Source organism: Actinomadura chokoriensis (assembly GCF_039529475.1).
GTDB classification, from domain to species: Bacteria; Actinomycetota; Actinomycetes; order Streptosporangiales; family Streptosporangiaceae; genus Spirillospora; species Spirillospora bangladeshensis.
This window is the reverse complement of record NZ_BAAAMW010000038.1, coordinates 1-52,852: the sequence shown is the minus strand read 5'-3', so window position 1 is coordinate 52,852 and position 52,852 is coordinate 1. Positions and strand designations below refer to the sequence as shown.

55 protein-coding genes and 1 pseudogene are annotated in these 52,852 nt (G+C 74.2%); 17 read left to right on the top strand and 39 right to left on the bottom strand.

Annotation, left to right across the window (positions count from 1 at the left end; all coding sequences use genetic code 11):
- Nucleotides 1-166 precede the first annotated feature (166 nt).
- From ABFX46_RS40775 to ABFX46_RS40705, 15 genes are all read right to left on the bottom strand, one after another.
- Nucleotides 167-961 (bottom strand): hypothetical protein, encoded by a 795-nt coding sequence (locus ABFX46_RS40775; protein WP_346049564.1) that lies wholly within the window; start codon nucleotides 959-961, stop codon nucleotides 167-169.
- A gap of 68 nt (nucleotides 962-1,029) precedes the next feature.
- Nucleotides 1,030-1,749 carry a VIT1/CCC1 transporter family protein gene (locus tag ABFX46_RS40770; RefSeq protein WP_346049562.1) on the bottom strand — a complete coding sequence of 240 codons (720 nt, stop codon included), beginning with the start codon at nucleotides 1,747-1,749 and terminating at the stop codon, nucleotides 1,030-1,032.
- A gap of 30 nt (nucleotides 1,750-1,779) precedes the next feature.
- On the bottom strand, nucleotides 1,780-2,976 hold the full coding sequence (lgt, locus tag ABFX46_RS40765; RefSeq protein WP_346049560.1) for a prolipoprotein diacylglyceryl transferase: 1,197 nt from the start codon (nucleotides 2,974-2,976) through the stop codon (nucleotides 1,780-1,782).
- A 46-nt stretch (nucleotides 2,977-3,022) separates the two neighbouring features.
- A complete protein-coding gene (locus ABFX46_RS40760; RefSeq protein ID WP_346049558.1) occupies nucleotides 3,023-3,880 on the bottom strand; it encodes a DsbA family protein in 858 nt (285 codons plus the stop codon).
- 112 nt (nucleotides 3,881-3,992) lie between these two features.
- Entirely contained in the window at nucleotides 3,993-4,769 is a 777-nt protein-coding gene (locus ABFX46_RS40755) for a DsbA family protein (protein WP_346049556.1), read from the bottom strand.
- A 60-nt stretch (nucleotides 4,770-4,829) separates the two neighbouring features.
- On the bottom strand, nucleotides 4,830-5,321 hold the full coding sequence (locus ABFX46_RS40750) for a vitamin K epoxide reductase family protein (protein WP_346049554.1): 492 nt from the start codon (nucleotides 5,319-5,321) through the stop codon (nucleotides 4,830-4,832).
- Nucleotides 5,322-5,490: 169 nt separating this feature from the next.
- Nucleotides 5,491-6,303 carry a tryptophan synthase subunit alpha gene (gene trpA / locus ABFX46_RS40745; protein ID WP_346049552.1) on the bottom strand — a complete coding sequence of 271 codons (813 nt, stop codon included), beginning with the start codon at nucleotides 6,301-6,303 and terminating at the stop codon, nucleotides 5,491-5,493.
- Entirely contained in the window at nucleotides 6,300-7,529 is a 1,230-nt protein-coding gene (gene trpB / locus ABFX46_RS40740; RefSeq protein WP_346049550.1) for a tryptophan synthase subunit beta, read from the bottom strand. The genes trpA and trpB overlap by 4 nt, the downstream gene beginning before the upstream one ends.
- 116 nt (nucleotides 7,530-7,645) lie before the next feature.
- A complete protein-coding gene (gene trpC, locus ABFX46_RS40735) occupies nucleotides 7,646-8,452 on the bottom strand; it encodes an indole-3-glycerol phosphate synthase TrpC (RefSeq protein WP_346049548.1) in 807 nt (268 codons plus the stop codon).
- A 291-nt stretch (nucleotides 8,453-8,743) separates the two neighbouring features.
- Nucleotides 8,744-9,139: a DUF2752 domain-containing protein gene (locus ABFX46_RS40730; RefSeq protein ID WP_346049546.1), complete on the bottom strand. Its 396-nt coding sequence runs from the start codon at nucleotides 9,137-9,139 to the stop codon at nucleotides 8,744-8,746.
- A 330-nt stretch (nucleotides 9,140-9,469) separates the two neighbouring features.
- The gene (locus ABFX46_RS40725; RefSeq protein ID WP_346049544.1) at nucleotides 9,470-10,141 is read right to left on the bottom strand and encodes a response regulator transcription factor; all 672 of its coding nucleotides are present in this window, start codon (nucleotides 10,139-10,141) and stop codon (nucleotides 9,470-9,472) included.
- A complete protein-coding gene (locus ABFX46_RS40720) occupies nucleotides 10,138-10,731 on the bottom strand; it encodes a TIGR02234 family membrane protein (RefSeq protein WP_346049542.1) in 594 nt (197 codons plus the stop codon). The genes ABFX46_RS40725 and ABFX46_RS40720 overlap by 4 nt, the downstream gene beginning before the upstream one ends.
- Nucleotides 10,728-11,111, bottom strand: coding sequence for a phosphoribosyl-AMP cyclohydrolase (gene hisI / locus ABFX46_RS40715; RefSeq protein ID WP_346049540.1), 384 nt, complete (start codon nucleotides 11,109-11,111; stop codon nucleotides 10,728-10,730). Before hisI ends, ABFX46_RS40720 begins: the two co-directional genes overlap by 4 nt.
- 107 nt (nucleotides 11,112-11,218) lie before the next feature.
- Nucleotides 11,219-11,425: a cold-shock protein gene (locus tag ABFX46_RS40710; protein WP_026405868.1), complete on the bottom strand. Its 207-nt coding sequence runs from the start codon at nucleotides 11,423-11,425 to the stop codon at nucleotides 11,219-11,221.
- Nucleotides 11,426-11,672: 247 nt separating this feature from the next.
- Nucleotides 11,673-12,356, bottom strand: a complete 684-nt coding sequence (locus ABFX46_RS40705) for a TIGR03085 family metal-binding protein (RefSeq protein ID WP_346049537.1) — start codon at nucleotides 12,354-12,356, stop codon at nucleotides 11,673-11,675.
- 195 nt (nucleotides 12,357-12,551) lie between these two features.
- Between ABFX46_RS40705 and ABFX46_RS40700 the strand changes: the two genes are divergently transcribed.
- From ABFX46_RS40700 to ABFX46_RS40685, 4 genes are all read left to right on the top strand, one after another.
- Nucleotides 12,552-14,354: an ABC transporter ATP-binding protein gene (locus ABFX46_RS40700; RefSeq protein WP_346049535.1), complete on the top strand. Its 1,803-nt coding sequence runs from the start codon at nucleotides 12,552-12,554 to the stop codon at nucleotides 14,352-14,354.
- Nucleotides 14,351-16,132: an ABC transporter ATP-binding protein gene (locus ABFX46_RS40695; protein ID WP_346049533.1), complete on the top strand. Its 1,782-nt coding sequence runs from the start codon at nucleotides 14,351-14,353 to the stop codon at nucleotides 16,130-16,132. Before ABFX46_RS40700 ends, ABFX46_RS40695 begins: the two co-directional genes overlap by 4 nt.
- Nucleotides 16,133-16,215: 83 nt before the next feature.
- Nucleotides 16,216-17,472, top strand: coding sequence for a hypothetical protein (locus ABFX46_RS40690; RefSeq protein WP_346049531.1), 1,257 nt, complete (start codon nucleotides 16,216-16,218; stop codon nucleotides 17,470-17,472).
- Between the two features lie 95 nt (nucleotides 17,473-17,567).
- Nucleotides 17,568-18,035: a hypothetical protein gene (locus ABFX46_RS40685; RefSeq protein ID WP_346049529.1), complete on the top strand. Its 468-nt coding sequence runs from the start codon at nucleotides 17,568-17,570 to the stop codon at nucleotides 18,033-18,035.
- Between the two features lie 7 nt (nucleotides 18,036-18,042).
- On the opposite strand, the gene ABFX46_RS40680 is transcribed toward ABFX46_RS40685, so the two are convergent.
- A complete protein-coding gene (locus ABFX46_RS40680; RefSeq protein WP_346049527.1) occupies nucleotides 18,043-18,681 on the bottom strand; it encodes a phosphorylase family protein in 639 nt (212 codons plus the stop codon).
- 125 nt (nucleotides 18,682-18,806) lie between these two features.
- On the opposite strand from ABFX46_RS40680, the gene ABFX46_RS40675 reads away from it, so the two are divergent.
- Together ABFX46_RS40675 and ABFX46_RS40670 are read left to right on the top strand one after the other, a co-directional pair.
- A complete protein-coding gene (locus ABFX46_RS40675) occupies nucleotides 18,807-19,145 on the top strand; it encodes a hypothetical protein (protein ID WP_346049525.1) in 339 nt (112 codons plus the stop codon).
- A gap of 18 nt (nucleotides 19,146-19,163) precedes the next feature.
- Nucleotides 19,164-20,342, top strand: a complete 1,179-nt coding sequence (locus ABFX46_RS40670; protein WP_346049523.1) for a winged helix DNA-binding domain-containing protein — start codon at nucleotides 19,164-19,166, stop codon at nucleotides 20,340-20,342.
- A gap of 24 nt (nucleotides 20,343-20,366) precedes the next feature.
- On the opposite strand, the gene ABFX46_RS40665 is transcribed toward ABFX46_RS40670, so the two are convergent.
- On the bottom strand, nucleotides 20,367-20,951 hold the full coding sequence (locus ABFX46_RS40665) for a hypothetical protein (RefSeq protein WP_346049521.1): 585 nt from the start codon (nucleotides 20,949-20,951) through the stop codon (nucleotides 20,367-20,369).
- A gap of 148 nt (nucleotides 20,952-21,099) precedes the next feature.
- Between ABFX46_RS40665 and ABFX46_RS40660 the strand changes: the two genes are divergently transcribed.
- The 3 genes from ABFX46_RS40660 to ABFX46_RS40650 all read left to right on the top strand — a co-directional run bounded on the left by ABFX46_RS40660 (nucleotide 21,100) and on the right by ABFX46_RS40650 (nucleotide 25,027).
- Nucleotides 21,100-22,233: an acyl-CoA dehydrogenase family protein gene (locus ABFX46_RS40660; protein ID WP_346049519.1), complete on the top strand. Its 1,134-nt coding sequence runs from the start codon at nucleotides 21,100-21,102 to the stop codon at nucleotides 22,231-22,233.
- Nucleotides 22,233-23,177 (top strand): acyl-CoA dehydrogenase family protein, encoded by a 945-nt coding sequence (locus ABFX46_RS40655; protein ID WP_346049517.1) that lies wholly within the window; start codon nucleotides 22,233-22,235, stop codon nucleotides 23,175-23,177. The genes ABFX46_RS40660 and ABFX46_RS40655 overlap by 1 nt, the downstream gene beginning before the upstream one ends.
- A gap of 62 nt (nucleotides 23,178-23,239) precedes the next feature.
- On the top strand, nucleotides 23,240-25,027 hold the full coding sequence (locus ABFX46_RS40650) for a CocE/NonD family hydrolase (RefSeq protein ID WP_346049515.1): 1,788 nt from the start codon (nucleotides 23,240-23,242) through the stop codon (nucleotides 25,025-25,027).
- On the opposite strand, the gene ABFX46_RS40645 is transcribed toward ABFX46_RS40650, so the two are convergent.
- The 9 genes from ABFX46_RS40645 to ABFX46_RS40605 form a co-directional block, all read right to left on the bottom strand.
- Nucleotides 25,024-25,869, bottom strand: a complete 846-nt coding sequence (locus ABFX46_RS40645) for an ATP-grasp domain-containing protein (RefSeq protein ID WP_346049513.1) — start codon at nucleotides 25,867-25,869, stop codon at nucleotides 25,024-25,026. The two genes, ABFX46_RS40650 and ABFX46_RS40645, sit on opposite strands and share 4 nt — an antisense overlap.
- 17 nt (nucleotides 25,870-25,886) lie before the next feature.
- A complete protein-coding gene (gene hisF, locus ABFX46_RS40640) occupies nucleotides 25,887-26,648 on the bottom strand; it encodes an imidazole glycerol phosphate synthase subunit HisF (RefSeq protein ID WP_346049511.1) in 762 nt (253 codons plus the stop codon).
- On the bottom strand, nucleotides 26,645-27,364 hold the full coding sequence (priA, locus tag ABFX46_RS40635; RefSeq protein WP_346049509.1) for a bifunctional 1-(5-phosphoribosyl)-5-((5-phosphoribosylamino)methylideneamino)imidazole-4-carboxamide isomerase/phosphoribosylanthranilate isomerase PriA: 720 nt from the start codon (nucleotides 27,362-27,364) through the stop codon (nucleotides 26,645-26,647). Before priA ends, hisF begins: the two co-directional genes overlap by 4 nt.
- Nucleotides 27,365-27,410: 46 nt before the next feature.
- Nucleotides 27,411-28,046, bottom strand: a complete 636-nt coding sequence (gene hisH / locus ABFX46_RS40630) for an imidazole glycerol phosphate synthase subunit HisH (RefSeq protein WP_346049507.1) — start codon at nucleotides 28,044-28,046, stop codon at nucleotides 27,411-27,413.
- Nucleotides 28,043-28,213, bottom strand: a complete 171-nt coding sequence (locus ABFX46_RS40625) for a hypothetical protein (RefSeq protein WP_346049505.1) — start codon at nucleotides 28,211-28,213, stop codon at nucleotides 28,043-28,045. Before ABFX46_RS40625 ends, hisH begins: the two co-directional genes overlap by 4 nt.
- A gap of 2 nt (nucleotides 28,214-28,215) precedes the next feature.
- Complete coding sequence (gene hisB / locus ABFX46_RS40620) at nucleotides 28,216-28,809, bottom strand: imidazoleglycerol-phosphate dehydratase HisB (protein WP_346049503.1); 594 nt, start codon at nucleotides 28,807-28,809, stop codon at nucleotides 28,216-28,218.
- The gene (locus ABFX46_RS40615; RefSeq protein ID WP_346049501.1) at nucleotides 28,806-29,894 is read right to left on the bottom strand and encodes a histidinol-phosphate transaminase; all 1,089 of its coding nucleotides are present in this window, start codon (nucleotides 29,892-29,894) and stop codon (nucleotides 28,806-28,808) included. Before ABFX46_RS40615 ends, hisB begins: the two co-directional genes overlap by 4 nt.
- On the bottom strand, nucleotides 29,891-31,198 hold the full coding sequence (gene hisD / locus ABFX46_RS40610) for a histidinol dehydrogenase (RefSeq protein WP_346049499.1): 1,308 nt from the start codon (nucleotides 31,196-31,198) through the stop codon (nucleotides 29,891-29,893). The genes ABFX46_RS40615 and hisD overlap by 4 nt, the downstream gene beginning before the upstream one ends.
- 67 nt (nucleotides 31,199-31,265) lie before the next feature.
- Nucleotides 31,266-32,078, bottom strand: coding sequence for a PhzF family phenazine biosynthesis protein (locus tag ABFX46_RS40605; protein WP_346049497.1), 813 nt, complete (start codon nucleotides 32,076-32,078; stop codon nucleotides 31,266-31,268).
- A gap of 176 nt (nucleotides 32,079-32,254) precedes the next feature.
- Here ABFX46_RS40605 and ABFX46_RS40600 point away from each other — a divergent pair, with 176 nt between their 5' ends.
- Together ABFX46_RS40600 and ybaK are read left to right on the top strand one after the other, a co-directional pair.
- Nucleotides 32,255-32,926, top strand: a complete 672-nt coding sequence (locus ABFX46_RS40600; protein WP_428831371.1) for an LON peptidase substrate-binding domain-containing protein — start codon at nucleotides 32,255-32,257, stop codon at nucleotides 32,924-32,926.
- A 63-nt stretch (nucleotides 32,927-32,989) separates the two neighbouring features.
- Complete coding sequence (gene ybaK / locus ABFX46_RS40595) at nucleotides 32,990-33,505, top strand: Cys-tRNA(Pro) deacylase (RefSeq protein WP_346049495.1); 516 nt, start codon at nucleotides 32,990-32,992, stop codon at nucleotides 33,503-33,505.
- Here ybaK and ABFX46_RS40590 read toward each other — a convergent pair.
- Nucleotides 33,389-34,006: a hypothetical protein gene (locus ABFX46_RS40590; RefSeq protein WP_346049493.1), complete on the bottom strand. Its 618-nt coding sequence runs from the start codon at nucleotides 34,004-34,006 to the stop codon at nucleotides 33,389-33,391. The genes ybaK and ABFX46_RS40590 overlap by 117 nt on opposite strands.
- Before the next feature lie 128 nt (nucleotides 34,007-34,134).
- On the opposite strand from ABFX46_RS40590, the gene ABFX46_RS40585 reads away from it, so the two are divergent.
- On the top strand, nucleotides 34,135-34,839 hold the full coding sequence (locus tag ABFX46_RS40585; RefSeq protein WP_163057170.1) for a DUF6882 domain-containing protein: 705 nt from the start codon (nucleotides 34,135-34,137) through the stop codon (nucleotides 34,837-34,839).
- A 70-nt stretch (nucleotides 34,840-34,909) separates the two neighbouring features.
- Here ABFX46_RS40585 and ABFX46_RS40580 read toward each other — a convergent pair whose 3' ends face one another.
- Both ABFX46_RS40580 and dnaE read right to left on the bottom strand, forming a co-directional pair.
- A complete protein-coding gene (locus ABFX46_RS40580; RefSeq protein ID WP_346049491.1) occupies nucleotides 34,910-35,305 on the bottom strand; it encodes a hypothetical protein in 396 nt (131 codons plus the stop codon).
- The gene (gene dnaE, locus ABFX46_RS40575) at nucleotides 35,305-38,835 is read right to left on the bottom strand and encodes a DNA polymerase III subunit alpha (protein WP_346049489.1); all 3,531 of its coding nucleotides are present in this window, start codon (nucleotides 38,833-38,835) and stop codon (nucleotides 35,305-35,307) included. Before dnaE ends, ABFX46_RS40580 begins: the two co-directional genes overlap by 1 nt.
- A 456-nt stretch (nucleotides 38,836-39,291) precedes the next feature.
- Here dnaE and ABFX46_RS40570 point away from each other — a divergent pair, with 456 nt between their 5' ends.
- The 3 genes from ABFX46_RS40570 to ABFX46_RS40560 are packed head-to-tail and all read left to right on the top strand — an operon-like array spanning nucleotide 39,292 to nucleotide 40,624.
- Entirely contained in the window at nucleotides 39,292-39,615 is a 324-nt protein-coding gene (locus ABFX46_RS40570) for a chorismate mutase (RefSeq protein WP_346049487.1), read from the top strand.
- Nucleotides 39,612-40,316 (top strand): AzlC family ABC transporter permease, encoded by a 705-nt coding sequence (locus ABFX46_RS40565; protein ID WP_346049485.1) that lies wholly within the window; start codon nucleotides 39,612-39,614, stop codon nucleotides 40,314-40,316. The genes ABFX46_RS40570 and ABFX46_RS40565 overlap by 4 nt, the downstream gene beginning before the upstream one ends.
- Nucleotides 40,313-40,624, top strand: a complete 312-nt coding sequence (locus ABFX46_RS40560; RefSeq protein WP_346049483.1) for an AzlD domain-containing protein — start codon at nucleotides 40,313-40,315, stop codon at nucleotides 40,622-40,624. The genes ABFX46_RS40565 and ABFX46_RS40560 overlap by 4 nt, the downstream gene beginning before the upstream one ends.
- A gap of 3 nt (nucleotides 40,625-40,627) precedes the next feature.
- On the opposite strand, the gene ABFX46_RS40555 is transcribed toward ABFX46_RS40560, so the two are convergent.
- The 3 genes from ABFX46_RS40555 to ABFX46_RS40545 all read right to left on the bottom strand — a co-directional run bounded on the left by ABFX46_RS40555 (nucleotide 40,628) and on the right by ABFX46_RS40545 (nucleotide 42,644).
- Nucleotides 40,628-41,560, bottom strand: coding sequence for an RluA family pseudouridine synthase (locus ABFX46_RS40555; protein WP_346049481.1), 933 nt, complete (start codon nucleotides 41,558-41,560; stop codon nucleotides 40,628-40,630).
- Complete coding sequence (gene lspA, locus ABFX46_RS40550; protein ID WP_346049479.1) at nucleotides 41,560-42,195, bottom strand: signal peptidase II; 636 nt, start codon at nucleotides 42,193-42,195, stop codon at nucleotides 41,560-41,562. The genes ABFX46_RS40555 and lspA overlap by 1 nt, the downstream gene beginning before the upstream one ends.
- A gap of 68 nt (nucleotides 42,196-42,263) precedes the next feature.
- Complete coding sequence (locus ABFX46_RS40545) at nucleotides 42,264-42,644, bottom strand: TraR/DksA family transcriptional regulator (protein WP_346049566.1); 381 nt, start codon at nucleotides 42,642-42,644, stop codon at nucleotides 42,264-42,266.
- A 736-nt stretch (nucleotides 42,645-43,380) separates the two neighbouring features.
- On the opposite strand from ABFX46_RS40545, the gene ileS reads away from it, so the two are divergent.
- On the top strand, nucleotides 43,381-46,554 hold the full coding sequence (gene ileS / locus ABFX46_RS40540; protein WP_346049477.1) for an isoleucine--tRNA ligase: 3,174 nt from the start codon (nucleotides 43,381-43,383) through the stop codon (nucleotides 46,552-46,554).
- A gap of 110 nt (nucleotides 46,555-46,664) precedes the next feature.
- On the top strand, nucleotides 46,665-47,456 hold the full coding sequence (locus ABFX46_RS40535) for a DUF1707 SHOCT-like domain-containing protein (protein WP_346049475.1): 792 nt from the start codon (nucleotides 46,665-46,667) through the stop codon (nucleotides 47,454-47,456).
- 70 nt (nucleotides 47,457-47,526) lie between these two features.
- Here the strand turns inward: ABFX46_RS40535 and ABFX46_RS40530 are convergent, their stop codons facing one another.
- From ABFX46_RS40530 to ABFX46_RS40500, 7 genes and pseudogenes are all read right to left on the bottom strand, one after another.
- Nucleotides 47,527-48,987, bottom strand: a complete 1,461-nt coding sequence (locus tag ABFX46_RS40530) for a hypothetical protein (protein ID WP_346049473.1) — start codon at nucleotides 48,985-48,987, stop codon at nucleotides 47,527-47,529.
- 153 nt (nucleotides 48,988-49,140) lie between these two features.
- Nucleotides 49,141-50,070 carry a DivIVA domain-containing protein gene (locus ABFX46_RS40525; protein ID WP_346049471.1) on the bottom strand — a complete coding sequence of 310 codons (930 nt, stop codon included), beginning with the start codon at nucleotides 50,068-50,070 and terminating at the stop codon, nucleotides 49,141-49,143.
- A gap of 57 nt (nucleotides 50,071-50,127) precedes the next feature.
- Nucleotides 50,128-50,424 carry a YggT family protein gene (locus ABFX46_RS40520; protein WP_067631098.1) on the bottom strand — a complete coding sequence of 99 codons (297 nt, stop codon included), beginning with the start codon at nucleotides 50,422-50,424 and terminating at the stop codon, nucleotides 50,128-50,130.
- A gap of 18 nt (nucleotides 50,425-50,442) precedes the next feature.
- Nucleotides 50,443-50,979 (bottom strand): cell division protein SepF, encoded by a 537-nt coding sequence (locus ABFX46_RS40515; protein WP_131945285.1) that lies wholly within the window; start codon nucleotides 50,977-50,979, stop codon nucleotides 50,443-50,445.
- 105 nt (nucleotides 50,980-51,084) lie between these two features.
- Complete coding sequence (locus ABFX46_RS40510; protein WP_346049469.1) at nucleotides 51,085-51,813, bottom strand: YggS family pyridoxal phosphate-dependent enzyme; 729 nt, start codon at nucleotides 51,811-51,813, stop codon at nucleotides 51,085-51,087.
- Nucleotides 51,810-52,553 (bottom strand): peptidoglycan editing factor PgeF, encoded by a 744-nt coding sequence (gene pgeF, locus ABFX46_RS40505; RefSeq protein WP_346049467.1) that lies wholly within the window; start codon nucleotides 52,551-52,553, stop codon nucleotides 51,810-51,812. Before pgeF ends, ABFX46_RS40510 begins: the two co-directional genes overlap by 4 nt.
- Nucleotides 52,550-52,852, bottom strand: a pseudogene (locus tag ABFX46_RS40500) (cell division protein FtsZ); the annotation flags it as partial. The gene pgeF and the pseudogene ABFX46_RS40500, both read right to left, overlap by 4 nt.

Here is a 52,852-nt window from a genome sequence, read left to right as displayed (position 1 = left end):
GCGCGGGGCGCCCGCGCGGGCGGGCGCCGTGCGGCGCGGGCCGGGCCGGCCGCGGCCCTGCCGGTTCACCGGTGCCCGTCCGCGGCCGCCGCGGCGGGGTTCATCGGGGTCCACGAGCGCGCAGACTACTGTCCGCCGGCCGGTGCCGCGCCCGCGCGGGGCGCGCTCACTGCCCGCTCCTCCCGCCGGACGCCAGGTCGAGCCGCCCGTAGAGGAAGTCGGCGGCGTTCTCGATGACGAGGCTCACATCGATCATCTCGTTGAGCGAGGCGGGCTGCGCGCCGCCGGTCCGCTCCACCCACGTGATCACGGCGTAGTGGCCGTAGGTCTTGGCGTAGGCGGCGCTGAACCCGGGCCCGAACGCGGGCGTGCCCGGCGCCTTCAGCGGCACCACCCAGCCGGCGCCCGTCGCCGGGTCGAGGTCGCGCAGGACCTGCTTGACGCCGTCCTCGGTCGCCATGTTCAGCACGATGAACTGGCCGACGTGCTTCTTGTCCTCGCTGACGTAGGCGGCGCGGACGAGCTGGCTGCACTGGTGCTTGGCGAGGTCCTCCTGGAGGCGGGCGCCCCAGGTGCCGTCCTTGCAGTCGTTGGTCAGCTTGGACGCCGCCAGCGTGAACGCGTACTTGTCGCCCTTGACGCTCTTGGCGCCGAACGCCTCGCCCTCGGTGATCGCGCGGGAGTCGGCCGACCGCGCCGCGATCTGGCCGAAGCCCTCGCCGAGGTAGTCGGGCGTGTACGCCACCGGAACCGCCGGCTTGGCCGCGGTCCCGTCGCCGCCCCCGCCGGTCAGCAGGACGGCGGCGGCCGCCGCGGCGACCACCACGACCAGCCCGGCGGCCGCACCGATCAGCAGCTTCGGGCTGCGGCGCTTGCGGCCGGGTTTCTCCTCAGGCCAGAAGTCCTGCCCGCCGCCCTTCGGCGCGGTCTGGGCGGAACCTGGGTCACGAGCCTCGATCACGCCCCGGAGCTTAGCGGTCCCGCGGTCTCCGCGCGCCCAAAAGGGCCATTCGTCCAGATTCCTTGGCGCTACAGGCCGTTGGTGCCGATCAGCGCGCCCACGGCGTAGGTGATGCCCGCCGCGGCGGCGCCGAACAGCAGCTGCCGCGCCCCGCCGAACCACCAGGGCCGGGTGGTGATCCGCGCCACCAGCGCCCCGGCGAGGAACAGGCCGAGGGCCGCGACGATCGCCGCCGGCCACAGCGAGGACGCCCCCAGCAGGTACGGCAGCACCGGCAGGACCGCGCCGACCGCGAACGACAGGAACGACGAGCCCGCCGCCAGCAGCGGGGACGGCAGGTCCCCCGGCGTCACGCCGAGCTCCTCCCTGGTGTGCACCTCCAGGGCCTCGTCGGGGTTGCGGGACAGCTGCCGGGCGACCTCGGCGGCCGTCGCCGCGTCCACGCCGCGCGCCTCGAACACCTCGGCGAGCTCGCGCTCCTCGGCGGCCGGGTGCCGGGCGAGCTCCAGCCGCTCGACCTCGATCTCCGCCTCGGCCAGCTCCGACTGGGAGGCGACCGAGATGTACTCCCCCGCCGCCATCGAGAACGCGCCCGCCGCGAGGCCCGCGAGGCCGGCCAGCAGCACGACCTTCTGGTTCACCTGCCCGCCCGCGACGCCCGCGATCAGCGCGAAGTTGGAGACGAGGCCGTCCATCGCGCCGAACACCGCGGGCCGCAGCCAGCCCCCGGTGACGTCGCGGTGCTGGTGGTGGTGCTCCGGCACGGCGCCGGTCTTCTCACTGCTCATCTGGCCCCGCGTCCGACACCCTCGCCGCTCCTACTTCCCGTCCGCGACGGGCTCCCCCTTCGCCATCCGGCCGGGGTCGGCGGCACCGTCGCCCTCATTCTCCACGGCCCGGGTCTCGGGGTCGGCCACCGGGTCGTCCTCCGGAGTCTCGCCGGCGGGCGCGTCCCCGCCGGACGCGGCCTCCGGTTCGGCCTTGTCCGCGACCGTGTCCTCGGCGGTGTTCCCGGCCTCAGGCTCGGTCTCGGCCTCGTCCTTCGCCTCGCCGGCTTCCGGCGCGGCCTTCGTGTCGGCCTTCGTGTCGGCCTTCGCATCGGCCTTCGCATCGGCCTTCGTGTCGGCGTCCGCGTCGGTCTGGGGCTCGCTCGTGGCGGGGGCGGCGGCGGGGACGACCACGTTCTCCGGCCCGGTGCGGTTGCGCGCCAGGTACAGGTAGGCGACCGCGCCGGCGAACAGGATGATCGACGTCCAGTCGTTCAGCCGCATGCCGAGGATGTGGTGGGCGTCGTCGATGCGCAGCGCCTCGATCCAGCCGCGTCCGACCGTGTAGGCGGCGACGTACAGGGCGAACGCGCGGCCGTGGGTGAGCTTGTAGCGGCGGTCGGCCCAGATGACGAGGACGGCGACGCCGACGCACCACAGCGACTCGTACAGGAACGTCGGGTGGTAGGTCGCGATGTCGGCGTACCGGGGGTCGAGGCCGGGCCCGCCGTCCAGCATCGGCCGGTGGTTCTCGTCGATCTTCAGCGCCCAGAAGGTGTCCAGCGGACGGCCGTACAGCTCCTGGTTCCAGTAGTTGCCCCAGCGGCCGATCGCCTGCGCCAGCACGATGCCGGGCGCGACCGCGTCGGCGAGCGCCAGCACCGAGATCCCGCGCCGCCGGCAGCCGATGTAGGCGCCGACCGCGCCGAGCGCGATCGCGCCCCAGATGCCGAGGCCGCCCCTCCAGATCTCCAGCGCGCGCAACGGCTCGCCGTGCTCCCCGAAGTACCGCTGGTAGTCCGTGATCACGTGGTAAAGGCGCCCGCCGACCAGGCCGAACGGCACCGCCCACACGGCCACGTCGACGATCACGCCCGGCGTGCCGCCCTTGGCGGCCCAGCGCCGCTCGCCCAGCCAGACCGCGGCGACGATGCCAAGAATGATCATGATGGCGTAGGCGCGGACCGGCACGGGCCCGAGGTGCCAGACGCCCTGCGAGGGACTCGGGATGTAGGCGAGCTGGTGCATGACCGTTGACGTTACCGCCTCCCGGGCGCGCTGCGCGCCCTCTCTCTCACCGCAACGCGACCGTTGCCCGGGGCATGCCCCGCGCCGGGGCCGCGTCGCCGGTCGCCGTGCCGCTCGAACGCGTGCCGCCGGGTGCCGGGGCGCTCCCGGCGGCCTTCGCGACGGCCTTCTTCAGCTCGTCGGGCGAGCCGAGGACGTCGTCGTCGACCTTTCTGCCGTTCAGCGCCAGGTACGGGGTGGCGTCGACGCCGGACCTCCCCGCCAGGGCGCTCGCCTGGTCCACGGTCTTCATCTTCTGCTCGCCGTTGACGCAGGCGGCGAAGGACGGGTCGGTCACGCCCAGGTCGGCCGCCCACGCGATGAGGTCCTGCGGGAGGAACCCCTTCCGGCCCTCCTCGGGCTGCTCGGCGTAGAGCCGGTCGTGGTACTTGACCCAGTGGCCGGCGGGCATGCAGGCGGCGGCGTTGGCCGCCCGCCGCGAGTTCGACATCAGCGGCTCCTGCTGGAACAGCTGGAACGGCCGGTACACCACCTTCAGCTCGCCGTCCGCCGCGAGCTGCTTCATCGTGCCGCCGAGCCGCGCCTCCATCGCCTTGCAGGCGGGGCACTGGAAGTCCTCCCAGACGTCGAGGACGGGCGCGGCCACCCCCGGCTTCGCCATCGCGACCGAGCCGTCCTGCTGGCGGGTCGCGGGCGCGAGGGCGCCCTTGTAGTCGTCGATCGCGGGCCCCTCGCCGCCGTTCCGGGACACCAGCACGACGACGGCCGCGACCACGACCCCCGCCAGGGCGACGGCGCCGAGGACCACCAGCAGCGCGCGCTGCCGGCGGCCCCGTGCCGCCGCCCGTGCCCGTTCGTCCGCGAGGCGCCTGCGCGCGGACGGTCCGCCTCCCTGCTCGCTCATCGATCCCCCGATCGCCACCGTGCGTGCTTGTGAGCTACCACGAGCGTAGCGGGGGCGGGCGGGCGAGGGCCTCAGGCGGCGCCGGACGGCGCGGCCGCGTCGGCGGCCGGGGTCACTTCCCGGTCTTGCCCGCGGCGTCGATGGTCGCCCGCAGCGCCGCGGGGTTCATGAACTGGGAGCTGTCGAGCTTCTGGCCGTTCAGGAACACGGTCGGGGTGCCGTCGACGCCGCGGTCCTGCAGGGCGTACTTGGTCATCGCGTCGACCGTCGACTTCTTCTGGCCGTCCCGGACGCACTTCTCGAAGTTCGGGTCGGTGACGCCGACGTCCTTGCCCCACTTCACGAGGTCGTCGGGCGAGAAGCCCTCCTCGCCCTCGGCGGGCTGGAACTTGAAGAGCGCGTCGTGGTAGGAGATCCACTTGTCGGCCGGGACGCACAGCGCCGCCTCGGCCGAGCGCAGCGAGTTGATCTTGATGGGGTCCTTCTGCTGCCCGAACAGGTGGAACGGCCGGTAGACGACCTTGACCTTGCCCTGCTCCGCCAGCTCCTGGACCGTCTTGCCGGTGGCCTCCTCGAACTGCTTGCAGATCGGGCACTGGAAGTCCTCGAAGATCTCCAGCTCCGGCTTGGCCACCCCCGACTGCGCCATCACGATGGAGCCGTCGTCCTGGCGGCTGAGCGGGGCCAGCGCGCCCTGGTGGACCTCGGCGCGGCCGTTCTTGTTCTTCTGGTCGATGACCAGGACGGTCCCGACCACGATCACCGCCACGGCCACCACCGTGCCGAGGACGATGGCGAGCAGCCGCCGCTGCTTCTCCCGCGCCGCCTGCCGCTTGCGCTCTGCGGCCAGGCGCTCCCTCGCGGACCGCTCTCGTGCGGCCTTGCTCATTGGTTCTCCTCGTGCGTGCGGATCCGGGCGCCGCCACCGTGCGGCGCGGTACCGGGGAGGTTAGTCGACCTGACCGATCCGTCGGAATTCGTCGGCCAGGACGAGCAGGAACAGGACCACGGTGACGGCGTGCACCCCGGTGCACCACAGGCAGATCTTGTGCAGGACCGCCAGCTCGACCGTGACGAGGTAGACGACCATGAGCACGCCCACCGAGACGCCGGCCACCCGCCCCCAGCGCAGCGGCGGCCACGTCGAGCGCAGCGCCCACGGCGTCAGCAGCGCCCCGAAGCCGACGAAGAACGCGAGGCCGAGCAGCGGCATCGGGATGCCGAGCAGCGACGAGTACTCGCTCGTCGTGACCGCGTGGCAGTCGATCGTCGAGGTCGCCGAGCAGACCAGCGCGCCCTCGTCGTAGTGGGTGATCGTCAGGTAGACGGAGATCCCGAGCCCGGCGAGCGTCAGCAGCCAGGCCGGGACCTGGAACCACGCGGGCGGCAGCGGCGGCGGCGCCGCCTCGGCCCGGCCCTTCGCCGTCATCTCTTGTGTCATCGTGATCCTTCCGGGACCGCCTCCTCCGGCGAACACACCCTACGGGAGTGCGGCGGTACCACAAGCAACAACTCGGTCGCGCCCGCGGCGAGTTCCCGGAACACCGTGAAGCCCGCGCGGAAACGGCTTTCCGCGTTCCGCGCGGGCCCTTACGGCATGTCCGGAATGATCAGTGCCGGCCGCGGACGCCGGCGGCGAGCTCCTCGGTGAACGACCGCACCGCGGCCACCCCCGCCGGGAGGTCGGGGGCCTCCAGGACGCGGCGGACGAACGCCGACCCGACGATCACGCCGTCGGCGAACCCGGCGATCTCGGCGGCCTGCGCGCCGCTGCCGACGCCGAGCCCGAGCCCGACCGGCAGCCCCGTCCCGGCCTTGTCGATGACCGCGCGGGTCCGCTCGACGAGGCGCGGGGCGCCGGTGTCGACGGCGGAGCGGGCGCCGGTGACGCCCATCAGCGACGCCGCGTACACGAAGCCGCGGCAGTGCCCGGTGATCGTCTCGAGGCGCTCGTCGGTGGAGCTGAGCGCGACGAGGAACACCCGGTCGAGGCCGTGCGCGTCGGACGCCGCCAGCCACTCGCCGCCCTCCTCGGGCGTGAGGTCCGGGGTGATCAGCCCGCACCCGCCGGCGGCGGCGAGGTCGCGGGCGAACCGGTCGGTGCCGTAGTGGTCGACGGGGTTCCAGTACGTCATGACGAGGACCGGGGCGCCGGCGGCGGCGACGGCCTCGACCGTGCGGAACACGTCGGCGACGCGGGCGCCGCCGACGAGGGCCTGGTGGACGGCGTCCTGGATGACGGGGCCGTCCATCATCGGGTCGGTGTAGGGCAGGCCGAGCTCGATGACGTCGCAGCCGGCCTCCACCATGGTCTTGGCGACCTCGATGGCGCCGTCGACGGTCGGGAACCCGGCGGGCAGGTAGCCGACGAGCGCGGCCCGCCCCTCGGCCTTGGCCTTGTCGTAGGCGGTCCGGGCGCTCACTGGCCCTCTCCTTCCGGCATCAGGCCGAAGAAGGCGGCGGCCGTGTGCATGTCCTTGTCGCCGCGCCCGGACAGGCACACCACGATCGTGGCGTCCGGGCCCAGTTCCCTGCCGACCTTCAGCGCGCCGGCGAGCGCGTGCGCGGACTCGATGGCCGGGATGATGCCCTCGGTGCGGCACAGCAGCGCGAACGCGTCCATCGCCTCCGCGTCGGTGATCTCGCGGTACTCGGCGCGGCCGGTGTCGTGCAGCCACGAGTGCTCGGGGCCGACGCCGGGGTAGTCGAGGCCGGCGGAGATCGAGTGGGTTTCGAGGGTCTGGCCGTCGTCGTCCTGGAGCAGGTACGTCCGCATGCCGTGGATGACGCCGAGGGAGCCGCCGGTGAGGGTCGCGGCGTGCTTGCCGGTGGCGACGCCGTCGCCGCCCGCCTCGAACCCGTACAGCCGGACGGACTCGTCCGGGACGAAGGCGTGGAAGGTCCCGATCGCGTTGGAGCCGCCGCCGACGCAGGCGACGACCGCGTCCGGCAGGGCGCCGGTCATGTCGAGGCACTGCCGCCGCGCCTCGACGCCGATGATCCGCTGGAAGTCGCGGACCATCATCGGGAACGGGTGCGGGCCCATCACGGACCCGATGCAGTAGTGGGTGTCGTCGACGGTGGCGACCCAGTCGCGGAACGCCTCGTTGCAGGCGTCCTTGAGGGTGCGGCTGCCGGTCCTCACCGGGATCACCTCGGCGCCGAGCATCCGCATCCGCGCGACGTTGAGGGCCTGCCGCTCCGTGTCGACCTCGCCCATGTAGACGGTGCAGGTCAGGCCGAGGAGCGCGGCGGCGGTCGCGGTGGCGACGCCGTGCTGCCCGGCGCCGGTCTCGGCCAGGATGCGGGACTTGCCCATCCGGCGGGTGAGCAGCGCCTGGCCCAGCACATTGTTGATCTTGTGGGAGCCGGTGTGGTTGAGGTCCTCGCGCTTCAGCAGCACGCGGGCGCCGCCCGCGTGCTCGGCGAAGCGCTTCGCCTCGGTCAGCAGGCTCGGACGCCCGGCGTAGTTCGCGAGGAGGTCGTCCAGCTCCGCGGTGAAGGCCGGGTCCCGCTTCGCGGCCTCGAACTCGCGGGTCAGCTCGTCCAGCGCCGCCATCAGCGCCTCGGGGGCGAAGCGGCCGCCGAACCGGCCGAAGTGGCCGGTGGCATCGGGTACAGCACCGCGCGCGGCGGTGTCCGTGGTCATGGGAAAACGCGTCCTGTCGTGGGAGAAGTGGATGGGGTCGGTGGGGCTCTGGACTAGCCCCGCCATCGCTCCCGGAGCGGTTCGACCTGCATGCCCCTCACCCTATCCAGTCCGGCTCAGCCGCTCTGCCGCAGCGCCGGATGCGCGCCCGCGGCGACCAGGTCGGCGACCGCGGCGCGCGGATCCCGGCCGATCACGAGGCTCTCCCCCACCAGCACGGCGTCGGCGCCGCTGGAGGCGTAGGCGAGCAGGTCGTGCGGGCCCCGCACCCCCGACTCGGCGATCTTCACGACGTCCTTGGGGATGGTGGGCGCGACCCGCGCGAACACGCCCCGGTCGACCTTCAGGGTGCGCAGGTCGCGGGCGTTCACCCCGACGACCTTCGCGCCCGCCTCGACCGCGCGGGCCGCCTCCTCCTCGGTGTGCGCCTCCACGAGCGGCAGCAGCCCGATCGACTCGGCCCGCTCCACCAGCGACACGAGCGCGTCCTGCTCCAGCGCCGCGACGATCAGCAGCACCATGTCGGCGCCCGCCGCGCGCGCCTCCCACAGCTGGTAGGAGGTGACGATGAAGTCCTTGCGCAGGATCGAGATGTCGACGTTCGCGCGGACCTCCGCGAGGTCGGCGAGGCTGCCGCCGAACCGGCGCCGCTCGGTCAGCACGCTGATCACCTTGGCGCCGCCGGCCTCGTAGTCGCGGGCCAGCGCCGCCGGATCGGCGATCGCCGCCAGCGCGCCCTTGGACGGGCTGCTGCGCTTGACCTCCGCGATGACCGACACCCCGGGCCCGCGCAGCGCACCGAGCGCGTCCCGCGCCGCGGGGGCCTTCGCCGCCTTCTCCTTGAGTGCGTCGAGCGGGACCTCGCGCTGCCTGTCGGCGAGATCGGCCCGGACGCCGTCGATGATCTCGTCCAAAACGCTCAAGGTCCCAGGCCCCCTATTTCAGGTCGTTCCGTGCACTATATCTACCCGGGGTAGCGACCCCCCGGACCCCCCGTCAGCGACGCAGGCGATCCTCACGCCGCCCTTGCGGTCTGTCGTGCCCGTGCGGGCGTGCGCGGCGTCGCTGCGGTCGCCTGCGTCGCCGGGCATGCCCGCTCCGGGCGCTGGAGCGCCCTCCGCGTGCCTGCCCGTGGCCCCGGTCGAGCTTCGAACTCCGGGGCCGGGGTTCCAACTTACGCGGGCCGGGGTTCGGGCCGTGAGGGCGGGGTGGGATCAGGGGGCCAGGGCGTGGGCGAAGGGGAGGTTGCGGACCACCCAGTAGACGATCACCAGGCCGAGGAACGCGTACACCACCGGCTGTTTGTAGAGCACCGTCCGCATGGGGAGGCCCCTCGCCGCCTGGACCGTCCAGCGGACGTAGAGGTAGCCGAAGACGGGCAGCAGGACGAACAGCAGCGGGTTGAGGCCGAAGGCGGTGCCCACGTCCCCGTGGGTCAGCGCGTAGACGAGGCGCGTCGCCCCGCAGCCGGGGCAGTAGTACCCGGTCAGCGCCAGGAACGGGCAGCCGGGGTAGTGCCCCGCCTCGTTCGGATCGCCGCGGAAGGCCACGACCAGCGCCCCGGCGGCGACTCCGCCCAGCACCGCCGCCTGCGGCACCAGCGCCCGCATCCCCCGCCGGGCCCCGTGCGAATGCTCTTGCGACGGAACAGCTACCCGAGTCACACGTCCCACGATAAGCGAGCCGCGCCCGAACCCCGCCCCGAAAGTTCGAAGCCCAGCCAACACAGCACGAGCAGGCACGCGGAGGGCGCTCCAGCGCCCGGAGCGGGCCTGCCCGCCGAGCCGGGCGACCGCAGCGACACGACACAAACCCGCACGGTCACAAGGACCCGCACCGTGGCGTGAGGATCGACCGGCTCGTGACGGGGGTTCCAGGGGGTCGCCCCCCCTGGGCCAACACAGCTCGTGACGGGGGTTCCAGGGGGTCGCCCCCCTGGGTTAATAGGCATCTAGTACGTAGCCGATTCCTCGGACCGTTCTTATGGGGGTGCCTTCGCCCAGTTTGGCGCGTAGTTGGGCCACGTGGACGTCGACGGTGCGGCTGCCGGCGCCGGCGCCGGGGCCCCAGGCGGCGTCTAGGAGCTGTTCGCGGGTGAAGACGCGGCCGGGGTTGGCCATGAGGAATTCGAGGAGGTCGAACTCGGTGACGGTGAGGGGGACGCGGCGGCCGCCGGTGACGGCGGCGCGGGCGTGCGGGTCGAGGGCGATGGGGCCGGCGCGCAGCGGCGGCGCGGGCGGTTCGGCGGGGGCGCCGCGGCGGAGGGCCTCGGCGACGGCGGCGACCAGGACGCGGGGGCCGAACGGGCGGTCGACGCGGTGGTCGCCGAGGGCGCGGCCGATCGCGGGGTCGAGGGGGCCGGTGACGGCGACGACGGGGGCGGGGCGGGCGGCGTCGGCGGTGCGGCGGTAGAGGTCGGCGGGCAGCGCGGCGGTGGACAGGTCGAGGACGACGATGTCGGGGCGGGTGCGCTCGGCGGCGGCGGGCGCGCGGGCGGGGTCGGGTTCGATCTCGACGTCGAAGCCCTCGCGGGCGAGGTAGCGGCGCTGGAGTTCGGCGACGGCCGGGTCGTGCTCGGCCACGAGCACGAGGCCGCCGCCGTCGGCGGTCACGGGCGGCCGTTCCGCTGGGCGGTCGGGTCCTCGCCGCGGTCGAGGGAGCGCCACATCGCGGACGGGTCGTCCGCCGCCGGCTCGCGGGCGGGGGCACCGGCGCCGGCGCGCTCGTAGCGGGACGACATGCCCGGCCAGCGGGACCCGCGCACGGCCGTGAGGAGCCCGCCGGCCACGAGGAGCACGCCTCCCGCGACCGACACGATCCACCACAGGTCGACGTGCAGGGCGGGGTCGGCGCCGAGTTTGAGCAGGGCGCTCTTGTCTCCGGCGGCGGACAGCACGTTGGAGCGCTGGACGGCCACCGTCGAGGCGTAGGCGATGCCCGCGCCGAACAGGGCGATGAGGACGCCGACGGCGGCGCGCACCCGGCCGCGGGTGGCGAAGAGGGCGGCGAGGCCGGCGAGGCCGGCCCAGGCGAGGGCGCCCGCCGCGCCGCCGAGGTCGCCGCCGGTGAGCGTCTGGGTGAAGGGGGTGATCGCGTCCTCGGCCTTGACGGTCGCCCAGGTGCGGCCGCCGGCGAGCAGGGCGAGTCCCGCGCCGCCGGCGCACAGCAGCGCCGTCAGGCCGCGTTCACGCCCGGGCGTCATGCGCTCTGCTCGGGGCGCTCGCCGACCGCGGCGTCCAGCACGTCGGCGTCCCAGCAGGTGCGGTCGCCGGTGTGGCAGGCGCCGCCGACCTGGTCGACCTTCACCAGGACGGCGTCGGCGTCGCAGTCGAGCGCGACCGACTTCACCCACTGCTGGTGGCCGGAGCTCTCGCCCTTCACCCAGTACTCCCGCCGGCTGCGCGACCAGTAGGTGCAGCGGCCGGTGGTGAGGGTGCGGTGCAGGGCCTCGTCGTCCATCCAGCCGAGCATGAGCACCTCGCCGGTGTCGTACTGCTGGGCGATGGCGGGGACGAGGCCGTTCGGGTCGCGCTTCAGCCGAGCGGCGATCTTCGGGTCCAGGTTGGACGGGCGTGCGGACATGACCCGCAGTTTATGGTGCCCCGGCGCCGGGCCGGACGAAGCCCCGTGCTGAACGAAAGGGCCCGCTCCCCGGCGGAGGAACGGGCCCAGACGTACGACTGCGGGTGTTACAGGGGGACGACCTGGTCGGCCTGCGGACCCCGGTTACCCTGCGTCACCTCGAACTGGACGCGCTGGTTCTCGTCCAGCGTGCGGTATCCGGAGGTCTGGATAGCCGAGTAGTGCACGAAGACGTCCGGACCGCCGCCGTCGACGGCGATGAATCCGAAGCCCTTCTCGGCGTTGAACCACTTCACGGTGCCCTGCTGGGGCATGTCTTTCTCCTTGCGGCAAAACCTGGGCCCACACCTCGCGGGCCCGTGCGGTCGCTGCGGAACGCTCTCGCCCCCGGTACGGTCCCGGAAAAGCCAAAACGCCCGCTGCCATCAGTCCGCGGGCGTCTGCACGATCGAGAACCACGACTGCAACCGACCGACCCACAGTATCACCGGTTCCGCGTAAAGCGGAGGAGCCGCAAGGCACGCGATTCTCCTCCCGGCGAACCATGCCGTTACCTGCCCGTTAAAGACTCCAACCGGTCTCGGTCAGGCACTTGACAGCGTCCGTCGCCCCGGTGAGGCGGACGTCCGCGACGTCGCGGCGGCCCAGCGCCCACAGCACGAGTTCGCCGACGGGGCCGTGCACGCGGACGGCCCCGCGGGGGTTCCGGCGGGCGTCGCGGCCGCGCGCGGGCACCCGCAGGCTGCGGCCGTCCGGTTGCACCAGCGTTACCTCGACCTGAACTTTTCTTAGGACAAAGCGGGCAATTTTTATCCGTCGCCAGAGCACTTCCTCGAGTTCCGGCGAGATCTCCCGGGGGCTCCAGTCCGGACGCGCGCGCAGGACGTCCTCATGGTGCACAAAGAACTCGACACCGTTCGCGATTTTGTCGACTCTCGGAAGCGCGTACGGCGAGAACTTCGCCGGTCCGTCCCGGAACCGTTCGACGAGGCGCTCGAACGGGACGGCGCGCGCCGTCCGGCGCCGGACGCGCTCGGTGTAGAAGGACAGCGGGGGCAGCAGTATTCCGGGGGCCGCGTCGAGGCGGTCCTCCCGGACGACCAGATGGGCGGCCAGATCGCGGGCGGTCCAGCCCGCGCACTCGGTGGCCGCGTCCGGCCCGGCCTCCGCCAGCGCGGCCGCCAGGGCCAGCCGCTCGCGGCGGACGGGGCCCGGATCGGCCGGGCCGCGCTCGGGTGTGGTCATCTCCCGATCGTAGGCGGTGCCGTACCGGCCGGGAATAAGCGCCCCGGGCGGATGGTAGGCAATGTGCAGGCCCGCAGATCCCCCCGCCGCGGCCGCGGCGGGGCGCGCCCCCGGGCCCCGCCGAGCAAGCCGGATCGAGGAGTCGCCGTGCCACCTGCGTCCAGACGCGTCAGCCCACACGTGCTCAGGGAGGGCATGGGCGTCCTGTGGGTCGCGGTCAAGGCGGAGCCGCGGGTGTTCACGGCGTCGGTGGTCGCCAGCGCGCTCTACGCGGCGATGACGGTGGCGACGGCACAGGTCCTCGGGTGGGCGACGCAGGAGGTCGTGCTGCCCGCGTTCGAGTCGGGGAGCACGACGGCGGGGGCGCTCGCCGGCGCCGCCGCCCTGATCATGGCGGTGGCGCTGCTGAAGGCGCTCGGCGTCGCGGGCCGCCGCTTCTACGCGGGCCTGATGCAGTACCGGCTGCAGGCGACCTACCGGCGCGCGGTGACCCGGCAGTACCTGCGGCTGCCGCTGGCGTGGCACCACCGGCACCCGACCGGCCAGCTGCTGTCGAACGCCAACGCCGACGTGGAGGCGGTGTGGGCGCCGATCGCGCCGCTGCCGATGGCGGTCGGGGTGGTGTTCATGCTGCTGATCGCCGCGGTGTCGATGCTGGTGACGGACGTGGTCGTGGCCGCGGTCGCCTTCCTGGTCTTCCCCGCCGTCGCGCTGATCAACGTGGTGTACCAGCGGCGGCTGTCGCCGGTCGCGACCCGCGCGCAGCAGCTGCGCGCCGAGGTCAGCGAGGTCGCGCACGAGAGCTTCGAGGGCGGCCTGGTGGTCAAGACCCTCGGCCGGGAGGCGGCGGAGACGGCCCGGTTCCGCGAGCGCGCGGAGGCGCTGCGCGACGCCAACGTCGCGGTCGGCCGGATCCGCGGGCTGTTCGACCCGGTGCTGGAGGCGCTGCCCAACCTCGGCGTCCTCGCGGTGCTGGTGATCGGGTCGGTGCGGCTGCAGGCCGACGCGATGTCGCCGGGCGACCTGGTGAACGTCGCGTACCTGTTCACGCTGCTGTCGTGGCCGATCCGGGCGCTCGGCTGGGTGCTCGGCGAGGTGCCGCGCAGCGTCGTCGGATGGGAGCGGGTCCGCGGCGTGCTGGACGCGACCGGCTCCCTCCCCTACGGCGACGGCGCGCTGGACGGCTCCGGCAAGGCGACCGAGCTGGAGGTCCGCGAGGTCCGGTTCGCCTACGAGACGGCCGGGGACGGGGCCGATCCGGGGCGCCACGCACTGCACGACGTGTCGTTCGCCGCCTCGCCCGGCCGGACGATCGCCGTGGTCGGCCCGACGGGCTCGGGCAAGTCGACGCTGACGTCGCTGCTGGTCCGGCTCGTCGACCCGGCGGACGGCTCCGTCCTGCTGGACGGCCTCGACCTGCGGGACGTCCGGCGCGGCGGGATCGCGGCGACGGCGGCGCTCGTCCCCCAGCAGACGTTCCTGTTCGACGACACCGTGCGCGGCAACGTGACGCTCGGCCTGGACGTCCCCGACGAGCGCGTCTGGGAGGCGCTGCGGCTCGCCCAGGCGGAGGGTTTCGTCGCGGCGCTCGCCGACGGGCTCGACACCAGGGTGGGCGAGCGCGGCGCGACCCTGTCCGGCGGCCAGCGGCAGCGGCTGGCGCTGGCCCGCGCGCTGGTGCGGCGGCCCCGCCTGCTCGTCCTGGACGACGCGACGTCCAGCGTCGACCCGCAGGTGGAGGCGCGCATCCTGCAGAGCCTGCGGGAGGCGCAGTCGGGCGAGGCGGGCGGCGCGACCGTCGTGGTCGTCGCCTACCGCAAGGCGACGATCGCGCTGGCCGACGAGGTCGTCTACATGGAGCACGGCCGCGTCGTCGCGCGCGGCGCCCACGCCGATCTGCTGGAGAGCTCGGAGGGGTACCGCAACCTCGTCAACGCCTACGAGCGGGCCGAGGCCGAGCAGGAGGCCGTCGAGGGCGGCGAGGAGGCACTGGCATGACGATCATGGACGGCACGGCCGCCGGCGAGGGCGCGCTCAGCACCCTCCGGCGGGGGCTGCGGCTGAGCCCAGAGTTCACCGAGGGCCTCACCGTGACGCTGCTGCTCGCCCTGGTGTCGACGGCGGGCCGGGTGGTGGTGCCCATCGCCGTCCAGCAGACGATCGACAAGGGCATCGGCCGCCCTGGCGGCCCCGACATCGCGTTCATCCGGACGGCGGTGCTGCTGTGCGCGGCGGCCGTGGTCGTGACGGCCGTGTGCGCGTACCTCATGAACGTGCGGCTCTACAGGACGTCCGAGGGCGGCCTCGCGGGGCTGCGGGTGAAGGCGTTCCGGCACGTCCACGACCTGTCGATGCTCACCCAGAGCGGGGAGCGGAGGGGCGCGCTGGTGTCGCGGGTGACCGGCGACGTCGACCAGATCAGCCAGTTCATGCAGTCCGGCGGGCTGATGTTCATCGTGTCGATCGGCCAGCTGGTCGTCGCGAGCGTCCTGATGCTCGTCTACTCCTGGCAGCTGGCCCTGCTGGTGTGGGTGGCGTTCCTGCCGCTGGCGTTCGCGCTGCGCCGCTTCCAGGCGATCCTGTCGCGCGCCTACATGCTGGTGCGCGAGCGGGTGGGCGACCTGCTCGCCGCCGTCGGCGAGTCCGTCGTCGGCGCCCCGGTCATCCGGGCGTACGCCTCCGAGGAGCGCACCGGCCGCCGGGTGGACGAGACCGTGGACGCCCACCGCGACGCGCAGACCCGCGCCCAGGCGATGGTGGCGCTCACGTTCCCGGTGAGCGAGCTGGTCGCGGCGCTGGCGACCGCGGCCGTCGTCATCGCCGGGACCCTCCTCGGCATCGCCGGGGACGTCTCGGCCGGGAAGCTGATCGCGTTCCTGTTCCTCGTCACGCTGTTCGTCAGCCCGATGCAGACCGCGACCGAGGTGTTCAACCAGGCGCAGAACGCGATCGCGGGCTGGCGCCGGGTGCTCGGCGTGCTGGACACCGTCCCGGACGTCGCGGACCCGGGCGAGGCGGGCGCGACGCTGCCGCGCGGCCCGATCGAGGTGCGGTTCGAGTCGGTGGGGTTCGCCTACCCGGGCGGCCCGCCGGTCCTGCACGACGTGAACGTGGACATCGCGCCGCGCAGCCGCGTCGCGGTCGTCGGGCAGACGGGCTCGGGCAAGACCACGTTCGCCAAGCTCCTGACCCGGCTCATGGACCCGGCGTCCGGCCGCATCCTGGTGGACGGGGTGCCGCTCGGCGACGTCCGCTTCTCCTCGCTGCGCGAGCGGATCGTGATGGTCCCGCAGGACGGGTTCCTGTTCGACGCGTCCCTGGGCGACAACATCCGCTACGGGCGGCCGGACGCGTCCGACGAGGACCTCGTCCTGGCGCTCACCGAGCTGGGCCTCGCCGACTGGCTGGACGGGCTCCCGCAGGGCCTCGCCACCCCCGTCGGCCAGCGCGGCGAGTCGCTGTCGGCCGGGGAGCGGCAGCTCGTCGCGCTCGCCCGCGCCTACATCGCCGACCCGGACCTGCTCGTCCTGGACGAGGCGACCTCGGCCGTCGACCCGGCGACGGAGGTCCGCATCCAGCGCGCCCTGGACGGCGTCACCCGGGGCCGCACGGCCATCGCGATCGCGCACCGCCTGTCCACCGCGGAGGCGGCGGACGAGGTGATCGTCTTCGAGGCGGGCCGCGTCGTCCAGCGCGGACCGCACGCCGACCTCGTCGCCGAGCCGGGCGTCTACGCCGACCTGCACGCGTCCTGGATCGCGCAGCGTGAGTTGTGAACGGCGGCGGCGGCTGTGAAGGACATCACCGACCTGGGGTAAAGCACTTGCCCGTTATCTGGTCCAGTGCGCATTCTGGCGGGGTGAGCAACGAGGTCGTGTTGGAATCGGCGGGCACGCTGCACGGTCAGCTGCAGCGTGGGCTCGGGAGGGCCGCGCGGCGCGCGGCGGACATGCGGGGGGCGGGCGAGTACGTGTACGCCTGCGTCCGGCGGGATCCGCGGTGGGACCGGCAGTGCGAGTCGCGGCGGCTGTACTACGCCCGGTTGATGGTGGATCTCGAGCTGCCGGCGGGCCCGGTCGCCGAGCATCTGTTCGACCCGTCCGACCATACCGATCCGGACGAGTGGCGGGTCGACCTGGCGCTGGGCGTGCTCGCGGACCTGGTGCGGCTGAGCCGGCGCGAGGCGGCGGCACCGCTGCGCCGCTACGCCGAGGAGGGCGCGCAGTGGTTCGACGCGGTGGTGGAGCTGATCGACCTTGAGGACCCCTCGCTGACGGCCGGTTTGGACGACGTGGTGGCGGCGCGGTGCGACGACGCCGACCTGGCGCTGCTGATACCCGGCCGGAGCAATCCGGTGATCGAGGCGTGGGCGGCGCGGCAGCCGCGGGTGGCGGCGGCGCTGGCGCGGCAGCGGGAGGCGGGCCGGGCGGCGCGCCGCGCGATGGTCGCGGCGCCCGGCCGGGACGCGCAGAGCGAGGCGGAGCTGCTGGAGGTGGCGCGGCGGCGCGGGGAGGGCGCCATCGCGGCGATCTTCGAGCTGGGCCGGCGGCGGGCGCCGGCGCTGCTCGACCTGGCCGAGGAGCTGCTGCCGCAGCGGCCGAGCCGGGTCGGCGGCGCGGTGTGCCGGGCGCTGCGCGACTACGGGCCGGAGACGCTGCCGCGGGCGCGGGCGTGGGCGGCCGAGCGGGGCGGCTGCGCCGACATGGGGCTGCGCATCCTCGCCAGATACGGCACCCGCCAGGACATCCCGCTGCTGATGGACGAGCTGCGCGGTGCCGTCGCCCGGCGCGAGTGGGGCGGCGCCGCCGGCCCCATCGAGGGGCTGGGGCGGCTGCGCGCGGGCGAGGCCGTCCCGCTGCTGAAGACCGCTTGGACCGAGTCGACCTACGCCTACCTGAGACCCCGCATCCTGACCGCGCTGACGAGAACGGCGCCGCACACGGCCGAGTCCTACACCGTCGAAGGGCTGTGGGACTGCGAGGAGGGCGTGCGCGCCGAGGCCGCCCGGACCGCGCCGATCACCCGCGAGACGGGCCTGCGGCTGCGCCGGCTGCACGGGGACGGCGCCGAGGAGCCCGCCGTCCGCGCCGCCGCCGGGACCCGCCTGATGACCTGACCGCGCCGACGAGCCGAGGTCTCCGGTGAACCCCGCCGGGGCGGGCCGCGTATTCACCCCTCGAATCGCGCATCTCACCCCGGAGAGGAACGGCGATGGGTTCCCGACACCCCCTCGACCTCGTCAGGCTGCCGCTGCTGTGCGCCGCGGCGCTGGCGCTGCCGCTCGCGGCCGGCTGCTCCGCGAGCTCGGACGCCTCGTCCGGCGGGAAGGCGGCCGAGCCGGCGAGCCTGCAGGAGCTGGCCCAGCAGACCGGTTGCACGGTGACCGGCCGGCGCAAGGTCAAGGATCTGGAGCAGGGGAACTGCAAGAACGCGCGCGGGCAGTACGTGCTGCTCAGCTTCACCACCGACCAGGGCATGAACGCCTGGCTGGACGAGGCCAAGCCGTGGGGCGGCTGGTACCTGGTCGGGGCCCGCTGGGTGGCGGTCAGCCAGAAGCCGACGCTGGAGGACCTCCGCGGTGACCTCGGCGGGAAGATCGTGCAGGGCGACCACCACGGCGGCGGGCCCAGCGGGACCGAGCACAGCGGCACCGGGCACAGCGGCACCGGGCACAGCTGAGCCGGGCTCAGCCGCCCGCGGGCCCCTCCCCGCCGCGCACCAGCAGGACGCTCCAGCGCTCCAGGGCCGGGCCGATGCGGGCCAGGACGCGCCGCGCGGCCAGCCCGCGCCCGATCGTCCCCGGGCTCAGCAGCGGGTGCCCGGGGCCGTCCACGACGACCCGGACGGCGGCGACCGGCAGCCCGCCGCTCCGCGCGGCGACGACCGCCGACTCCATGTCGGCGACGCGGGCGCCCTGCGCGGCCAGCACGGCCCGCTGCCCGCCGCGGACGACGCGGTCGGTGGTGACCAGCGCGCCGGTCTGCGCGCTCAGGCCGTCCCGGATCAGCTCCCCGGCGAGCAGCCGCGGCGCCGCGCACGGCACCGCCGCGCCGCCCGGGCCGCGGATCTCGTCGGCGACGAGGACGTCGCCCGGCCGCAGCCGCCCGTCCAGCGCGCCGCCGAAGCCGACGGTGACGAGGGCGGCGCACGCGACCGGCAGCCGGGCGGCGCGCCGGGCCCGGTAGCCGACGACCACGACCGGGGTGCGGGCGAGCCCGCGCCGGACCGCGCGGGCCTCGATCCGCAGCGCGGCGCACACGACCGGGCCGACCACCTGCGGCTCCACGGTCCCGTCCCCGCTCACGGGTGCGCTCTCGGTGCTCACGCGTCCAGCGAAGCACGGGGGCGCCCGGCAGTTCCAGCCGCGTCACCGTGCGGTACCACATTCGCCCCGGACGGATCCGCCTCGCGGAGGGGGGCGGCGGCCGGGCCTGCCCGTAGACTCGCCGCATGACCTCCTTTCCCCTCCGGCGGAAGCTGGCCGTACTCCCCTTCGCGCTGCTGCCGCTCGGCGCGCTCGCCGCGTGCTCCGGTGAGAACAGCGAGACCTCCTGCGGCGTCAACGCCTGCACGGTGACCTTCGACCGCGGCGTGGACGCGAGCGCGTCCGTCCTCGGGGTGAAGGCCGAGCTGGTGAGCGTGCAGGGCGAGACGGTGACGCTGAAGGTCGCCGGGCAGACGGTGACCGTGCCGGTGGGCGACGGCCAGCAGGAGGCCGAGGGGTTCAACGTCTCGGTCCAGTCGGTCACCAAGGACAGCGTGGTCGTGAGGATCTCCAACGCGGGCTGATCCGTCTAGGATTCGTACATGCGTTCGATGACTCCGGCGGAGCGGCGGGCCCGGCTCGCGCTCCGCCACCGGCTCGCCCCGCAGGCCAGGACCGACGACGTCCTCGAGATCGCCCGGTCCATGGTGGTGCTGCACGCCACCGACCCGGCGACGGTGTACCTGTCGGTCGCGGCGCGCAGCGTCGAGGCCGGCCCCGGCGCGGTCGAGCGGGCCCTGTACGACGACCGCACGCTGCTGCGGATGCTCGCGATGCGCCGGACGATGTTCGTCGCGCCGACCGAGCTGGTCCCGGTGCTGCAGGCGTCCACGGCCGACGGGCTGGCCGCCAGGCAGCGCGCGACCTACTCCCGGCTGATCGAGCGCGGCAGCGACATCGCCGACGTCCCGGCCTGGTTCGCCGAGGCCGCGGAGGCCGCGCACGCGGCGCTGCTGGCGCGCGGGGAGGCGACGGGCGCGCAGCTCAGCGCCGACGTCCCGGTGCTGCGGACGCAGGTCGACCCGGCGCCCGGCAAGTCCTACTCGCGGCCCACGGGCGTCACCACCTGGGTCCTGGTGACACTCGGCTGCGAGGGCCGCATCGTGCGGGGGCGGCCGAACGGGTCGTGGGTCAGCAGCCAGTACAGGTGGGCGCCGGTCGAGGCGTGGCTGCCCGGCGGCATCGCCGAGGTCCCCGCCGCCGAGGCCCGCGCCAACCTCGTCCGCCGCTGGCTGCGCGCGTTCGGCCCCGCCCCCGTCGCGGACCTGAAGTGGTGGACGGGCTGGAACGCCGGTGACGTCAAGAAGGCCCTGGCGCTGCTCGACGTCACCGAGGTCGATCTCGGCGGCGGCGCGACCGGGATCGTCCTGTCCGACGACCTGGAACCCGCCGCCGGGCCGGAGCCGTGGGCGGCGCTGCTGCCCGCGCTCGACCCGACGCCGATGGGCTGGCAGGAGCGCGGCTGGTTCCTCGGCGGCCACGGCCCGGCGCTGTTCGACCGGAGCGGCAACATCGGGCCGTCGGTCTGGTGGGACGGCCGCGTCGTCGGCGGCTGGGCGCAGCGCGCGGACGGGGAGATCGCCGTCCGCGTCCTGGAGGACGTCGGCGCGGACGCCGAGGCGGCGATCGAGCGGGAGGCGGCGCGCATGTCCGCCTGGTACGGCGGCGTCCGGGCCACCCCGCGCTTCCGCACCCCGCTGGAGCGCGAGCTCACGTCCTGACCGCGCGGGGGCGGGCCGCCCTGCTCACCGGCGGGCGGCGCTCCGCCGGACGAGGACGACCACGAAGCTGATGACGGCGAGCCCGCCGAGCCCGAGGGCCGTGAACAGGGCGAGCCCCAGGTAGGCGTGCGCGGTGTCGTCCGGCGTCACCATGACCGGGCCGTCCGTGCCGCGGCAGGTGAGGACGGCGTCCCCGGTGACGGGCGCCGTGAACGTGGCCGTGTACCGGTAGCCGGTGCGGTCGGACGCGCTCCAGGAGTTCTTCCGGGTGAGCCTGATCGGCCCGAACCGCTGCCCCGCCCGCACCGAGCACGCGTAGGGCGTGGTGCCGCCCGTGCGGACGTACACGAAGTAGTCGTGCCCCTCCGAGAGGCGGACCGGCACCCCCGCGGCCGGGTCGCCGGACGACGGCGGCCCGTTCGCGACCTCGGAGTCCTCCCAGAGGAACCCGACCAGGGTGAAGAAGCCCGCGACGGCCACGGCGACCAGGGCGACGGGCAGCGCGTACCAGCCCGCGCCGGGGCCCCGGCGCGGCGGCGGCCAGGAGGGCGCCGCCCGGCCCGGATCCACCGGCGGCGGCCCCATCGGCACGTTCGACCCCGGCCACATGTCGTGTACTCCCCCTGGGTGCGGGCTGTCGGAACCAGCAACGATCCCAGACAACGCGCCCGGCCGCCAAGAAGAACCCCAGGTAAGGGCCCGCTGACAGCGCGCGGGGGCCCGTCGGTAGCCTCGCCCTGAGATCGAGGAGGCGCACGTGGCCAGACCGTCCGACCTGGAGCCGGGGACGTTCCCCCCGCAGGCCGCCGAGCTGCGGCGGCGGGTCCGGGAGTTCCTCGCCGAGACGCCGTTCACCGCCCGCTGCGACAGCTGGCTGACCGGCGCCGATCCCGCGTTCAGCCGGCGGCTCGGCGAGCGCGGCTGGCTCGGCATGACGCTGCCCGAGCGGTACGGCGGGCACGGCCGCTCCCCGCTGGAGCGGTTCGCGGTGGTCGAGGAGCTGCTCGCCGCCGGGGCGCCGGTGGGCGCGCACTGGATCGCCGACCGGCAGACCGGGCCGAGCATCCTCGCCCACGGCACCGAGGAGCAGAAGGCGCGGTTCCTGCCGGCGATCGCGCGCGGCGAGTGCTTCTTCGCGATCGGGATGAGCGAGCCCGACTCCGGGTCGGACCTCGCGTCCGTCCGCACCCGCGCCGAGCGGGACGGGGACGGCTGGCGGCTGCACGGCACCAAGGTCTGGACGAGCGGCGCCCACATCGCGCACGCGATCCTCGTGCTGGCGCGCAGCGCCCCCCGGTCGGACGACCGGCACGCCGGGCTGAGCCAGTTCATCGTCCCGCTGCCGGACGAGCGGGTCGCGATCCGGCCGATCCTCGGGCTGTCCGGCGAGCACCACTTCAACGAGGTCGCGTTCGACGGCGCGTTCGTCCCGGACGCGATGGTGCTCGGCCGGATCGGGGACGGCTGGCGGCAGGTGACCGCCGAGCTCGCCTACGAGCGCAGCGGCCCGGAGCGGCTGCTCAGCACGTTCATGCTCGTCCGGCTGCTGCACGGCCGCGCGGACGGCCCGGCGGCGCGGCGCGCCCTCGGCCGGCTGACCGCGCGGCTGTGGTCGCTGCGGCAGGCGTCGCTGGCCGTCGCCGGAGCGCTGGACGCCGGGCTGACCCCGGAGATCCCCGCGGCCCTGGTCAAGGACCTCGGGACCCGGTTCGAGCGGGAGGTCATCGAGGTCGTGCGGGAGCACGCGGGCGTGGAGCCCGACCCGGCCTCCCCCGACCCGCTGGCCCGCGCGCTCGCCGAGTCGGTCGTGCAGGCGCCCGGGTTCACGCTGCGGGGCGGCACCAACGAGATCCTGCGCGGCATCGTCGCGCGCGGCCTGGGAGTGCGCTGATGGAACTGCTGGAAGAGACCGCGCACGAGATCCTGTCCGGGGACGACCCGTGGGCGGCGCTGCTGGAGTCCGGCCTGGCGCTGGTAGGGGTGCCGGAGGAGGCGGGCGGCAGCGGCGGGACCCTGGCCGACGCCGCCGCCGTGCTCCGCGCGGCCGGGCACCGCGCCGCCGCCGTCCCGCTCGCCGAGACCGGCTGGCTCGCCGGGCGGCTGCTCGCCGAGGCCGGGCTGCCGGTCCCGCGCGGGGCGCTGACGGCGGCGTCGGGCGACGTCGAGGCGGACGGGCGGACGCTGAGCGGGACGCTGCGGCGGGTCCCCTGGGCCCGCTCCGCCGGCCGGCTGGTCGTCCTGGCGGGCGGGTTCGTCGCGGTCGTCGACCCGGCGGCGGCGCGGATCACCGAGGGCGCGAACGTCGCGGGCGAGCCCCGCGACGACGTCGAGCTGGCGGGCGTCCGGGCCGAGGCCGTGGCGCCGTGCGCGGTGGACGCGGCGGAGCTGCGGCGGCGCGGCGCCCTGGCGCGGGCCGTGCAGCTCACCGGGGCGATGGGCCGGGCGCTCGACCTGTCCGTCCGGTACGCGGGCGAGCGGGAGCAGTTCGGGCGGCCGCTCGGGCGGTTCCAGGCCGTCCAGCAGATGCTCGCCGGACTCGCCGGGGAGGCCACGGTCGCGGACGTCGCGGTCCGCGCGGCCGTCCGCGCCCCGGACGACCCGGTCGCGGTGGCCGCCGCCAAGGCGAACGCCTCGCGGGCGGCGGGCGCGGTCGCGGCGATCGCGCACCAGGTCCACGGGGCGCTCGGCGCCACGGGGGAGCACGTCCTCCGGACGGTCACGACGCGGCTGTGGTCCTGGCGGGACGAGTACGGAAATGAGACGGAATGGGCGGACGACCTGGGCGCCTCGGCCGCCGCCGCGCCCGACCCGTGGGCGTTCATCACCGGCCCCTGACGGTTGCGGTCTCCGTCCGCGGTTACCTTACTAGGTAGTAGCCGACCGCGGACGGAGGCAGCATGGCGCTCTGGGACCGACTGCCCGCCCCACCGATCAGGCTGCCGCACCCGCGGGCGCTGTCCCGCTACACGGTCGAGCGCGACCTGCCGGCGACCATGCCGGACGGCGTGACGCTGCTCGCCGACCGGTACGTCCCGGCCGGGGTGGAGCGGCCGCCCACGATCCTCGTGCGGACCCCGTACGGGCGGCGCGGGCCCGCCGCGCTCGCCAACGGGCTGCTGTTCGTCCCGTTCGGGTTCCAGCTGGTCGTGCAGAGCACGCGCGGGACGTCCGGGTCCGGCGGCGAGTTCGACCCGCTCGGCCACGAGCGCGAGGACGGCCTCGCCACCGTCGCCTGGATGAAGCGGCAGCCCTGGTTCCACGGCACGTTCGGCACCTTCGGCCCGAGCTACCTCGGCTACGCGGCCTGGGCGATCGCCGCCGAGGCCGGGCCGGCGCTGAAGGCGATGTCGCTGCAGATCACCGCGTCCTCGTTCCGCGACGCCGCCTACGTCGGCGGGTCGTTCGCGCTGGAGTCCGCGCTCACCTGGACCGACCTGACGCACCGGCAGCAGCGCCCGCTCGGAATGATCACCGCGCCGCTCACCGCCCGGCGCCGCGCCCTGCGCGCCGCCCGCTCCGGCCGCCCCCTCGCCGAGCTGGACGTGCTGGCGGGCGGCGAGCCGATGCGCTTCTACCAGGACCTGCTCGCCAACCACGGGCCCGCCAACCACGGGCCCGCCGCCGACGGGCCTTCCGGCGGCGGGCTCTCCGGCGGCGGGCCCGCCCTCGACGGCGGCGCCGCCCCGAACGGGTACTGGGACCGCCGCGACTTCAGCGGCACCGTCGGGCAGGTCGCCGCGCCCGTCACCCTCCTCGGCGGCTGGTACGACGTGTTCCTGCCGTGGGAGATCAAGGACTACCTCGCGCTGCGCGCCGCCGGGCACACCCCGTACCTGACGATCGGCCCCTGGTGGCACACCGACGCCCGGCACGGGCTGCCGGGGATCCGCGAGTCGCTCGCCTGGTTCCGCGCCCACCTGCAGGGCGACCCGTCCGGGCTGCGCCGCGACCCCGTCCGGCTCTACGTCACCGGCGCCGGCGAGTGGCGGCACTACCGCGACTGGCCCCCGCCGGGCACCCGGCAGGCGCGCTGGCACCTGCACGGCGGCCCGGGGCGCGGGCACGGCCTCGGCGAGGACGGCCCGCAGGACCACCCGCCGAGCACCTACACCTTCGACCCGGCCCGACCGACGCCCGCGCTCGGCGGCCCCACCCTGCTCGGCAGCTCGCGCCCCGTCGACAACCGCCCGCTGGAGCGGCGCCCGGACGTCCTGGCGTTCACCTCCCCCGCCCTCGCCGACGACCTGGACGTGATCGGCCCGGTCGGCGCCGACCTGTTCGTCCGCTCCGACCGCGAGCACACCGACTTCATCGTCCGGCTCTGCGACGTCGCCCCGGACGGGACGTCCCGCAACGTCTGCGAGGGCGGCCTGCGCCTGCCCGCGGCCGCCGAGAAGCCCGTGGGGACGGCCGGCGTCCGCCGCATCGCCGTGGACCTGTGGCCGACCGGGCACCGCTTCGCGCGCGGCCACCGCATCCGCGTGCACGTCACCAGCGGCGCCCACCCCAAGGTCGCCGCCAACCCCGGCACCGGCGAACCCCTGGCGACCACCGAGACCCGGATGGTGAAGGCCCGGCAGGAGGTCTTCCACGACCCGGACCACCCGTCCGCGATCATCCTGCCGATCGCCGAGCGCTCCCCCGAGGCCGCGATGCCCGCCGCCTCCGGCGAGGACGCCGTCTAGAGGCGGGCGGCGATCGCCTTCGCGAACCTGTCCGCGCTGCCCGCACCGTGGTGCAGGTAGAGGTTGGGCTCGGTGAGCTCAAGCTCGATGATCATCGGGGTGCCATCCGGGCCGGGGATCAGGTCGACGCGGGCGTAGAGGAGGTCCGCGCCGCCCGGCACGGCGGCGAGGGCGCGGTTCGCGACGTCCAGTTCCGCCTCCGTCGCCGTGGCGGCGGTGACCTGGCCGCGCGTGGCGTCGTCGCGGACGGAGCCCTGCACGCCCGCGCCGGCGGTGAGGATCTGCGCCTTGCGGCCGGCGTGGCTGTACTCGCCGTCGCAGAACACCAGCGCCGTCTCGCCGGCGGTGTCGACCGCCGCCAGGTAGGGCTGGACCATGGCCGTCCGGCCCGCGTCGCGCAGGGAGCGCAGGTGGGCGCGGGCCTGCTCCTCTTCGCCGGGGCCCCAGCGGGCCGTGTCGCCGGAGCCGATGGAGACCGCCGGCTTGATGACGTACTCCGGCCAGTCGGACGGGATGTCCTCCGGGTCCCAGAGGGTCGGGACGACCGGCAGCCCGGCGTCGGCGAGGTCGCGGAGGTAGCGCTTGTCGGTGTTCCAGCGGATGATCTCCGCCGGGTTGAGGACGTGCGGCAGGCCCTCGGCCCACGCCACGTACGCGTCGCGGCGGGACGTGTAGTCCCACGTGGACCGGATGACGACGAGGTCGTACCGGGACCAGTCGGCACCGCCGTCCCAGATGACCGGCTCGGCCTCCACACCGAGCGAGGCGAGAGCGCCGGTCAGGTCCCGGACGTCGTCGCTGCCGCCGGGCAGCCAGGAGCAGGTCGCGAACGCGATGGTCATAGCGGGGGGCTTCCTTTTCAGCGGACGGGGTTGCCCGCCTCGCGCAGGGCCGACTTGACCTCGGGGATCGTCAGCTCCCCGAAGTGGAACACGCTGGCGGCGAGGACGGCGTCCGCGCCCGCCGCGACGGCGGGCGCGAAGTGCTCGACCGCGCCGGCGCCGCCGCTGGCGATCACCGGCACCGACACGGCGTCCCGGACGCGGCGGAGCATCTCCAGGTCGAAGCCGGCCTTGGTGCCGTCGGCGTCCATCGAGTTCAGAAGGATCTCCCCGACGCCGAGCTCCTCGCCGCGCCTGGCCCACTCGACCGCGTCGATGCCGGTGCCCTTGCGGCCGCCGTGCGTGGTGACCTCGAACCCGGACTCGGTGCCGCCGACCCGGCGGGCGTCCACCGACAGCACGATGCACTGCGACCCGAAGCGGTGCGCCGCCTCCCGCAGGAACTCCGGCCGCGCGATCGCGGCCGTGTTGATCGACACCTTGTCGGCGCCCGCGCGCAGCAGCCGGTCGACGTCCTCGACGGTGCGGACGCCGCCGCCGACCGTCAGGGGGATGAACACCTGCTCGGCGGTGCGGCGCACCACCTCGTAGGTCGTGGACCGGTCGGCGCTGGACGCGGTGATGTCCAGGAACGTCAGCTCGTCGGCGCCCTCGGCGTCGTAGCGGCGGGCCAGCTCGACGGGGTCGCCGGCGTCCCGCAGGTTCTGGAAGTTGACGCCCTTGACCACGCGCCCGGCGTCGACGTCCAGGCACGGGATCACCCGCACGGCGACGGTCACTTCACGGCCTCCAGGGCTTCCTCCAGGGTGAACGCCCGCGCGTAGAGGGCCTTGCCGACGATCGCGCCCTCGACGCCGTCGGAGACCAGCCCGGCCAGCGCCCGCAGGTCGTCGAGCGACGACACGCCGCCGGACGCGATGACGGGCTTGTCGGTGCGGGAGCAGACCTCGCGGAGCAGCTCGGTGTTGGGGCCGCGCAGCGTGCCGTCCTTGGTGACGTCGGTGACCACGTAGCGGGGGCAGCCGTCGTCCTCCAGCCGGGCGAGGACCTCCCAGAGGTCGCCGCCCTCGCGCGTCCAGCCGCGGGCGGCGAGGGTCGTGCCCCGCACGTCCAGGCCCACCGCGATCTTGTCGCCGTGCGAGGCGATGATCTTGCGGCACCAGTCGGGGTTCTCCAGCGCCGCGGTGCCGATGTTGACGCGGGCGCAGCCGGTGGACAGGGCCGCCTCCAGCGACGCGTCGTCGCGGATGCCGCCGGACAGCTCCACCTTCACGTCCAGCCGCCCGGTCACCTCGGCGAGCAGCTCCCGGTTGGAGCCGCGCCCGAACGCCGCGTCGAGGTCGACGAGATGGATCCACTCCGCCCCCGCCTTCTGCCAGGCGAGCGCCGCGTCGAGGGGGGCGCCGTAGGAGGTCTCGGTACCGGCCTCGCCCTGCACCAGGCGGACCGCCCGGCCGTCGGCGACGTCGACCGCGGGAAGGAGCGTCAAAGTCATGCGGAAACCCTATCGATACTGATGGGACGGCTGATCGAGCGTGTTCTCAGGCCACCGTGGCGAGCCAGTTGCGGAGCAGCTGGGCGCCGGCGTCGCCGGACTTCTCGGGATGGAACTGGGTGGCGCACAGGGGGCCGTTCTCCACGGCGGCGACGAAGCGGTCGCCGTGCTCGGCCCAGGTGACCAGCGGCGCCGGGAGGGTGCCGCTCGGGTCGGGCTCCAGGTCCCAGCCGCGGGCGGCGTAGGAGTGGACGAAGTAGAACCGCGCGTCCGCCAGCCCGTCGAACAGGACCGAGCCCTTGGGGGCGTCGACGGTGTTCCAGCCCATGTGCGGGACGACCGGCGCGTTCAGCCGGTCGACCGTGCCCGGCCACTCGTCGCAGCCCTCGGTGGTGGTGCCGTGCTCGATCCCCTTGGTGAACAGGATCTGCATTCCGACGCAGATGCCGAGGACGGGGCGCCCGCCCGCGAGGCGGCGGCCGATGATCTGGTCGCCGCGGACCGCGCGCAGGCCCGCCATGCAGGCGGCGAACGCGCCGACGCCGGGGACGACCAGGCCGTCGGCGTCCAGCGCGGCGTCCCAGTCGGCGGTGACGGTCACCTCGGCTCCGGCGCGGGCCACGGCGCGCTCGGCGGAGCGCAGGTTGCCCGAGCCGTAGTCGAGGATGACGATCCGGGTCACAGCCACATCACGCCCCCGGCGAACGTCAGCGCGGCGAGGACGAGCAGGATCATCGCGCCGATCTTGATGCCCTGCTTGATGAAGCTGTACACCCCGGCCAGCAGGAACACCGCGACCGCGAAGATCGCCATGGTGGCGTAGGTGAAGTGCAGGTCGCCGATCTCCACGGCTACAGGGCCCCCTTGGTGGACGGGATGCCGTGCACCTTCGGGTCGAGCGCCACGGCGTCGCGCAGCGCGCGGGCGAGGGCCTTGAACTGGGCCTCGACGATGTGGTGGGCGTTGCGCCCGTACGGGACGTGGACGTGCAGCGCCACCCGCGCGTTCGACACGAACGACTCGAAGATGTGCCGGGTCATCGTGGTGTCGTACTCGGGGCCGATCATCGGGGCCATGCCGTCCGGCTCGACGTGCACCAGGTAGGGGCGGCCGGAGACGTCCACGGTGACCTGCGCGAGCGCCTCGTCCAGCGGGATGGACGCGTCGGCGAAGCGGCGGATGCCCGCCTTGTCGCCGAGCGCCTCCCGGAACGCCTGGCCCAGCGCGATCGAGGTGTCCTCGATCGTGTGGTGGCTGTCGATGTGCAGGTCGCCGGTCGTCTTGACGGTCAGGTCGAACGACCCGTGCTTGCCGAGCTGGGCCAGCATGTGGTCGAAGAACCCCACGCCGGTCGCGACGTCGACCTGCCCGGTCCCGTCGAGGTCGATCTCGACCAGGACCCGGGTCTCCTTGGTCCCGCGCTCGATCCGTCCCTTGCGCGTCACAGACTCTCCTTCAGTGCGGTGCGGAAGGCGGCCATCTCTTCCGGGGTGCCGACGCTGACCCGCAGCCACTCGGGCGGTCCCACCTCCCGGATCAGCACGCCGCGTCCGAGCAGGCTCTCCCAGACCATACGACGGTCCGGGAACGTCCCGAACAGGACGAAGTTGGCGTCGGAGTCGGCGACCCGGAGACCCTCGGCGCGCAGCCACGCGACGAGGGCGTCGCGCTCGCGGCGGAGGGCCTCGACGCCGCCGAGCAGGTCCCCGCCGTGGGCGAGGGCGGTGCGGGCGACGGCCTGGGTGACGGCCGACAGGTGGTAGGGCAGCCGGACGAGCAGCAGCGCCTCGATCACGGCGGGGTCGGCGGCGAGGTAGCCGAGCCGGGTCCCGGCCATCGCGAACGCCTTGGACATCGTCCGGGTGACGATCAGCCGCGGGTTCCCGTCCAGCAGCGTGAGCGCGGACGGCGTCTCGGCGCGGCGGAACTCCGCGTACGCCTCGTCGACGACGACCATGCCCGGCGCGACCTCCAGGACCGCCTCGATCGCCGCCAGCGGCAGGGCGGTGCCGGTCGGGTTGTTCGGCGAGGTGAGGAACACGACGTCGGGGCGGTGCTCCTCGACGGCGGCGACGGCGCGCTCGGGTTCGAGGCCGAAGTCCTCGTCGCGGAACGCGTTCACCCAGCGGGTGCCCGACACGGCGGTGATGATCGGGTGCATCGAGTAGGACGGCTCGAAGCCGAGCGCGGTGCGGCCCGCCCCGCCGAACGCCTGCAGGATCTGCTGGATGATCTCGTTGGACCCGTTCGCCGCCCACACCCGGTCGCGGGTGAGGCCGGCGCCGGGCGTGTCGGTGTTCAGGAACGCGGCGAGGTCCTCGCGCAGCGCGACGGCGTCGCGGTCGGGGTAGCGGTTGAGCGTCCCGGCGACGTCCATGACGGCCTCGCCGAGGGCCTTCACCAGCCGCTCCGGCGGCGGGTAGGGGTTCTCGTTGGTGTTCAGCGCGTACGGGACGTCCAGCTGCGGCGCGCCGTAGGGCTCCCTGCCGCGCAGGTCGTCCCGCAGCGGCAGGTCGTTCAGCGAGGTCACGAGGGGATCCCCCAGTCGAAGCGGGCCTTGAGGGCGGCGCCGTGCGCAGGCAGGTCCTCGGCCTCGGCGAGCGCGACCACGCGCCCGGTCGCCTCGGCGAGCGCGTCGCGGTCGTACTCGACGACGTGCACGCCGCGCAGGAACGACTGCACCGACAGCCCGGACGAGTGGCAGGCGCACCCGCCGGTCGGCAGGACGTGGTTGGACCCGGCGAGGTAGTCGCCGAGCGACACCGGCGCGTGCGGCCCGACGAAGACCGCGCCGGCGTTGCGGACGCGGGCGGCGACCGCCGCGGCGTCGGCGGTCTGGATCTCCAGGTGCTCGGCGGCGTAGGCGTCGACGACCTTCAGGCCGTCCTCGACGCCGTCCACGAGGACGATGCCGGACTGCCGCCCGGCGAGCGCCTCGGTGATCCGCTCGGTGTGCCTGGTCCGGGCGACCTGCGCCTTCAACTCGGCCTCGACCTCGTCGGCGAGCCGCACCGAGTCGGTGACGAGGACGGCGGCGGCGAGCGTGTCGTGCTCGGCCTGGCTGATCAGGTCGGCGGCGACGTCCACCGGGCTCGCGGTGTCGTCGGCGAGGATCGCGATCTCGGTCGGGCCGGCCTCGGCGTCGATGCCGATCACGCCCTTGAGCAGCCGCTTCGCGGCGGCGACGTACACGTTGCCGGGCCCGGTGACCAGGTCGGCGCGGGGGCACTCGTCGGTGCCGTAGGCGAACATGGCGATGGCCTGGGCGCCGCCCGCGGCGTAGACCTCGTCCACCCCGAGGAGCGCGCACGCGGCCAGGATCGCGGGGTGCGGCAGCCCGCCGAACTCCTTCTGCGCGGGCGAGGTCACCGCGAGCGACCCGACGCCCGCCTCCTGTGCGGGGACGACGTTCATGACCACGCTGGACGGGTACACGGCGCGGCCGCCCGGCACGTACAGGCCGACCCGCCCGACCGGGATCCACCGCTCGGTGACGGTGCCGCCGGGCACGACCTGGGTGGTGACGTCGGTGCGGCGCTGGGCGCGGTGCACGGCGCGGGCGCGGCGGATGCTCTCCTCCAGCGCGTCCCGGACGGCCGGGTCGAGGCCGGCGAGGGCCTCGTGGACGGTCGCGACCGGGACCCGCGTGCTCTCCAGCGCGACCCCGTCGAACGCCCTGGTGTACTCCCGCACCGCCGCCGAGCCGCGATGGCGCACGTCCTCGCAGATGGGCCGCACCTTGTCCAGGGCGGCCTCGACGTCGAAGTCGGCGCGGGGCAGCACGGAGCGCAGGTCGCCGGGAAGCGAGCCGCGCAGGTCGATACGGGAAATCACCCGTCCAGTCTACGGAGTGCGCCCGGCCCCTCGCGCACCGTCTCACGTCCCGAGACGGTGCGCGCCGTCACGCGCCGAAGGCCCCGTCGAGGACCGTGACGGCCGTCCCCGCCAGGGTCACGCGGTCGCCGCGCAGCGAGCAGCGGACGTGCCCGCCGCGCGCGGACGCCTGGTAGCCCGTCAGCGTGTCGCGGCCGGACCGGGCCGCCCAGTAGGGGGCGAGGGCCGTGTGCGCGGACCCGGTGACCGGGTCCTCGGCGTCGCCCGGCAGGACGCGCGGGGCGAAGAACCGCGACACGAAGTCGTAGGGCCGCCCGGGGTCGGCCGCCGCCGTGACGATCACTCCGCGCGCGTCGATCGCGGCGAGCGCCCGGATGTCGGGCGCGGCCTTCCGCACGGCCTCCTCGTCCGCGACCTCCACCAGCAGGTCGTTCTGGACGTTGCGGCCGGTGCGGAGCACCTCGGTGCCGAGCGCGGCGGCGAGCCCGCCGGGGACCTCGGCCGGCTCGGCCGCGCAGACGGGGAAGTCCATCGACAGCGACCCGTCGCCCTCCCGCGTGACGGTGAGGACGCCGCTCCTGAGCGTCCGGAACCGGATCGGACGGTCCGGCGGGACGGTCCCGGTCGTGTAGAGGGCGTGCGCCGAGCCGAGCGTGGCGTGGCCGCAGAGGGCGACCTCCATCACGGGCGTGAACCAGCGCAGCTCGAAGTCCGCACCGGGGTCCTGAACGGGACGTACGAACGCCGTCTCCGAGTGCTTCATCTCGGCGGCGACGCGCTGCATCCAGTCCGGGTCGGCGGCGTCCTGGAGCAGGCACACCCCGGCCGGGTTGCCGGTGAACGGGCGGTCGGCGAAGGCGTCCACGACGAGCATCCTCATGGCACCGACGCTAGCGCCCGGCCCCGCCGCGGCGACACGGCCAATCCCCGGGAAGTGGCCCTCGGGCGGGGCGCCGCGGCTTCACAATCTGAAAAAACATCCCTTACCAAGATCATCAATATCGACGTACGCTGGCGGGCGAGGGCGTCCGCCCGGCGGCGCCCAGGAACGCTGGAGTGAGAAGTGTGACCGAGCGGCTCCCCCTGTTCCCCCTGGGCACCGTGCTGTTCCCAGGGCTGGTGCTCCCCCTCCACCTGTTCGAGGACCGGTACCGCCGGCTGATCGGCGACCTGCTGGAGCGGCCCGAGCCCCGCGGCTTCGGCGTCGTCGGCATCCAGCTCGGCCACGAGGTCGGCGAGGGCGCCGCGCACCGGCTCGCCGAGGTCGGCTGCGTCGCGGAGCTGCGGGAGGCGACGCCGCACCCGGACGGCCGCTACGACATCGTGACGGTCGGCGCCCGCCGGTTCCGGGTCAAGGAGCTGGACCGGTCCCGCCCCTACCTGCAGGGCGAGGTCGAGTTCCTGCCCGAGGAGGCCGGGGCCGGCGCCGGGCCGATCGCGGCGCGGGTCCGGCGGCTGTACCGGCTGTACCGGCACCGGCTCGGCGCCGCGGGCGCCGGCGCCCTCGCGGACGCCGACCCGCCGGACGACCCGGTGGCGCTGTCCTACGCGATCGCGGCGTCGCTCGTCCTGGACGGGCACGACAAGCAGCGCCTGCTGGAGTGCGAGGACGCAGCGCTGCGGCTGGCCGCCGAGCGGGACCTGCTGGCCAGGGAGAACCGCATCCTGAACGTCCTGCCGGCGATTCCGGCCGGGCAGTTCCTGGACGGGTCGTTCACACCGAACTGAGCACGCGGGGCAGCGCCCGGAATCGAGTGCGCACGCGCGCGCCGATCACGGCAGACTGCCCCCATGAGCACAGCGGGCACCAAGGGCGGGAAAGCGGGCAAGGGCGGCAGGGGCACCCCGGCGACCGTCGCCGCGGCGAACGCCGGGGTCGCGTTCACGCTGCACGCCTACGAGGCCGACCCGAACGCCGAGTCCTACGGAGAGGCCGCCGCCGACGCCCTCGGCATCCCTTATGGGCAGATCTTCAAGACCCTCCTGGCCGAGGTCGACAGCCGGCTCACGGTCGGGATCGTCCCCGTGTCGTCCAGCCTGGACCTGAAGGCGCTCGCGGCGGCGGCCGGCGGGAAGAAGGCGCGGATGGCCGATCCGAAGGACGCCGAGCGCGCCACCGGGTACGTGGTCGGCGGGATCAGCCCGCTCGGGCAGCGGCGGCGGCTGCCGACCGTGATCGACGCGTCGGTGTCAGCGCTCGCGACCGTCTACGTCTCCGCCGGTCGGCGCGGACTCCAGATCGAGCTCGCCCCCGCCGACCTCGTCCGCCTCACCGGCGCGAGCACCGCCGCGATCGCCCGGGGGTAGCCGCCGCACGGCGACCTCCAGCAGCCCGTAGGCCGCCACGGCGGCCACCGGCCAGAACACCAGCACCCCCGTGGCCCGCAGGTCGGCGACGCCGGTGACGGTGTCGCCGTCGCGGGCGGACCGGACCGCGTCCCGGTAGTCGCCGAGGCCGATCAGGTGCCCGGTCTTCCAGGCCAGCACGGCCGCGGCGCATCCCCCGGCGGCCAGCCCGAGCAGCAGCGCGACGTCGTTGCCCCGCCCGCCGGCCAGGTAGGCGGCGGCGCCGCACGCGATCCCCGCGACCAGGCCGATCAGGGCGAACCGCGCGTCGACGCCGATCGGGCCCTGCCCTTCCGGATTCGCCAGCAGCGCCTCACCCCGGAGGACCACATACGTCACCTCGGGCGCGATGCCGGCCCACAGCAGGCCCGCCGGCGGGCCGAGCACGGCCACCGCGGCGGCGGTCGCGGCCCACGTCACCCAGAGCCTCGTCGCGAAGAGCCTCCCGGTGAGTCGCCGCACCTCGTACGCTCCTAGGTGTAAGTGCTCTGACAGCGGAAGCCTAGCCTGCCCGGTTCGGCCGATCGACTCTCGAAGGGTGTCCGATTCCCGCCCACGACCGCCCCGATTCCTGGGATAATGTGCCCGACATGTCCGGATTCAGTCCTGCGTTCGAACGCCTCGGCGCCGCGCGCGCGGCCGTCGTCCTGCAGCAGCAGGAGACGCTCGCCGAGTTCCTGCCGCGCGAGGACTGGAGCGCCGACCTGACCGCCCGCACCTACACCAGCGGCGGCGTCACGGTCCGCGTGTCGCTGCTCGGCAGCTACGCGGCCCGCGAGCGCACCTGGCTGTGGGGATGGGCGAACCCGCAGTTCGGCGACGCGCACCCCGCGGTCGCCCCGACGCTCGGCATCGCGGCGATCGGCGAGCGGCTCGGCATCCCCGAGTTCACCACCCCCGAGGTCGACCTGTCCTGGTACGAGGGCCCCGCCGGGCACGGCGGCGAGCTGATCGCGATGGCCGCGGGCGGCGTCCTCGGCGGCGCCGGCTACATCGGCGCCGGGTACGACGGCGGCTCGGCCTACCTGCACGTCGACGACCCGCAGGTGCCGGCCGCCCGCTGGGACCCGGTCCCGCTGCCGCGGCTGCTGGCGAACGCGGCGAGCCTCTTCCCGCACGAGCCGCGCCTGACGCTCGCCGGGTTCCTGTCGCACCACCGCGTCCCCTACCGGCAGACCGACGCGCAGACCGACGTCATGCTCCCCGGCGGCGGCACCGCCCACGCCGTCTTCGACGGCCTCGGCCGCTTCGTCGACTGGAAGGCGGAGCTGACCCCCGCCGTCCTCGGCGGCTGACCCGAGGCGCCAGGAGAGCGCCGACAGTACTGACCGCCGTTCCGGCCCGCGAGACCGCGGCCGGGTTCGGTCAGGGGGCCGTCCAGTGGATCTCGCCGTCCTCGACCGCGAAACGCGTCCTCGGGACCTCGGCGGCGTCGTACGGGGTCTCCCTGGACGGCGGCAGCGGCCTGGGCGTCCGGCGCTTGAGCGCCCGGTGGACGGCGCAGGGGCAGGCCGGGTCGAGCGGCGCCGGGCAGGAGGCGATCACCGCGCGGAAGGCGGCGGTGTCGGGGGCGTCCATCCGCCACCACCAGTACTTCTCGTGGTCGGCCGGGTTGCCCGTGTCCCAGTCGTCGTAGTCGTAGTACTCGACGACCGCGCCGCCGCAGGCGGCGCAGGCGGCGACCGAGTAGCGGGTCGCCTCCCCGTCCGCGAGGACGAGGAGGCGCGCGAGGGCCGGGGCCGCGCAGCAGCGGGCGGCCATCAGCCGAGGCAGGACGGGCCGAGGAGCTGCTTCAGGTCGCCCATCAGGGCCGGCGAGGGGGCCACGCGGAGCCGGTCGTCCAGCCGGACGACCGTGGTGCGCGGGCCGTTCTGGACGTGCAGGTGCACCTCCGCCGTGCCGGGGTGGGTGATCAGCACCTCCTTGAGGCGGGAGACCGTCGGCGGCGTGCAGCGGCCGAGCGGCATCGTCACCGAGAGCGGGCCGGTCGCGTCGGTGATCGTGAGGTCGGGCTGGGTGACCTCCATCGCGATGATCTTCGCGACGTCCTCGCGGCGGTCGAGCTTGCCCTTGACGATCAGGATCGCGTCCTCGGCCAGCAGCGTGGAGCACAGCTGGTAGGACGACGGGAAGCACAGCACCTCGATCGAGCCGGCGAGGTCCTCCAGCTGGAACATCGCCCACGAGTTGCCCTGCTTGGTGACCTTGCGCTGGAGGCCGGACAGCAGGCCGGCCACGACGACGATCTGGCCGTCCGGCCGCTCGCCCTCGTTCAGCGACGCGATCGTGCAGTCGGCCTCGCGCTCCAGGATGTGCTCGACGCCGAGCAGCGGGTGGTCGGAGACGTACAGGCCGAGCATCTCCCGCTCGAACGCCAGCAGGGTGGTCTTGTCCCACTCCTCGCCCTCGGGGATCGCGACGGTGAAGGCGTCCTCGCCGCCGTCGTCCTCCAGCGCGCCGAACAGGGAGTCCTGGCCGATGGCCTCCTTGCGCTTGAGGTCGATGACCGAGTCGATGGCCTGCTCGTGCACCATCAGCAGCGCCTTGCGCTGGTGGCCGAGCTCGTCGAACGCGCCCGCCTTGATCAGCGACTCCACGACCCGCTTGTTGCACACCTGCGGCGGGACCTTGTTGAGGAAGTCGTTGAAGTCGGTGTAGGCGCCCTTCTCCCTGCGGGCGGCGACGATCCCGTCCACGACGTTGTGGCCGACGTTGCGGACCGCCGACAGGCCGAACCGGATCTCGGTGTCGCCGAGCGGGGTGAAGTCGGCCTCGGACGTGTTGACGTCCGGCGGCAGGACCTTCAGGCCCATCCGGCGGCACTCCGACAGGTAGAGGGCGCTCTTGTCCTTGTCGTCGCCGACGGACGTCAGCAGCCCCGCCATGTACTCGGCCGGGTAGTTGGCCTTCAGGTAGGCCGTCCAGTAGGAGACGAGCCCGTACGCGGCGGAGTGCGCCTTGTTGAAGGCGTAGTCGGAGAACGGGACGAGGATGTCCCACAGCGTCTTCACGGCCTCCTTGGAGAAGCCGTTGTCGATCATGCCCTGCTCGAACCCGACGAACTGGGCGTCCAGCTCGGCCTTCTTCTTCTTGCCCATGACGCGGCGGAGCAGGTCCGCCTTGCCGAGCGTGTAGCCCGCCACCTTCTGCGCGATCGCCATGACCTGCTCCTGGTAGACGATCAGGCCGTAGGTCGTGTCGAGGATCTCCTTGAGCGGCTCGGCCAGCTCCGGGTGGATCGGGGTGATCTCCTGCTGGCCGTTCTTGCGGAGCGCGTAGTTGGTGTGGGAGTTCGCGCCCATCGGGCCCGGCCGGTACAGGGCGCCGACGGCGGAGATGTCCTCGAAGTTGTCGGGCTTCATCAGCCGCAGCAGCGAGCGCATCGGGCCGCCGTCGAACTGGAACACCCCGAGGGTGTCGCCGCGCGCGAGCAGGTCGTAGGTCTTCTGGTCGTCCAGCGGGAGGCCGAGCAGGTCGACGTCGACGCCCTTGTTCTTCTTGATGCCCTTGAGCGCGTCGTCGATGATCGTCAGGTTCCGCAGGCCGAGGAAGTCCATCTTCAGCAGGCCGAGCGTCTCGCAGGTCGGGTAGTCGAACTGCGTGATGATCGCGCCGTCGGCGTCCCGGCGCATGATCGGCACATGGTCGGTGATCGTCTCACCGGACATGATGATCCCGGCGGCGTGCACGCCGGTCTGGCGGATCAGCCCCTCCAGGCCCTGCGCCAGGTCCATGATCTGCTTGACGTCGGTCTCTTCCTCGTACAGCTTGCGCAGCTCGCCCGCCTCGCCGTAGCGGGGGTGCTTGTCGTCGAAGATGCCCGAGAGCGGGATGTCCTTGCCCATGACGGCGGGCGGGAACGCCTTGGAGATGCGGTCGCCGAGCGCGTACGGGAAGCCGAGGACGCGGCCCGCGTCCTTGATCGCGGCCTTCGCCTTGATGGTGCCGAACGTGGCGATGAAGGAGACCTTGTCGGCGCCCCACTTCTCCGTCGTGTACTTGATGACCTCGGCGCGCCGGTCTTCAGGGAAGTCGATGTCGATGTCGGGCATGGACGCGCGCTCGGGGTTCAGGAACCGCTCGAAGATCAGCCCGTGCGGGATCGGGTCGAGGTCGGTGATGCCCATCGCGTAGGCGATCAGCGAGCCCGCCGCGGACCCCCGCCCCGGCCCGACCAGGATGCCGTTCTCCTTGGCCCACATGATGAAGTCGGCGACGACGAGGAAGTAGGACGGGTACCCCTTGCCGAGGATGACGTCCATCTCGTACTCGGCCTGCTCCTTGTAGCCCTCGGGGAGGCCGTCCGGGAAGCGGCGCTCCAGGCCCTTCCACACCTCCTTGCGGAACCAGCTCTCCTCCGTCTCGCCCTCGGGGACGGGGAAGCGGGGGCTGAGGTCCTGGTACTCGAACATGCCCTCCGGGTCGACCTTCTCCGCGACGAGGAGGGTGTTCCGGCAGCCTTCGAGCCAGATGTCGGACGTGTCGATGCCGCGCATCTCGTCCGCCGTCTTGAGGTAGTAGCCGGACCCGTCGAAGCGGAACCGGTCGGGGTCGGCGAGCTGCTTGCCCACCTGGACGCACAGCAGCGCGTCGTGCGCGGTGGCCTCCGACTCGTGCGTGTAGTGCGAGTCGTTCGTGACGACCGGCGGGATGTTCAGCTTCTTGCTGATCTCGATGAGGCCGTCGCGGACGCGGCGCTCGATCTCCAGCCCGTGGTCCATCAGCTCGAGGAAGTAGTTGTCCTTGCCGAGGATGTCCTGGAAGGTGGCGGCGGCCTTCAGCGCCTCGTCGAACTGGCCGAGCCGCAGCCGCGTCTGGATCTTGCCGGACGGGCAGCCCGTGGTGCCCATCACGCCGTCGGCGTGCTCGGCGAGCAGCTCCTCGTCCATGCGCGCGTACTTGAACACGAAGCCCTCGGTGTACGCGCGGCTCGACAGCTTGAACATGTTGTGCAGGCCGGTCCTGTTCCGCGCCCACAGCGTCATGTGGTTGATCAGCCCGCCGCCGGAGACGTCGTCGCGCTTCTGGCTCGGCTCGCCCCACTGGACCTTCTTCTTGTGGTACCGCGACTCCGGCGCCATGTACGCCTCGATGCCGATGATCGGGGTGACCCCGGCCGCGGTCGCCTTCTTGTGGAAGTCGTAGGCGCCGTGCATGTTGCCGTGGTCGGTCATGGCGATCGCCGGCATCTTCTGCCGCTCCACCTCTTCGAACATCTGCTTCAGCCGGGCGGCTCCGTCGAGCATGGAGTACTCGGTGTGGACGTGCAGATGTACGAAAGAGTCGGCCATTGCGCGCTGCGCCTCCTGCTCGTCGCATGCGACCGCCCACGTGCCTGGCCGGCACGTGGTGGCGTTATCGGTCCCGGGGGAAGATCGCCATCCCGGCGGGACGCCGGGATGGCGCGGTCCTGAGAGCCTAACCCTCCCCGGCCGCCCTCCGCGCCCCGACGCGCCCGATCACTGCGGCACCCCGGCACGCGTCTCAGCACCTGGGACGCACTGTCCGGAGTTTGGCCGACGCGGGCGCGGCGCGTACCATCTGGCCCGTGGAACGTCGCCATTTCAGGTTTACGCGGCCGGCTCCGGGCGAGCCGGTCGCCGCCGCGACCTGAGCGACGACCCCGGAGCCGGCCGAGGCGGAGCCCCATCGGGCTTCGCCTTTCGCATCGACGTCCATCGACCGGCGCGGCCCGGGCACCGAACCGACCCTGCGCGGCCCGCCGAGGCACGAGAGGGAAATCCGCCATGCACGACCAGGTGATCGACTCCGCCGAGCTGCGCGTCGCGCTGCCGGACGCCGCCGCCGTCACCGGCCTCGGCGAGGCCAGGGCCGCGATCGACGGGCTCGACGCCGCCCTCGCGGTCCTGCTGGAGCACCGCGCCGCCCTGGCCGCCGCCGTCCAGCGGCTCAAGCCGGTCGGCGGCTTCGCCGGCCGCGACCCCCGCCGCGAGCGGGAGATCGTCGAGGCCATGGCCGTGCACGCCCCGTCCCTCGGGCCGGACCGGCTCGCCCCCGTCGTGAACGCGATCATCGAGGCGGGGCTGGACGCGGCCGAAGCGGACCGATGAGCACGCTGGAGGCGGCCGAGGCCACCGGGCCGGACGAGGGCGCGCGGGCGTCGGCCGTGCGGGCCGGGCTGAGCGTGGGCGTCGCCGTGGGGATCTCCGGGCTCGCGTTCGGGGCCGCGGCGGTCACCGCGGGCCTCAGCGTCGCGCAGGCGTGCGTGCTGAGCCTGCTGGCGTTCACCGGCGCGTCCCAGTTCGCGCTGGCGGGCGTCATCGGCGGGGGCGGCGGCCTGGTCGCCGGCTCGCTCGGCGCGGTCCTGCTCGGCGGACGCAACGCGCTCTACGGGATGCGGCTCGCCCGGACGCTCGGCGTGCGCGGGTGGCGCCGGTTCGCCACCGCGCAGGTCGTCATCGACGAGACCGCCGCCGTCGCGACCGCGCAGCCGACCCCGGCGGCGGCCCGCGCCGGGTTCTACACCACCGCGATCAGCCTCTACCTGGCCTGGAACGCGACAACGCTGCTCGGCGCGGCCGGCACGGCCCGGCTGGGCGACCCCGACGCCATCGGCCTGGACGTCCTCGGCCCGGCCGCCTTCCTGGCCCTGCTCTGGCCGCGCCTGACCGGCGGCGGGGGCGCGGTGCGGGTCGCGGTGGCGGCGGCCGTGATCGCGGTCGCGGCGACGCCGCTGCTGCCGCCCGGCGTCCCGGTCATGCTGGCCGCCGTCGCCGCGCTGCCCGCCCTGCTCCGGAGGGAGGCGCGATGAGCGTGTGGATCGCGGTGATCGCGACCGGGCTCGGCTGCTACGCGCTCAAGCTCGGCGGGCTCGTCACCCCGCAGCGCGTCCTGGACGACCCGCGGGTGCGCCGGTTCACCGAGCTGGTGCCGGTCGCGCTGCTGACCGCGCTGATCGCCGTCCAGGCGCTCGCCGACGGGACGTCCCTGGACGTCGACCCGGCGCGGCTCGCGGGCCTCGGCGCGGCCGTCGCCGCGCTCGTGCTGCGCGCCCCGTTCCTCGTCGTGCTGATCGCCGCCGCCGGCGTCACCGCCGGGCTGCGGCTGCTCGGCCTGTAGCGGTCAGGACTCCGCCTCGACGATCTCCAGGGCGCGGGCCAGGTCGTCCGGGTAGGGGCTCTGGAACTCGACCCACTCGCCCTTGGTGGGGTGCTCGAACCCCAGCCGCACGGCGTGCAGCCACTGCCGCTTCAGGCCGAGGCGGGCCGCGAGCGTCGGGTCGGCGCCGTAGGCCATGTCCCCCGCGCACGGGTGCCGGATCGCGGACATGTGCACCCGGATCTGGTGGGTGCGCCCCGTCTCCAGGTCGATGTCGAGCAGCGTCGCGGCCCGGAACGCCTCCACCGTGTCGTAGTGCGTGACCGACGGCTTGCCGCCCGCCACGACCGCGAACCGCCCGTCGCCGGACGGGTGCCGGTCGATCGGCGCGTCGACCGTCCCGCGGAACGGGTCCGGATGGCCCTGCACCAGCGCCTGGTAGCGCTTGTCGATGCGGCGCTCCTTGAACGCGCGCTTGAGCCGCGAGTACGCGACCTCGCTCTTCGCCACGACCATCGCGCCGGTGGTGTTGGCGTCCAGCCGGTGGACGATGCCCTGCCGCTCGGACGCGCCGCTCGTCGCGATCGTGTGCCCGGCGCCGAGCAGCCCGCCGAGGACGGTCGGGCCCGTCCAGCCGGTGGTGGGGTGGGCGGCGACGCCCGTCGGCTTGTTCACCACGACGATGTCGTCGTCCTCGAACAGGATGCCCATCCCTGGGACGGGCTCGGCGACCGGCGCGGGCGGCGCCGGCGGCGGCGGGAGCGTGACCTCCAGCCAGGCCCCGGCGCGCAGCCGCTCGGACTTGGTCGCCACCTCCGCGCCGTCCAGCAGGACGTCGCCCGCCGCGATGATCTCGGCGGCGCTGCCCCGGGACAGCCCGAACAGCCGGGCCAGCGCGGCGTCGACCCGCTCGCCCTCCAGCCCGTCCGGCACGGGCAGGCTCCGCACGTCGCCCATCAGGACCGCTTCTCTTCGGGAGCCGTCTCCGGCTCCCCGGCCGGGGGCTCCGCAGCCGGGGACTCCGCGGCCGGGGGCTCCGCGGCGGACTCCGGCCCGGGGGCGGGCTCCCGCCCGGGTCCGGGTTCGGGTTCGGCCGCGGGCTCCGGCTTCGGGGGGTCGTCGTCGGCGTCGGAGATGCGGGTCCCGTCGACCTGCAGGCCGCGCGCCGCCAGCAGCACGGCGAGGACGCCGCCGCACACGATCGCCGAGTCGGCCAGGTTGAACACCGGCCAGTGCGGCAGCTGGATCCAGTCGACGACGTGGCCCTTCAGCGGGGCGGGGGCGCGCACCAGCCGGTCGGTGAGGTTGCCGAGCGCGCCGCCGAGCAGCAGCCCGAGGCACACCGCCCACGGGAGGCTCCGCAGGTTGCGGGCGGTCCGCAGGATGGCCACCACCACGCCGCAGGCGATCAGGGTGAACACGACCGTGTAGCCGGTGCCGATCGAGAAGGCGGCCCCGCTGTTGCGGGTCTCCAGCAGCGTCAGCAGCCCGCCGAGCAGCCGGATCGGCTCCCGGTCCTGCAGCGTCGCCACCACGATGATCTTGGACACGATGTCGGCGACCAGCGCGGCCAGGGCCACGGCGACCAGCACGCCGACGCGGCGCGGCCGAGGAGATCCCGTGGATTCCCCGGCCCCGCCCTCTGGGTTCGTTGAGTCGCTCAGCGACGTTCCTCGCGTTGTTTGCATGTCACACACAGGGTCGCACGCGGAAAGACCTGGAGGCGCGCCTTGCCGATCGGCCTGGCGCAGGACTCGCAGGTCCCGTACGTGCCGGCGTCCATCCGCTGGACGGCCCGCTCGATCTGGGCGAGCAGGTCCTGTGAATTGTAGGACAGTGCGAGCTCGTGCTCGCGCTCGTAGGTCTTGGCGCCCGCGTCGGCCTGGTCGTCGCCGGCCCCGTCGCTGCCGTCGCCCTCGGCGATCTGGCTCGCGGACGCGGCGATCTCGGCGCGCAGGGCCTCGCCCTGCTCCTGCAGCCCGGCCCGCACCTCGGCGAGCTCGTCGGCCGTCCAGCGGTGCTCGCCCTCGCGCACCGGCAGCTCCGCCGCCTTGGCCGCGCCGGCCGCCGGGGAGCGGCCCGGGGCCTCGGCCCGGCCCTCCGCCGGCTTCGCCGCCGATCCGGCGGGCTTGCGCGCGCCCTTCTTCGCGGCGGGTGCCTTGCCCCGGGTCTTGCGGCCCGCCGCGGGCCGCTCCCCGGCGGCCGGTTTCCCGGCGGGCGGTTTCTGTGCGGGCAGCGTGCCCTTCGTCGCGCCGGCCATGTCGGCCTCCCTCGCGCTGATCGCCTCGACGGGCAGTGCGGGCAGCATAAGTCCCCTTTCTCGGGCGCGGTAAACAACCTGGGCCGTGGTACCGACCGCTTATGCCCGCCCGCCGATCGCCTGGAAACCCTGTTCCGGCGCACGGAATCGCAAAGGAACGGCACGCCGCCCGCCGGGCCGGGCGGCCGCCCGAAACGGGGAAGAGCCGGGCCCGCGCGTGCGTTAGAGTTCAGCGAGTAGTCGTACGGCAGGCCCTGACGGGGACACCTGCCGCCGAACGCGGCCATGAGCGACCCGGGGACGGTGCGAGCCCGGGGGCGAGCCCGGCGGTCTGATCACCCCCGAGCCGCCGGAAGAACCGCCCCCGGACCCGGTCCGCGGGCGCAGTAGACCCGGCAGCCGAGACTCGAACGAAGCGGGCCGTGCCGTGCGGGCGCGGTCAAGGAGGGTGGTACCGCGGGGCGCGCGCCTCGTCCCTCCGGTCAACGTGGTCACGTCGATCCGGAGGTCCGCCATCGTGAGCCGAGCGTTTCGGCCGCTGCCCGCGCAGGTCGATCTGCCCGCCCTGGAGCGGGACATGCTGCGCCGCTGGCAGGAGAACAAGGTCTTCGAGCGGTCGCTGGAGCGCACCGCGTCCGGCGAGCCCTGGGTGTTCTACGAGGGCCCGCCCACCGCCAACGGGATGCCGGGCGTCCACCACGTCGAGGCCCGCGTGTTCAAGGACGTCTTCCCCCGCTTCAAGACCATGAAAGGGCACCACGTCCCCCGCAAGGCCGGCTGGGACTGCCACGGGCTGCCCGTCGAGGTCGCCGTGGAGAAGGAGCTCGGCCTCACCGGCAAGAAGGACATCGAGGAGTACGGCGTCGCGGAGTTCAACGCCCGCTGCCGCGAGTCGGTCCTGCGCCACGTGGACGCGTTCGAAGAGATGACCGAGCGCATGGGGTACTGGGTCAACACCGACCAGGCGTACCGGACGATGGACCCCGAGTACGTCGAGGCCGTCTGGTGGTCGCTGAAGCAGGTGTTCGGCAAGGGCCTGCTGTTCCGCGACTTCCGCATCACCCCCTACTGCCCGCGCTGCGGGACGGGCCTGTCCGACCACGAGCTGGGCCAGCCCGGCGGGTACGAGACGGTGTCCAGCCCGTCGGTGTACGTGCGGATGCCCGCCACGTCCGGCCCGCTGGCCGAGATGGGCGCCTCGCTGCTCATCTGGACCACGACCCCGTGGACGCTGGTGTCCAACACCGCCGTGGCCGTCCACCCCGACGTCACCTACGTCGCGGCCCGCCCGGCGGGCTCGGACGAGGTCCTCGTCGTGGCCGAGCCCCTCGTCGACCAGGTGCTCGGCGAGGGCGCCGAGCGGCTCGCCTCCTTCCAGGGGACCGAGCTGGAGCGGACGACCTACAAGCGGCCCTTCGACCTGGTCGACATCCCCGACGCGCACTACGTGGTGCTCGGCGACTACGTCACCGTCGAGGACGGCACCGGGCTCGTCCACCAGGCGCCCGCGTTCGGCGGCGACGACATGACCGTCTGCAAGCGGTACGGGATGCCCATCGTCAACCCGATCGGGCCGGACGGGCGCTTCCTGCGCGAGGTGCCCCTGGTCGGCAACAAGTTCTTCAAGGACGCCGACGAGCCCCTCACCGAGGACCTGCGCGCGCGCGGGCTGCTGTTCCGCGGCGGGCACTTCGACCACAGCTACCCGCACTGCTGGCGCTGCCACACGCCGCTGCTCTACTACGCGCTCCCCGCCTGGTACATCCGGACCACGCAGATCAAGGACCGGCTGCTGGAGGAGAACGAGAAGACCAACTGGTACCCCGAGACGGTCAAGCACGGCCGGTACGGGGAGTGGCTGCGCAACAACGTCGACTGGTCGCTGTCGCGCAGCCGCTACTGGGGCACTCCCCTCCCGCTGTGGGTCTGCGGCGACGACGAGGACCACGTCACCTGCGTCGGGTCGCTCAAGGAGCTGGGCGAGCTGGCCGGGCGCGACCTGTCCGCGCTCGACCCGCACCGGCCGTACGTGGACGACGTGACGTTCGCGTGCCCGCAGTGCGGGACGGAGGCCCGCCGCGTCCCCGACGTCATCGACGCCTGGTACGACTCCGGGTCGATGCCGTTCGCGCAGTGGGGCGCCCCCTACCGCAACAACGACGTCTTCGAGAGCGCCTACCCGGCCCAGTACATCTGCGAGGCCCAGGACCAGACCCGCGGCTGGTTCTACTCGCTCATGGCCGTCGGGACGCTCGTGTTCGACCGGTCGTCCTACGAGAACGTCGTGTGCCTCGGCCTGATCCTCGCCGAGGACGGACGCAAGATGAGCAAGCACCTCGGCAACGTGCTGCGGCCCATCCCGCTGATGGACGAGCACGGCGCCGACGCGGTGCGCTGGTTCATGGCCGCGAGCGGGCTGCCGTGGGCGTCCCGCCGCGTCGGGCACGGCGCGCTGGAGGAGATCGTCCGCAAGGTCCTCCTCACCTACTGGAACACCGCCTCGTTCTTCGTCCTGTACGCCAACGCGGCCGAGTCGCAGGGGCGCGCCTGGACGCCGGACCGGCTGGCGGAGGCCCCCGCCCCCGCCGACCGGCCGCTGCTGGACCGCTGGGCGCTCGCCGAGCTGCACCGCACCGTCCGCGAGGTCGACGCGGCGCTGGAGGAGTTCGACACCGCCCGCGCGGGCCGGCGCCTCTCGCAGTTCGTGGACGACCTGTCGAACTGGTACGTGCGGCGGTCCCGGCGGCGCTTCTGGGAGGGCCCGGAGACCGCGGAGGGCGCGGCGGCGTTCGCGACGCTGTACGAGTGCCTGGAGACCCTCACCCGGCTGATGGCGCCGATCGTCCCGTTCATCACCGACCACGTCTGGGACGTCATCCGCCCCGAGGACGGCCCCGAGTCGGTGCACCTGGCCGACTGGCCGGCCGTCGACGAGGGCCTCCTCGACGAGGCCCTGACCGCGCAGATGGCGCTCGTGCGGCGGCTGGTCGAGCTCGGGCGCTCCGCGCGGGCCGCGAGCGGCGTCCGGACCCGGCAGCCGCTCGGCCGCGCCCTCGTCGGCGCCCCCGGCTGGTCCGCGCTGCCCGCGCAGCTGCGGGCGCAGATCTCCGAGGAGCTGAACGTCCAGGCGTTCGAGGAGCTGTCCTCGATCGGCGGCGACCTCGTCGAGTACGAGGTCAAGCCGAACTTCCGGGAGCTGGGCAAGCGGTACGCCAAGGACACCCCGAAGGTCGCGAAGGCGATCACCTCCGCCGACGCCGCGGACCTCGTGCGGGCGGTCCGCGCGGGCACGGCCGAGGTGGAGGCCGCCGACCTCGGCACGGTGCCCCTGACCGCGGACGACGTGATCGTCACCGAGCGGCCGCGCAGCGGCTGGGCGGTGGAGAGCGCCGCCGGCGAGACCGTCGCGCTCGACCTCGCGGTCACGCCCGAGCTGCGCCGCGCGGGGCTGGTGCGGGAGGCCGTCCGGCTCGTCCAGGAGGCCCGCAAGGCCGCCGGGCTGGAGGTCACCGACCGCATCGAGCTGTGGTGGGAGGCGACCGGCACCGACCTGGCGGAGGCGCTGCGCGCCCACACCGCCGAGGTGGCCGCCGAAGTCCTCGCGACCGCGGTGAGCGAGGGGCGCCCCGCCGGCGTCCCCGCGACCCGCGACGAGGACCTGGGGCTCACCTACTACCTCCGCAAGAGCTGAGCCCGTCGGGGCTCGAACGCCTCCGCCGCGCCCGGCCGGATCCGGGCGCGGCGGAGAACTTTTCCGTAACGGGGTTCATCGCGACACATCTCGTTTGAGATGATGGTCCGGTGAGTCTTCCCGAGCAGCCTTCCGGCTCCGAACCTCCCGCCCCGCCGTCACCCGCGAGCATGCGCGCGTCGGACGCCGACCGCGACGAGGTGGCCGACCGCCTGCGCGAGGCGCTGGCGGAAGGGCGCATCACGCCGGAGGAGCACGCCGAGCGCATCGACGCCGTCTACAAGGCCAAGACGTACGCCGACCTTGAGCCCGTCCTCAGCGACCTGCCGTCGGAGCAGGCGCCGCAGCCCCAGGTGAACCTCCGCAAGGAACCCGCCCTGGCACCGCCCCCCGCCCAGTCCCCCCATCTCGTGGCGATCTTCGCGGGGGCGCAGCGGAAGGGGCGCTGGCTGGCCGAGCCGACCACCAACGTCTCCTGCGTGTTCGGCGGCGTGGAGCTCGACTTCCGGCAGGCGGTCCTCAGCCAGAACGAGGTGACCGTCAACATCACCTGCGTGTTCGGCGGCGTGGACATCACCGTCCCGCCGGGCGTCCGCGTCACCGGGGCGCCCACCGCGATCTTCGGCGGGAACGACCTGCCGGAGGACGACACCGTCGACCCGGACGCGCCCGTCATCCGGCTCACCGGGATGGTGCTGTTCGGCGGCGTCTCGGTGAGCCGCCGCGCGGCCGGCGAGAAGGACCGCCGCGGCCGGCACCGGGACGTCCACGAGCTGCACCGCGAGCACCACCGGGAGATCCGCGAGATGCACCGCGAGCGGCACGAGGAGCTCAGGCGGCACCGCGACGAGCGCCGGGAGCGGCTGCGGGAACTGCGCGACGAGCGGCGCCGCCACCGCTGACCCGCCCCTGGACGGCCCTCAGTCGCGGGCGCGCCGCCTGCCGTCCACGACGGTCTACGGGTCGGGGCGGTCAGTCGCGGGCGCGCTCGCGGTCGGGCTGGCACACCAGGCAGGCCGTGCAGCCCCGGGACTTCGCCTCCGCGCGGGACAGCGACTCCAGGTCGTCGGCCTCGTCGCCGATGTCCTCGATGAGGGCGCAGTCGACGCGGTGGTAGCGCTTGGTGCCGCTCAGGATGCGCACCTGCGGGCCGTCACCGGCCGGCTCGGCGGCGGGCTCGGCGCGGTCCGCGGAGCCTTCGGCGGACGGCTCCGGCTCCCGCTCGGGCTCCGCGACCGGCTCCGGCTCCGGCTCGGCCGCGAGAGGGCCGGCCTCGCCGGCCTCGCGGGCGTCGGCGGCGTCCTCCCGGGCGGCGTCGTCATCGGCGTCGTCATCGGCCGTGTCGAAGGCGTGGCGCGGCTTCGGGGCCGCCGCCTCCGCGCCGGCGTACGCGGCGCCGGCGTACGACGCCGGCCCCAGGTCGACCGTGACGTCCGGTGCGGCGGATTCGGGCTCAGCGGGCCTCTCCCAGGCGGAGCGGGCCTCCGGCTCCCGATCCCGGGTCTCGGGCTCATCGGCCGCCTCCGGCGCGCTGGGCGCCTCCGCGGCCGTCTTGCCGAACAGCCCCGCGACGGGCATGTCGGTGAGCGTCGGCCCGGCCGGGTCAGCGGCGGGCGGTTCCGGCGCCGCGGGCTCGTCCGCCCGCGGGATCTCGGCCGTCCGCTCGAACGCGCCCTTCCGGTCGGAGGACCCGGGCTTGTCGAACGAGGCGGGCCGGTCGAACGACCCGGGCGTGTCGAAGGAGGTGGGCGCCGCGTGCGGCGCGGGCGCCGGCTCGGCCCGACCCGCCGGGCCGCTCTCGGAGCGCTCCAGGCCGGGCTCGCGGCTCGCGGCTCCCGCCGTGGCCTTGCCGGGGCTCGAGGAGGCGGGCACCGAGGCCGCGGCGCGCGCCGCCAGTGCGGTGTCGGGCATGCAGGCGGTGCAGGGGCTGAACCCCTCCTCCTTGGCCTCGGCGTACGTCAGTTCCTCGGCGTCGCGCCCGGCGAGCTGCCGGCACGTGTCGAGGTGGTAGCGCTTGCGGCCGCGGACGACGAACACCATCGCGTCGTCCGGGACGTCGGCGGGCGGAGCGGGCATCTCCAGCACGTCGTCGTCCTGGTCGGCGGCCGGGGCGGGTGGCGCCGGGACGCCGGCGGCGGCCGGGGCGCCCTTGGCCGGCGCCGGAGGCGCGGCCTTCTTGCGCTTGTCCTTCTTGGACCTCTTGCTCGCGCGGACGGGCGCGGCCGAGGCGCCGGAGCCCCACAGCTCCTTGCGCCGCAGGAACACCCCGATGGCCAGGCACAGTGCGGAGATGATGCTGACCGCGATCGATATGTAGATCACCACCAGCGCGTCCAGGCCGAAGACCTGGGCGCTGTCTCCGTTGCCGGCGACGATTCCCGCTACCAGCAGGGCGATCGCCACCACCACGAGAACGCCACTCAGGATGATCACAGGGTCTCTCCCACTCGTTCGGACCGCTCGGCTCCGGACCCGCGCGAAGGGCCCGGTGGCCGCCCCGCACGACCCCCCGGCATCACCGGGGTGGCGCCGCTGCCACGCCCGGCGCGGGGGTAGGGGACGACACTATCGCCTGCGGCGCCCGCGTCAGCGCCTGTCGTGCGGCGGGTTGTCGCCGCCCGCGTGGAACGCGCCGGTCGCCGAGTGCTGGACCTGCTGGCCGTGCTCGGCGGGCGGCGGGAACTGCCCGGGCGCGGGGGACGGTCCGCCGGCGGCGCCGTTGCGGTTCTCCGCGTGCGGCAGGCTGCTCTGCGGGCCGGTCTGCGGCCCCTGCGGCGCGTTCTGCGACTGGACGGGCGCCGCGCCCGGGACGGCGGCGAACGCGCCGGTCTCGGTGCTGCCCGCCTCCAGGTCGCGGAGCTGCCCCTCCAGGTACACCTTCAGGCGGCTGCGGTACTCGCGCTCGAAGGCGCGCAGGTTGTCGACCTCGCGCTCGAGCTCCTCGCGCTGCTGCACGAGCGAGCCCATGACCTGGCGGTGCCGCTCCTGGGCGTCGCGGTCGAGGGCCTCGGCGCGCGAGCGGGCCTCGCTGACGATCTGGTCGGCCTGCCGGCGGGCCTTGCCGAGGATCTCCTCGGCCTCCCGGCGGGCGCGGCCGAGCGTCTCGTCGGCCTCCCGGCGCGCGTCGGCGATCGCCTGGTCGGCGGTCTGCTGCGCGAGCGCGAGCACGCGGGCCGCGGTGTCCATGTTGTCCTCGCCGGAGGGCGCGGGCGCCATGCCGAGGCCGCCGAGGGGGGCGGGCTCCGGCTCGGGCTGCGGCTGCGGCTCGGGACGGGGAGGCTCGGGGATCTTCTGCACGTCCGGCTTCGGCTCCACGATGGGAGCGGCCATGGCGGGAACCTTGCCGCGCAGGCATTCGGCCAGCTTGGCCCGCAGCTCCTCGTTCTCCTGGATGAGGCGGTCGAGCTCGGCCTCGACCTCGTCGAGGAAGGCGTCCACCTCCTCCTCGTCGTACCCCGGCCTCAGCCTGGTGGTACTGAACTGCTTGTTCCGCACGTCGGCGGGTGTCAGCGGCATGTTCTCGTCTCCTTGGCGCGCTTGGAGTCTGTCCCTGAAGGACGGTATCCGATCGGTCTAGGGACCGCCGAATATGGAGCCAATGACCATGATCAGGATCCAGACCACAAGGATGAGCACGGTGAAGCTGAGGTCCAGGGCAACGTTACCCAGCCGGACCGGCGGGATGAAACGCCTCAGCAGTTTCAGTGGCGGATCGGTGACGGTGTAGGTCGCCTCGGCGATCACCAGCACCACCCCGGACGGCTTCCATTGGCGGGCGAACGACTGCAGGACCTCCAGCACCAGCCTCCCGATCAGGAAGAGGAGGAAGAAGTACAGGAGGTACGTCAGTACCTGTCCAGCGATGTTCACGGATACTCTCTGCGACTCTCAGCTCTGGTTGAAGAACCCACGTTCCGCCATCCGGGCCTTGTCCTCCGCCGTCACCTCCACGTTGGCGGGCGACAGCAGGAACACCTTGTTCGTAACACGCTCGATGCTCCCGTGCAGGCCGAACACGAGACCCGCCGCGAAGTCGACCAGCCGCTTGGCATCGCTGTCGACCATCTCGGTCAGATTCATGATCACCGGTGTGCCCTCCCTGAAGTGCTCCCCGATGGTCCGTGCCTCGTTGTAGGTCCTTGGATGCAGAGTAGTGATACGAGCGAGGTCGGTGGTACCGGACTCGTAGAGCGCCACGGAGCGTCGCTCTATGGTCGACGTGGAGTGATGGTCGCGATCGCGGTCCGCGGTCTCTTCCGCTCGGGTAAGCTGACCGCCGGATTCGTCCTCGCGACGACGGCTCTGACCGGGGTCGGTCTCGTCGTCGTAGACCTCGTACTCGTCGTAGTCGCCGTACTTGTCGTCGTAACGGTCGTCCTCCACAAGGCCGAGGTAGACCGCCATCTTGCGCATCGCGCTGGCCATACGCCCCTCCGTGTCCTGTGGTGGCGGCTCCGGGCGCGTCCGGTGCCGCCGGTGGACTGGTCCGACGTGGCGACCCGCGTTCCGGCAGGTACCACTGGGGGGACATTACCTGACGATTGCCCGTCGGCCGCCGAGCAACGCCGTACCGACCCGCAGGTGTGTCGCGCCGCACGCGATCGCCTGTTCCAAGTCGCCGCTCATACCCGCACTGACGATCCGGGCGCCCGGATGGTTCCTTCGCATCTCCTCCGCCACCCCCGCGAGCCGGGTGAAGGCGGGCATCGGGTCGGCGCCGAGCGGCGCGACGGCCATCACGCCGCCGAGCTCCAGGCCGGGGGCCGCCGCGATCGCGGCGGCCACCTCCGGCACCGCTCCGGGCGCCGCGCCGCCCCGGCCCCCGGCCGGGCCGTCGTCCAGCGACACCTGGACGAGGCAGCGCAGCGTGCGGCCGGCGCGGACGGCGGCGTCCGACAGGGCGGTGACCAGCCTGGGCCGGTCCACCGAGTGCACAACGTCGGCGTAGCCGGCCACGGCGCGCGCCTTGTTGGTCTGCAGCCTGCCGACGAAGTGCCAGGTCAGCGGGAGGCCGGCGCATTCGGCGGCCTTGGGGCGGGCCTCCTGGTCGCGGTTCTCGCCGACGTCGGCGAGGCCGAGTCCGGCCAGCAGCCGCACATCGGAGGCGGGGAAGGTCTTGGTCACCGCGATGAGGGTGATCTCGCTCGCGTCCCGGCCGGCGGCGGCGCAGGCGGCGGCGATGCGGGCGCGCACGGCGGCGAGGCCCTCGGCCAGCTCCGCGCGGCGCTCCGCCGGGGTGAGCCCGCTCTCCTCGGTCACGCGCCGTCCTCCGACGCGTCGCCCTTGAGCCAGACATATCCGGCGAAGCGGCCGGTGCGGCCCTCGCGGCGGTAGGAGAAGAGGCCCGGGTCCTCGATGGTGCAGCGCGGGTCGACGGCGGCGGCCGCCACCCCGGCGGACGCGAGCTGCTCGGCGACGCCGGCGCGGATGTCGAGGCCGGGGGTGCCCCGGGAGGTCGTGGAGTACGCGGCGGGGACGACGGCGGCGACCTCGTCCCGCATCTCGGCGGGCACCTCGTAGCAGCGGCCGCACGCGGCGGGGCCGATCGCGGCGGTCGTCCGCGCGGGGTCGGCGCCCCGCTCGCACATCGCCTTCACCAGCGCCGGGACGACCCCGGCGGCCGTGCCGGGACGGCCGGAGTGGGCGGCGCCGACGACACCGGCGACGGGATCGGCCAGCAGCACGGGCGCGCAGTCGGCGACGAGGACGGCGAGGACGAGGCCGGGGACGGTCGTGACGACGGCGTCGACGGGGCCGGGGGTCTCGGGGGCGGTGACGAACGCGACGTCCGCGCCGTGCACCTGCCGCATGAACACGGTGCGGCCGGGGTCGACGCCGAGCGCCTCGGCGGCGCGCCGGCGGTTGCCGAGCACGGCGGCGGGGTCGTCGCCGACCGCGCCGCCCAGGTTCAGGGAGTCGTAGGGGGGCCTGCTCACGCCGCCGGCGCGGCCGGTGAAGGCGGCGCCGACGCCGTCGCCCAGGGCGACGGTGGTGATCACTTCAGGAAGTCGGGGACGTCGAGGTCGTCGTCCTCGTCGAACACCACGGGGCGGCGGCGCTGCCCGGAGGAGGCGGGGCCGCCGTCGCTCTCGCCCGCGTGCACGCGGGTCGAGCCCTGCTCGGTGGGCTGCCGCGGCGCGGGCGCGCGGGTGCGGGCGGACGCGCCGCCGTCCCGCTCCCCCGGCGGGCCCGCCGAGGCGTGCTCGGGCCGGGCCTGCTCGTCGCGGCCGGCCGCCCGGTCGTCGTGGCCCGGCGCGCGGTCGCCCTCGGCGCGCGGTCGCCCTCGGCGCGCCACCGC

Bases quoted from the DNA above. Each gene is read 5' to 3' on its own strand.
- hisI (WP_346049540.1), bottom strand. From the start codon at position 11,111: ATGTCCGCACGCCCGTCCAACCTGGACCCGAAGATCGCCGCTCGGCTG.
- ABFX46_RS40515 (WP_131945285.1), bottom strand. From the start codon at position 50,979: ATGGCCAGCGCGATGCGCAAGATGGCGGTCTACCTCGGCCTTGTGGAG.
- ABFX46_RS40580 (WP_346049491.1), bottom strand. From the start codon at position 35,305: ATGGCCGCCCGCTGCTGCGCGGCCCCGGCCCTCGCGCGCCTCCTCGTC.
- ABFX46_RS40750 (WP_346049554.1), bottom strand. From the start codon at position 5,321: ATGACACAAGAGATGACGGCGAAGGGCCGGGCCGAGGCGGCGCCGCCG.
- dnaE (WP_346049489.1), bottom strand. From the start codon at position 38,835: ATGGCCGACTCTTTCGTACATCTGCACGTCCACACCGAGTACTCCATG.
- ABFX46_RS40755 (WP_346049556.1), bottom strand. From the start codon at position 4,769: ATGAGCAAGGCCGCACGAGAGCGGTCCGCGAGGGAGCGCCTGGCCGCA.
- ABFX46_RS40720 (WP_346049542.1), bottom strand. From the start codon at position 10,731: ATGACGCCCGGGCGTGAACGCGGCCTGACGGCGCTGCTGTGCGCCGGC.
- ABFX46_RS40655 (WP_346049517.1), top strand. From the start codon at position 22,233: ATGGAACTGCTGGAAGAGACCGCGCACGAGATCCTGTCCGGGGACGAC.
- ABFX46_RS40645 (WP_346049513.1), bottom strand. From the start codon at position 25,869: ATGACCATCGCGTTCGCGACCTGCTCCTGGCTGCCCGGCGGCAGCGAC.
- ABFX46_RS40710 (WP_026405868.1), bottom strand. From the start codon at position 11,425: ATGCCCCAGCAGGGCACCGTGAAGTGGTTCAACGCCGAGAAGGGCTTC.
- trpB (WP_346049550.1), bottom strand. From the start codon at position 7,529: ATGACCACGGACACCGCCGCGCGCGGTGCTGTACCCGATGCCACCGGC.
- ABFX46_RS40565 (WP_346049485.1), top strand. From the start codon at position 39,612: ATGAGCACGCTGGAGGCGGCCGAGGCCACCGGGCCGGACGAGGGCGCG.
- ABFX46_RS40605 (WP_346049497.1), bottom strand. From the start codon at position 32,078: ATGAGGATGCTCGTCGTGGACGCCTTCGCCGACCGCCCGTTCACCGGC.
- ybaK (WP_346049495.1), top strand. From the start codon at position 32,990: ATGAGCACAGCGGGCACCAAGGGCGGGAAAGCGGGCAAGGGCGGCAGG.
- ABFX46_RS40760 (WP_346049558.1), bottom strand. From the start codon at position 3,880: ATGAGCGAGCAGGGAGGCGGACCGTCCGCGCGCAGGCGCCTCGCGGAC.
- ABFX46_RS40555 (WP_346049481.1), bottom strand. From the start codon at position 41,560: ATGGGCGACGTGCGGAGCCTGCCCGTGCCGGACGGGCTGGAGGGCGAG.
- ABFX46_RS40700 (WP_346049535.1), top strand. From the start codon at position 12,552: ATGGGCGTCCTGTGGGTCGCGGTCAAGGCGGAGCCGCGGGTGTTCACG.
- ABFX46_RS40770 (WP_346049562.1), bottom strand. From the start codon at position 1,749: ATGAGCAGTGAGAAGACCGGCGCCGTGCCGGAGCACCACCACCAGCAC.
- priA (WP_346049509.1), bottom strand. From the start codon at position 27,364: ATGACTTTGACGCTCCTTCCCGCGGTCGACGTCGCCGACGGCCGGGCG.
- ABFX46_RS40665 (WP_346049521.1), bottom strand. From the start codon at position 20,951: ATGTGGCCGGGGTCGAACGTGCCGATGGGGCCGCCGCCGGTGGATCCG.
- ABFX46_RS40705 (WP_346049537.1), bottom strand. From the start codon at position 12,356: ATGACCACACCCGAGCGCGGCCCGGCCGATCCGGGCCCCGTCCGCCGC.
- ABFX46_RS40650 (WP_346049515.1), top strand. From the start codon at position 23,240: ATGGCGCTCTGGGACCGACTGCCCGCCCCACCGATCAGGCTGCCGCAC.
- ABFX46_RS40570 (WP_346049487.1), top strand. From the start codon at position 39,292: ATGCACGACCAGGTGATCGACTCCGCCGAGCTGCGCGTCGCGCTGCCG.
- lgt (WP_346049560.1), bottom strand. From the start codon at position 2,976: ATGCACCAGCTCGCCTACATCCCGAGTCCCTCGCAGGGCGTCTGGCAC.
- ABFX46_RS40670 (WP_346049523.1), top strand. From the start codon at position 19,164: ATGCGTTCGATGACTCCGGCGGAGCGGCGGGCCCGGCTCGCGCTCCGC.
- ABFX46_RS40685 (WP_346049529.1), top strand. From the start codon at position 17,568: ATGGGTTCCCGACACCCCCTCGACCTCGTCAGGCTGCCGCTGCTGTGC.
- ABFX46_RS40525 (WP_346049471.1), bottom strand. From the start codon at position 50,070: ATGCCGCTGACACCCGCCGACGTGCGGAACAAGCAGTTCAGTACCACC.
- ABFX46_RS40695 (WP_346049533.1), top strand. From the start codon at position 14,351: ATGACGATCATGGACGGCACGGCCGCCGGCGAGGGCGCGCTCAGCACC.
- ABFX46_RS40730 (WP_346049546.1), bottom strand. From the start codon at position 9,139: ATGCGGGCGCTGGTGCCGCAGGCGGCGGTGCTGGGCGGAGTCGCCGCC.
- ABFX46_RS40560 (WP_346049483.1), top strand. From the start codon at position 40,313: ATGAGCGTGTGGATCGCGGTGATCGCGACCGGGCTCGGCTGCTACGCG.
- ABFX46_RS40585 (WP_163057170.1), top strand. From the start codon at position 34,135: ATGTCCGGATTCAGTCCTGCGTTCGAACGCCTCGGCGCCGCGCGCGCG.
- ABFX46_RS40675 (WP_346049525.1), top strand. From the start codon at position 18,807: ATGACCTCCTTTCCCCTCCGGCGGAAGCTGGCCGTACTCCCCTTCGCG.